Source organism: Dethiosulfovibrio russensis (genome assembly GCF_021568855.1).
Lineage (GTDB): Bacteria > Synergistota > Synergistia > Synergistales > Dethiosulfovibrionaceae > Dethiosulfovibrio > Dethiosulfovibrio russensis.
In genome coordinates this window covers 287,108-328,239 of record NZ_JAKGUG010000004.1, presented here as the reverse complement: position 1 = coordinate 328,239, position 41,132 = coordinate 287,108, and the positions used below count along the sequence as shown (strand labels likewise).

General features: G+C 54.9%; 42 protein-coding genes and 1 tRNA gene (1 of these 43 cut by a window edge). 40 read left to right on the top strand and 3 right to left on the bottom strand.

The window, feature by feature from the left end:
• On the bottom strand, positions 1–1,056 hold a 1,056-nt coding region (locus L2W48_RS06685; protein WP_236116518.1), incomplete at its 3' end, for a tyrosine-type recombinase/integrase.
• A 168-nt stretch (positions 1,057–1,224) separates the two neighbouring features.
• Positions 1,225–1,312, bottom strand: a tRNA-Ser gene (locus L2W48_RS06680).
• A 111-nt stretch (positions 1,313–1,423) separates the two neighbouring features.
• Here L2W48_RS06680 and L2W48_RS06675 point away from each other — a divergent pair.
• The 14 genes from L2W48_RS06675 to L2W48_RS06610 all read left to right on the top strand — a co-directional run bounded on the left by L2W48_RS06675 (position 1,424) and on the right by L2W48_RS06610 (position 12,330).
• Positions 1,424–1,846: a CoA-binding protein gene (locus tag L2W48_RS06675; RefSeq protein ID WP_236098035.1), complete on the top strand. Its 423-nt coding sequence runs from the start codon at positions 1,424–1,426 to the stop codon at positions 1,844–1,846.
• A gap of 78 nt (positions 1,847–1,924) precedes the next feature.
• Positions 1,925–2,335: an acyl-CoA thioesterase gene (locus L2W48_RS06670; RefSeq protein WP_236098037.1), complete on the top strand. Its 411-nt coding sequence runs from the start codon at positions 1,925–1,927 to the stop codon at positions 2,333–2,335.
• A gap of 21 nt (positions 2,336–2,356) precedes the next feature.
• A complete protein-coding gene (iorA, locus tag L2W48_RS06665) occupies positions 2,357–4,210 on the top strand; it encodes an indolepyruvate ferredoxin oxidoreductase subunit alpha (protein ID WP_236098038.1) in 1,854 nt (617 codons plus the stop codon).
• A gap of 2 nt (positions 4,211–4,212) precedes the next feature.
• Positions 4,213–4,767, top strand: a complete 555-nt coding sequence (locus tag L2W48_RS06660; RefSeq protein WP_236098040.1) for a 2-oxoacid:acceptor oxidoreductase family protein — start codon at positions 4,213–4,215, stop codon at positions 4,765–4,767.
• The gene (locus L2W48_RS06655; protein ID WP_236098042.1) at positions 4,768–5,268 is read left to right on the top strand and encodes a prepilin-type N-terminal cleavage/methylation domain-containing protein; all 501 of its coding nucleotides are present in this window, start codon (positions 4,768–4,770) and stop codon (positions 5,266–5,268) included.
• Between the two features lie 43 nt (positions 5,269–5,311).
• A complete protein-coding gene (gene lepB, locus L2W48_RS06650; RefSeq protein ID WP_236098043.1) occupies positions 5,312–5,824 on the top strand; it encodes a signal peptidase I in 513 nt (170 codons plus the stop codon).
• Positions 5,824–6,648: a YlqF/YawG family GTPase gene (locus L2W48_RS06645; RefSeq protein ID WP_236098048.1), complete on the top strand. Its 825-nt coding sequence runs from the start codon at positions 5,824–5,826 to the stop codon at positions 6,646–6,648. Before lepB ends, L2W48_RS06645 begins: the two co-directional genes overlap by 1 nt.
• Positions 6,645–7,229 (top strand): ribonuclease HII, encoded by a 585-nt coding sequence (gene rnhB / locus L2W48_RS06640; RefSeq protein ID WP_236098049.1) that lies wholly within the window; start codon positions 6,645–6,647, stop codon positions 7,227–7,229. Before L2W48_RS06645 ends, rnhB begins: the two co-directional genes overlap by 4 nt.
• Positions 7,226–8,266, top strand: a complete 1,041-nt coding sequence (locus L2W48_RS06635; RefSeq protein WP_236098051.1) for a TP0910 N-terminal domain-containing protein — start codon at positions 7,226–7,228, stop codon at positions 8,264–8,266. Before rnhB ends, L2W48_RS06635 begins: the two co-directional genes overlap by 4 nt.
• A complete protein-coding gene (locus L2W48_RS06630) occupies positions 8,263–8,538 on the top strand; it encodes an EscU/YscU/HrcU family type III secretion system export apparatus switch protein (RefSeq protein WP_236098052.1) in 276 nt (91 codons plus the stop codon). Before L2W48_RS06635 ends, L2W48_RS06630 begins: the two co-directional genes overlap by 4 nt.
• Positions 8,539–8,540: 2 nt before the next feature.
• Entirely contained in the window at positions 8,541–8,912 is a 372-nt protein-coding gene (locus L2W48_RS06625) for a YraN family protein (protein ID WP_236098055.1), read from the top strand.
• Entirely contained in the window at positions 8,909–10,408 is a 1,500-nt protein-coding gene (locus tag L2W48_RS06620; protein WP_236098056.1) for a YifB family Mg chelatase-like AAA ATPase, read from the top strand. Before L2W48_RS06625 ends, L2W48_RS06620 begins: the two co-directional genes overlap by 4 nt.
• The gene (gene dprA, locus L2W48_RS06615) at positions 10,405–11,481 is read left to right on the top strand and encodes a DNA-processing protein DprA (protein WP_236098057.1); all 1,077 of its coding nucleotides are present in this window, start codon (positions 10,405–10,407) and stop codon (positions 11,479–11,481) included. The genes L2W48_RS06620 and dprA overlap by 4 nt, the downstream gene beginning before the upstream one ends.
• Positions 11,482–11,505: 24 nt before the next feature.
• Positions 11,506–12,330 (top strand): pyruvate, water dikinase regulatory protein, encoded by an 825-nt coding sequence (locus L2W48_RS06610; protein WP_236098059.1) that lies wholly within the window; start codon positions 11,506–11,508, stop codon positions 12,328–12,330.
• 5 nt (positions 12,331–12,335) lie between these two features.
• Here L2W48_RS06610 and L2W48_RS06605 read toward each other — a convergent pair whose 3' ends face one another.
• Positions 12,336–13,466 (bottom strand): PucR family transcriptional regulator, encoded by a 1,131-nt coding sequence (locus L2W48_RS06605; RefSeq protein WP_236098060.1) that lies wholly within the window; start codon positions 13,464–13,466, stop codon positions 12,336–12,338.
• Positions 13,467–13,666: 200 nt separating this feature from the next.
• Between L2W48_RS06605 and ppsA the strand changes: the two genes are divergently transcribed.
• From ppsA to L2W48_RS06475, 26 genes are all read left to right on the top strand, one after another.
• Positions 13,667–16,051, top strand: coding sequence for a phosphoenolpyruvate synthase (gene ppsA / locus L2W48_RS06600; protein WP_236098062.1), 2,385 nt, complete (start codon positions 13,667–13,669; stop codon positions 16,049–16,051).
• A 148-nt stretch (positions 16,052–16,199) separates the two neighbouring features.
• The gene (locus tag L2W48_RS06595) at positions 16,200–16,466 is read left to right on the top strand and encodes a hypothetical protein (RefSeq protein WP_156775049.1); all 267 of its coding nucleotides are present in this window, start codon (positions 16,200–16,202) and stop codon (positions 16,464–16,466) included.
• A 15-nt stretch (positions 16,467–16,481) separates the two neighbouring features.
• A complete protein-coding gene (gene topA, locus L2W48_RS06590) occupies positions 16,482–18,611 on the top strand; it encodes a type I DNA topoisomerase (RefSeq protein WP_236098064.1) in 2,130 nt (709 codons plus the stop codon).
• Positions 18,608–19,951, top strand: a complete 1,344-nt coding sequence (gene trmFO / locus L2W48_RS06585; RefSeq protein ID WP_236098067.1) for a methylenetetrahydrofolate--tRNA-(uracil(54)-C(5))-methyltransferase (FADH(2)-oxidizing) TrmFO — start codon at positions 18,608–18,610, stop codon at positions 19,949–19,951. Before topA ends, trmFO begins: the two co-directional genes overlap by 4 nt.
• A gap of 182 nt (positions 19,952–20,133) precedes the next feature.
• The gene (locus tag L2W48_RS06580) at positions 20,134–21,021 is read left to right on the top strand and encodes a tyrosine recombinase XerC (RefSeq protein ID WP_268906401.1); all 888 of its coding nucleotides are present in this window, start codon (positions 20,134–20,136) and stop codon (positions 21,019–21,021) included.
• Complete coding sequence (gene hslV / locus L2W48_RS06575) at positions 21,022–21,549, top strand: ATP-dependent protease subunit HslV (RefSeq protein ID WP_236098069.1); 528 nt, start codon at positions 21,022–21,024, stop codon at positions 21,547–21,549. It begins immediately after the preceding gene.
• A complete protein-coding gene (hslU, locus tag L2W48_RS06570) occupies positions 21,549–22,973 on the top strand; it encodes an ATP-dependent protease ATPase subunit HslU (protein ID WP_236098071.1) in 1,425 nt (474 codons plus the stop codon). The genes hslV and hslU overlap by 1 nt, the downstream gene beginning before the upstream one ends.
• Before the next feature lie 61 nt (positions 22,974–23,034).
• Positions 23,035–23,856 (top strand): GTP-sensing pleiotropic transcriptional regulator CodY, encoded by an 822-nt coding sequence (codY, locus tag L2W48_RS06565; RefSeq protein ID WP_236098072.1) that lies wholly within the window; start codon positions 23,035–23,037, stop codon positions 23,854–23,856.
• 19 nt (positions 23,857–23,875) lie between these two features.
• Positions 23,876–24,271, top strand: coding sequence for a flagellar basal body rod protein FlgB (flgB, locus tag L2W48_RS06560; protein ID WP_236098073.1), 396 nt, complete (start codon positions 23,876–23,878; stop codon positions 24,269–24,271).
• Between the two features lie 10 nt (positions 24,272–24,281).
• The gene (gene flgC / locus L2W48_RS06555) at positions 24,282–24,704 is read left to right on the top strand and encodes a flagellar basal body rod protein FlgC (RefSeq protein WP_005658992.1); all 423 of its coding nucleotides are present in this window, start codon (positions 24,282–24,284) and stop codon (positions 24,702–24,704) included.
• Positions 24,705–24,820: 116 nt separating this feature from the next.
• Positions 24,821–25,456 (top strand): transglycosylase SLT domain-containing protein, encoded by a 636-nt coding sequence (locus L2W48_RS06550; RefSeq protein WP_236098074.1) that lies wholly within the window; start codon positions 24,821–24,823, stop codon positions 25,454–25,456.
• Between the two features lie 32 nt (positions 25,457–25,488).
• On the top strand, positions 25,489–27,363 hold the full coding sequence (htpG, locus tag L2W48_RS06545; protein ID WP_236098076.1) for a molecular chaperone HtpG: 1,875 nt from the start codon (positions 25,489–25,491) through the stop codon (positions 27,361–27,363).
• A gap of 116 nt (positions 27,364–27,479) precedes the next feature.
• Positions 27,480–27,785: a hypothetical protein gene (locus L2W48_RS06540; RefSeq protein ID WP_005658988.1), complete on the top strand. Its 306-nt coding sequence runs from the start codon at positions 27,480–27,482 to the stop codon at positions 27,783–27,785.
• Between the two features lie 173 nt (positions 27,786–27,958).
• Positions 27,959–28,264 (top strand): flagellar hook-basal body complex protein FliE, encoded by a 306-nt coding sequence (gene fliE / locus L2W48_RS06535; RefSeq protein ID WP_005658986.1) that lies wholly within the window; start codon positions 27,959–27,961, stop codon positions 28,262–28,264.
• A gap of 9 nt (positions 28,265–28,273) precedes the next feature.
• On the top strand, positions 28,274–29,845 hold the full coding sequence (gene fliF / locus L2W48_RS06530) for a flagellar basal-body MS-ring/collar protein FliF (RefSeq protein WP_236098078.1): 1,572 nt from the start codon (positions 28,274–28,276) through the stop codon (positions 29,843–29,845).
• 22 nt (positions 29,846–29,867) lie between these two features.
• On the top strand, positions 29,868–30,887 hold the full coding sequence (gene fliG / locus L2W48_RS06525; RefSeq protein WP_236098081.1) for a flagellar motor switch protein FliG: 1,020 nt from the start codon (positions 29,868–29,870) through the stop codon (positions 30,885–30,887).
• The gene (locus tag L2W48_RS06520; RefSeq protein WP_236098082.1) at positions 30,880–31,743 is read left to right on the top strand and encodes a FliH/SctL family protein; all 864 of its coding nucleotides are present in this window, start codon (positions 30,880–30,882) and stop codon (positions 31,741–31,743) included. Before fliG ends, L2W48_RS06520 begins: the two co-directional genes overlap by 8 nt.
• Entirely contained in the window at positions 31,727–33,073 is a 1,347-nt protein-coding gene (gene fliI / locus L2W48_RS06515) for a flagellar protein export ATPase FliI (RefSeq protein WP_236098083.1), read from the top strand. The genes L2W48_RS06520 and fliI overlap by 17 nt, the downstream gene beginning before the upstream one ends.
• On the top strand, positions 33,070–33,519 hold the full coding sequence (locus L2W48_RS06510) for a flagellar export protein FliJ (protein ID WP_236098084.1): 450 nt from the start codon (positions 33,070–33,072) through the stop codon (positions 33,517–33,519). The genes fliI and L2W48_RS06510 overlap by 4 nt, the downstream gene beginning before the upstream one ends.
• Before the next feature lie 22 nt (positions 33,520–33,541).
• Positions 33,542–34,153, top strand: coding sequence for a lytic transglycosylase domain-containing protein (locus L2W48_RS06505; RefSeq protein ID WP_005658974.1), 612 nt, complete (start codon positions 33,542–33,544; stop codon positions 34,151–34,153).
• 12 nt (positions 34,154–34,165) lie between these two features.
• Positions 34,166–34,837, top strand: coding sequence for a MotE family protein (locus L2W48_RS06500; RefSeq protein ID WP_236098085.1), 672 nt, complete (start codon positions 34,166–34,168; stop codon positions 34,835–34,837).
• On the top strand, positions 34,838–37,585 hold the full coding sequence (locus tag L2W48_RS13095; RefSeq protein WP_236098086.1) for a flagellar hook-length control protein FliK: 2,748 nt from the start codon (positions 34,838–34,840) through the stop codon (positions 37,583–37,585). It begins immediately after the preceding gene.
• Positions 37,586–37,613: 28 nt separating this feature from the next.
• Entirely contained in the window at positions 37,614–38,066 is a 453-nt protein-coding gene (locus tag L2W48_RS06490; RefSeq protein WP_005658967.1) for a flagellar hook capping FlgD N-terminal domain-containing protein, read from the top strand.
• A 118-nt stretch (positions 38,067–38,184) separates the two neighbouring features.
• On the top strand, positions 38,185–40,812 hold the full coding sequence (locus tag L2W48_RS06485) for a flagellar hook-basal body complex protein (RefSeq protein WP_236098088.1): 2,628 nt from the start codon (positions 38,185–38,187) through the stop codon (positions 40,810–40,812).
• Positions 40,813–40,849: 37 nt separating this feature from the next.
• Positions 40,850–41,047, top strand: coding sequence for a flagellar FlbD family protein (locus tag L2W48_RS06480; protein ID WP_236098089.1), 198 nt, complete (start codon positions 40,850–40,852; stop codon positions 41,045–41,047).
• Between the two features lie 62 nt (positions 41,048–41,109).
• Positions 41,110–41,132, top strand: partial view of a motility protein A gene (locus tag L2W48_RS06475; RefSeq protein ID WP_236098090.1) — the 5' portion only. It continues 772 nt past the right edge of the window; only the first 23 of its 795 coding nucleotides appear in the window; the start codon lies at positions 41,110–41,112; its stop codon lies off the right edge, out of view.

The window sequence follows — 41,132 nt, the reverse complement described above, 5'->3', positions numbered from 1 at the left end:
AGCTCTCACCTGGTTTTTCTGAACGTGAGCCAGCTGGCGCTCAATCACGTCCGGTGGCCAGCCATGCTCGTTGGCTATAGTGCTGAACATTGAGCGGAATCCATGACCGGTCATCTCTTCCTGTCCGTACCCCAGGCGACGAAGGGCGGCGTTCACCGTCATATCCGACATAGGGATCTTGGGAGAGCGGACCGAAGGAAACAAAAAACGAGAATGCCCGGAGATGTCTCGCAGTTCTTCCAGGACTTGGATTGCCTGGCGTGATAGAGGAATCCAGTGGATCCTCTTCATCTTCATCTTTGCGGCGGGGATCTTCCACGTGTCTGCTTCTATTTCTTTCCATTCCGCTTTTCGAATCTCTCCGGGTCTTGCAAATGTGTATGCCTGGAAGAGGAGTGTCAATCTGATTTGTCCCTTGAGTCCCTCTTCTATGGACCTCATAAGCCCTCCGATCTGGACGGGATCGGTCAATGTGGCCATATGTTTATGTCGCACGGTTTGGAGAGCTCCTTTGAGATCCGCCGATATATCTCTGTCGCATCTTCCGGTAGCCACTCCGTACCTCAGGATCTGCCCGCACATCTGACGAGTTCTCCTGGCGGTTTCTATGGTTCCTCTAGACTCTATCTTTCTAAGTACGTCCAGAAGCTCCGGAGCGGTCAACGTATCGACCTGGCGGTGACCGATATGGGGTATCAGAAGTTTATTTATCTTATATACGAGGGTTTCGATATACCTGGGAGCTTTCGTGGGGTACATTTTGACCTCGAGCCATTCGTGGGCCAGCTCCGCGAATGTGTTCACGTTTTTCTTCCCGCCAAGTTCCGGTAGTGTGGACACCAACTCATCTCGTTTTTGGCGGGCCTCTTTCAGTCCGATCTTAGGATATGCTCCTATAGACCGCCGTATTTCGCCGTTCCCTCCCGGTTTTCTTTTACGTATTCGCCAATATTTTTTCCCTGTGGGCAGGATTTCGATGTATAACCCGTCGCTATCCAGAATGGAGTAGCGGGTGTCTTGGGGTTTCAGTTTGCGTATCTGGGTGTCGGATAGCATATCGTGCCCTCCTGTTCTGTGGACACCAGATATCCTAGTGTCCACATTTGTAGCCACATCGATCATGGATTACCTCAATTCTACCTGGTCGAATGTGGACACACAACCCCAACAAAAACAGTAGCCGTCCGGGTATTGGACTCTCCCGGACGGCTACGAATATGCTATTGGCGGAGGGTGTGAGATTCGAACTCACGGAAGCTTGCGCCTCAACGGTTTTCAAGACCGCCACCTTCGACCGCTCGGTCAACCCTCCCAGTTTACCCAGACATTATAACAAGAAAAGCGGATAAGCCAAGGCCTCGTGATAAAATTGAGCCATACAGTGCGATATTCAGTCTACGGCAATCAAAAAGGAGGAATAAATATGACCACCAACGATCTTGTAGATAGAGTCCTATGTAATCGAGGAAGAGTAGCTGTTATAGGAGCTTCGGACAAGGTGAACCGCCCTGTCTACGACGTTATGTCCTATCTTAAATCGGTCGATGTTCAGCTGTATCCCATAAATCCTAGGTTAAGGGGAAAGGAAATACTGGGAAAAAAATGTGTCTCCTCTTTGGCAGAGATCGACGATCCGGTGGACATCGTCTCGCTTTTCATATCCGCTAGATTTCAGGAAGGACTGAGAGATGAGTTAAACGCTCTTCCCTATAAGCCAGCGATATGGTTCCAACCTGGAACTAAAAACCCCTCCATGGAGGCCTCCTTAAGGGAAGATGGTTTCGAGGTGGTTAGCGATAATTGCATGAAGGTTGCACATCTGCGGCGCTGTACAGTACAAAAGTAAATAGTTTAAATATTCTATTGTTTTTTTAAAGAGCTAAAACGGTATAATGAAAGTGTACATCGAATGGGAGGATTTTACTTGAGGGAGAACGTTTTTGTTTTTCGCGTCAGATATGCCGAGACCGATCAGATGGGAATAGCGCACCATGGAAACTATCTCACTTGGTTTGAGATGGGGCGTTCCTCTCTATGTAGAGAATGGGGAAAGCCCTATGCAAGTTGGGAGGACGAGGGGGTCTTCCTGCCGGTGGTCGAGGCTTCCTGCAGGTATAAATCTCCGGCGAGGTACGACGAGGAGCTTTCCTTGCATACCTCGGTGGAGCAGGTAAAACCCCATAGCGTTACGTTCAAATATAGGTTGTACAGAGGGGATAAGCTGTTGGCAGAGGGGAAGACCCGCCATGCCTTTGCTACTCCGGACGGTAAATTGATCCGTGGCGGTCACCCCCTTATCCGATGGCTTGAGGAACGGTCGACAGAGAGGCCGTAATCCAAAAGAGGGGGAGTCATCTTGAGCAAGAGAAGCATATTGTTAGGTAACGAGGCCATAGCGAGGGGTATCGTAGAGGCCGGATGCGAGATAGCCACTGCCTATCCTGGAACGCCTTCTTCCGAGATCCTTCCTGCCGTGGCAGTCTATTCGGACCAGTTAGGAACCAAGACCGCGGTCGAATGGGGAGCCAACGAGAAGGTAGCCTACGAGATGGCGGTGTCGGCCTCCTTCGGAGGAAAGAGGACCTGCTGTATCATGAAGCAGGTCGGACTCAACGTAGCGGCCGATCCATTTATGAGCACCGCTCATTTTGACCTCAAGGGCGGATTTTTGCTCGTAGTGTCCGATGATCCCGGTCCTCACAGTTCTCAGACGGAACAGGATAGTCGCTATTTCGCCATGTTCGCCAAGGTCCCATGTTTCGATCCGTCGACCGCCGAGGAGGCGAAGGAGATGGTCTTCGACGCCTACGACCTCTCGGAGAGACACGGTATCGTAACTATGCTTCGTCCTACCGGCAAGGTAGACCACGCCAGACAGGACGTTCCTCTTAGGGACGAGGTCTTGCCGCCCAGAAAGGATGAGTTCAAGAAAGACCCTAAAAGATGGGTATGTCTCCCCGCCGGAGTCAAGGTAAATCACCCCAGACTAAACGACAAGAACGACGCCATAAGGAGCGAATTCGAGGAAAATTACGAAAAATACAACTACGTCGTTCCGGCGAAAGGCGCCGCCCGTCTGGGTATCATAGCCGGAGGTACCACCTTCGCCTTCCTGTCAGACATGATCCGAACCAGCGGTAGGGACGACATAGAGATCCTCAAGATAGGCACTCCCGTACCCCTCCCGGTTAAGTTGTGTGAGGATTTCATAGCTCGCCACGAAAAAGTATTGATACTAGAACAGACCTACCCAGTTATAGAGACTCAGCTGAACGACCGTAACAAGATAATGGGACGTTGGAACGGTTTTGTGCCGAGGGCGGGGGAACTTCTGCCTGAGCTTATAGAGGAAATCATAGCGAAGTGCCTTGGAGACAAGGTCGAGACGTCTATCGACGAGGACGTGCGTTCGGCTATGGAGGAGATGCACATAACCCCCAGACCTCCGATGCTCTGTCCCGGATGCCCTCACAGGGCCAGCTTCTTCGCTATCCGTAAGGCTCTTCCGAAGGCGATCAATCCCTCCGATATAGGATGTTACACCTTGGGCATAATGCAGAAAGGAATAGACAGCGCTATAGATATGGGGGCTGCCGTCACAGCTGCCTCCGGTTTCTACCTGGCCTCTAAGGTCGACGGAGAAGAACGTCCGGTGGTCGCCACCATAGGGGACTCCACCTTCTTCCATAGCGGCCTCACCGGTTTGGCCAGCGCTGTCTACAACCGTCATGCCTTCGTGCTCGCCATACTGGACAACCGTATCACCGCCATGACCGGAGGACAGTCCAGTCCCAACGTCGGGACGAAGCTGAGGAAGGGCGACCAAGGAGTCCAGATAGACCTGGAGCAGGTCTGTCGGGGTTGCGGGGTCTCCTACATCAAGACCGTGGAGGCCTACGATGTGGACGAGAACGTCGACGTAGTAAAGGACGCCTGGGCCTACGCCTGGGAGAACAAAGAGCCGGCGGTATTGATCTTCAAACATCCCTGTATAACCATCCTCAAGGAGCCTCCGACCCCGAGGCCGGTAAGGGTGGACCCAGAGGTATGCATAGGCTGTAAATACTGTATTACCTCTTTCAACTGTCCCGGGCTGGTCTTCGACGAGTCCTCCAAGAAGGCTTATATAGACGAGAGATACTGCGTCAACTGCGGTGTCTGTATGAGCGTATGTCCCCACGGGGCCATAGTTTCGAGGGAGGAGGCTTAATTATGCAGTTCGTCATAGTCGGTACCGGAGGTCAGGGTATTCTATTTGCCAGCAAGGCTTTGGGGCACATCGCCATGGAAAAGGGGCGTAGCGTCGTAGGCAGCGAGGTTCATGGCATGGCACAGAGAGGGGGCTCTGTCGTGAGCCACTTCAAGGTAGGAGAATATCTCAGTCCCCTAGTGAAGGTAGGAGAGGCCGACGTACTGCTCGCCTTCGACCAGAACGAGGCGGTCAGAAACCTTCATTATCTGAGGGATGGAGGGACCCTTGTAGTCAACCTATACGATCCCGAGGTCTTCCGAAACGACAGGCTTCAACGTTCTCTGGAGCGCCGCAATATAGAGGTTCATCCAATAGGGGGATACTCTATTCTGAAAGAACACATGGGAGGGCGGTTTCTTTTCCTTAACGTCCTGATCCTAGGGGCGATGTGCGGTGCCGGAGTCGGAGGCGTCTCTGTGGACGAGATGAACCAGGCCATAAGGGATCTGGCTCCCGCCCGTTTCGTCGAAGAAAACCTGAAAGTCCTAAAACTGGGGTATGAAGCTGCCAGATAGTTGCGACGAAGGGGAGAGAAGGGGGCTTGGGCCCCCTTTTTTCTTCCACTTCGGGCCTACACCCTGTTGGAGGTACTGGTCGTATTGGTTTTATTGTCCGTTGGAGTCGGATCGGTCTTTTTAGTGATCTCCGGGGAAAACTGGAGAAACTACTGTGCCAAAGACGAGGCATTCCGTATGACCCGATGGTTGACGAATCGTTACCAGCGGTCCATCATGTACCGTAGATTCTTTTTCCTGATCATTTCCGAACACGGGAACGGTGTGGACAGGATTTGTCTTACCTGGATGGATCCGACCGAGAAGGAGATATTCAGGCTAAAATACTGTATCTTATCCAGATCGGGACCTTTCAGCCTGTCTTATTATTCTCCGATCTACCGTACCTTGTCCCCTGGAATGACCCTTCACATATATACTATTGATACAAAAAAACCTCCCCTTGGGAAGATAGTGCTTCCCGTAAAGGGGGTTCCATATATGGAGTGGTTCCGACATTGATCTGGGTGGAGAGTCATATCTTAATTTGGAGGTTGTTCGTAGAATGGCAGTAAAACCATGGTGGAGAGAGACCATCGAGACGATACTTTGGGCGGTAGTTCTGGCATTGGTCATTCGTACCTTCGTGGTCCAGGCTTTTTGGATTCCTAGTGGCTCGATGATCCCTACCCTTTTACCTGGCGACAGGGTTTTGGTGTGTAAGTTTTGGTATGCTCTTCAGGAGCCTGAAAGAGGACAGATATTCGTCTTCAAGTATCCTGTGGATCCCAAGAGGGACTTCGTGAAACGGATAATAGGGTTGCCCGGAGACAGGGTCGCCATAAGACAGGGAGAGGTCTTCATCAACGGAAAGCCCATAGAGGAGCCCTACATTGGCTTCCCCGACGCCTACATCATGGACGAGGTTAAGGTCCCGGAGGATCATTACTTTGCCATGGGAGACAACAGACCAAACTCTCAGGACAGTCGTTTTTGGGGCTTTGTCCCTGAGGACAACATAAGAGGGCCCGTTTTTCTCCGTTACTGGCCGATCAAGCGGATAGGTCTGGTGGACTGATGTCGGGACGTACAGTTTGGTTCCCTGGCCATATGGCGAAGGGAACTAGAAAGCTCGAGGGACTGGTAGGTAAGCTGGACCTTATCCTAGAGGTAAGGGACGCCAGAGCCCCGGAGGTAACGGCATCACCTTTAGCCCCGTCCATGTCCAAGATCTGTCCGGTATGGAAGGTCCTGACCAAAAGCGACCTGGCGGACAAAAAAGTCACCGATGCCTGGCTCTCTCTGTACAGAAAAGGTTCGGGTAAGGCCTGGGCGGTAGACCTGTTGAAGGGGAAGATCGAGCCTATGAGAAAAGAGCTGCTCAAGGCCTCTCCGTCTCATCGAGAGCTACGTCTGGCGGTAGTTGGAATCCCTAACGTCGGCAAATCCGCCCTTCTTAACTGTCTGGTAGGCAAGAAAAGCGCATCGGTCGGAGGCATACCGGGTGTGACGAAGGGAGTTTCATGGTACAAAGGCAGAGGCTTCCTCGTGGTGGACTCCCCGGGAATACTGGATCCCAAATCGGATGAACACATACAAAAAGCCCTGGCTTGGCTGGGATGCAGCAAGGCGGAGGTCATAGGAGGTTACGACGCTGTGTCCTTTCGCCTGGTGGAGTTCCTCTTGGAAAAGGACCTGTGGTATGTCGTAAAGGACGCCTGGGGAGTGGATCCAGGAGAGGACCCCTACGAAACTTTGGAGTCCCTGGGCAGGCGACTGGGCTGTCTTCTGCCGGGAAACAAGGTGGATTTTACCCTGGCGGGACGGCGGTTTTTAGAGGCCTTCTCGTCGGGGAAGCTAGGGGCTTTCTCGTTGGAAAGACCGGGAGACCTCATAGGATGACCCTTTCCCCTGTCTTTGCCGGTGTGGACGAGGCGGGGAGAGGCCCCATGGCGGGACCGGTGGTAGCGGCGGCTGCAATATTGACCGAGGAACAGTCGGAGAGGCTCGTATCCGCCGGTCTCAGGGACTCAAAAAAGATGACCCCTCTGAGAAGGGAGAAGGTTTTTTCTTTGATGGGGGAGCTCGGTGTGATCTGGGCCGCTCAGGCGGCATCGGTCGAACGGATAGACAAGATAAACATACTACGAGCTACTTTGTGGGCCATGAGACGTTCGGTAGAAAGGCTTCCTTCCCGTCTGTTTGACGGCGTTTTGGTGGACGGAGACAAAGAGATCCCCGATCTTGTATGGCCTCAGAGAGTCTGTCCCCACGGAGACGACGTATATCCTCAGATCTCCGCCGCATCAGTGGTCGCCAAGGTGCTGAGGGACAGGGCTATGGTCGCCTTGGATCGTCTGTATCCCGACTACGGTTTCGCGTCCCACAAAGGATACGGGACCAAGGCTCATCGGAATGCCCTTGAGGCGATGGGGCCGTCGCCGATTCACAGAAAAAGCTTTCACTGGAGAGGTCCGGCATGATAGACGGAATAGGAAATCCCAATAACTTGAATATAGGGGTCGGGAGAGGACAGACCCCGGATATCTCGAAAGGGGCTATGACCCTAAAGGGCAAAGGCATAGCCGACGGAACCGTCGTGGAGGGCCGGGTGCTATCCGCCGAGAACGGAACCTACACGGTCCGTATCGCCGGACAGAACCTCATGGCACGATCCAACCTGACACTATATCCGGGGCAGCATTTTCAGGCCCTTTGGGATGCCAAGGGCGACGTACCGGTATTGCGGCTTCGTCCGGAGGACGCAGCCCTTTTGGGAAAACTCCCTCAGGGAGACCGAGAAGCGGCGTCGCTGCTTCTGTCCAAAGGGCTTCCTCTGACCGATGAACTTATGTTAGGTCTTCGAAGGGAGTTTCGCCGTCTGGGAGGTGACTCGGTCTCTATGAATTCTCTGGTAGAACTGATGGCTCGAGGCGAGGCAGTGACTTCAGAAAAGGCCAATCTGCTGTCCTGGTACCTTTCGATGGACTCTAACTCTGTGGCAGCCCAATGGCGCAGGATAAGAGAGGAGCTTCGGGAAAGGTCACGCCGAGGGGAACACCCTCTCGAGTCGCTCCGCGAGATGAAAGAGGGCGAGGACGAATCTAGCCTTTTTCTTCGGGCTCACTCTCTGGTCTCCCGTCCTCCCCGTGAGCCCTTCTCTCATGCGGCCCTTGCTGGGGCCTGGTGGCCCTCTCCTGACGAAGATTCACTGCCCGCCCGGGTCCGATTCAGCTCTTCCGGAGGTGGCCCTGGAGAGGAACGCCGTTACTATCAGGTTTCCTTCGCCCTCGATGGAGTCGCTATAGGAGAGGTGTCCGGACGGTTGGAATCGGACGGAAAAGCCCTGGCGGTCTCTATAAATGCAGAGGACCCGGCAGGTCGAGACAGCATATCGGAAAGACTTAACGAGCTCAGGGACGATCTATCCGATCTGGGGATGTCCCTTCAGTATCTCGGGGTAGAGGGCAGGAGAAAAGATGACGGTCGTCGCTATCTCAGATTGGACATAGAGGCATGAACGACGGCGATAAAGGCCGCCTCAAGGCGGCAGCCCTGAAATACGACAGAGAGGAAAGAGATGCCCCTCATCTCGTCGCATCCGGATCGGGAAGGATCGCCGATAGAATCGTCGAGGTCGCCCGCGAGGCGGAGGTCCCCATAGTGGAGGACGCCGCCTTGGTCAGCGCCCTTTTAGCGTTGGATATAGGGGAGGAGATACCTCTCGACCTCTACGAAGCTGTCGCAAGGGTTCTGGCTTTCATATACAAAGTCGACGTGGGAAGTCGATAGTCGTGACCGCCCCTCATCTTGAAAAGGGCAAGCGAGGAGAGGACCTCGCCTGTCGTTATCTTCGAAACCTGGGATGGTCCATTCTGGAAAGAAACGTACGTTTTCGCAGGGGAGAGTTGGACATAGTCGCCAAGGATGGGGATACCCTGGTGATAGTCGAGGTCCGATTCAGGACCACCGGCATAATAATGTCTCCCGAGGACTCGGTGGGACCGAGAAAACTCAGGCGCCTCGTGCTCGCCGGGGCCGCCTACGTAGAAAAGACGGGGTGGAACGGGTTCTGGCGGATAGATCTGATCGCCTTGACTCAGAGGAGGGGACGGTTGTTCCTGAATCATTGTCGGGACATCACGGGAGGAGATGTGGTGTTGTGAACCCAGTAAAAGCCGTTACCTTGAGAGGTGTCGAGGCCAGAGAGGTGGACGTAGAGGTTGAGATGGCCGGAGGGCTGTTCTCCATCTCCATAGTCGGTCTTCCGGACGCATCGGTCAGGGAGTCCAGGGAGAGGGTCCGGGCTGCCCTAAGATCCGTAGGCGTCTCTCTAAAGGGAAGGATAGCGGTGAACCTCGCCCCGGCGGACCTTCCCAAGGAAGGAACCCTCATGGACCTACCCATAGCGGTGGGGTTGGCGCTTCGTTCCGACAGGTCGCCTCTCTCGAGGCCCTCTCTCTTCATGGGCGAGCTTGCCCTGGACGGGAAAATACGTCCCGTGAGAGGGGCCGTGCCTGCCGCCATCTTGGCCCGAAAATCCGGCATGCCCCTCTACGTACCAGAGGGCAACGCCTCTCAGGTCGGTCTAGTCTCCGACGTCGAGGCATACGTGGTAGATCATCTGTCCTCTCTTCTGAACCATATAAAATCCGGCTCGGACCTCCCAAGGGTAAAGCCGGAAAAACCGGGAGCGGAAATACCGGCGGCGGATCCCGACTTCGGCGATATCAGAGGCCAATCTGCGGCCAAAAGGGCCCTGGAGATAGCCGCGGCAGGACACCACAACGTTCTGTTGGTCGGAGCTCCCGGCAGCGGTAAAACGATGTTGGCTCGGGCTTTGAGGGGAATTCTGCCTCCTCTGTCGGATCGAGAGCTCCTGGAGACCCTTACCGTCAGGAGCACACTGGGCAGCGATGGACCTCTGGATCGTCAGCCCCCCTTCAGAATCGTCCATCATACGGCATCGACCGTGGCTGTCTGCGGCGGAGGCTCTGCCCTGAGACCCGGTGAGATCTCCCTGGCTCACAGAGGAGTCCTGTTTCTGGACGAGTTCACCGAATTTCGCCGAGATCTCGTCGAGGCCATGAGACAGCCTCTCGAGGACGGGGCCATCTCGGTCAGCAGGGCCTCCGGAACGGTTGAATATCCCTCCAGAGTTCTCTTGGTGTTGGCGGCCAATCCCTGTGGGTGCGGGTGGTACGGTGACCCCGTAGAAACCTGTAGGTGCTCCGCCTCCGAGCTTGAGAGATACAGACGTAAATTCTCCGGACCGATGATGGACAGGGTCGATCTCCATATATCGGTGCCCCGCCTATCTCCGGAGGAGCTGGTCGGTCTGTCCGGTGCGGTGTCGGAAAAAAGCGATTCCATTCGAGATAGAGTCTGCAGGGCCAGATCCTTACAGAGGGAACGATGGCGTCGATGGGGCTATGGTTGCAACGCCGAGGTGCCGGAAAAACTTCTGAGAAAAGAGCTGGCTCTATCCCGGGAGGGAAAGGCTATTTTGCTCAAGATGGCAAATCGGTTGAACCTCTCGGGAAGGGGAATGTCCAGGGTCTTGAAGGTCTCCAGAACCGTGGCTGACCTTGCCGGAGAGACGGAGGTCTCTAAGGTAGCAGTCATGGAAGCCCTGTCCTACCGAGAGGAAAATCGATCATGACCCGAATCGAAAGGGCCCTGTTGGCTCTGAACTTCTCTGTGAACGCCCCGGGGCAGTGGGCTCGTGAGCTGGATCTTCTGGGAGAGACCGCCGAATCCCTTGTGTCGAATCGAAAGCTGGCCCTATCCCTGGGATTCAAGGAAGACCGATGGGAAAGGATGGTTGGCCTCTACGGTTCGGACTGGCCGGAGGAGGAGATGGAGAGAGCCTCTCGCTTCGGTGCCCAGCTTCTTTTCAGAGGTGATCCCCTTTTTCCCGACGGACTGGACCACTCTGACGACCCTCCCGTTGTCCTCTACGTGAAGGGATCCTGGCCCATACCTGGACCCTGTGTCTCTATCGTCGGTACCAGAAGATGTTCCCCCTACGGTTCTCAGGTAGCTCGCGCCTTGGCGGAGAGACTGGCCTCAGCCGGGGTCCTGGTGGTCAGCGGAGGAGCCATGGGTATCGACGGATCCGCTCATTCTGGTGCGTTGGAAGGCCAAGGGGCCACCGTCGCTGTCCTTGGAACCGGTGTTGACGTCGTCTATCCTAGAGGACACGAGCAACTCTTCTCATCCATATCGGAAAAGCGGGGTGCCTTGATGAGCCGTTTCCCTATGGGAATCAGGGGAAACCGTTGGCATTTTCCGAAAAGAAACGGTATTATTGCGGCATTGGCCGATCACCTGGTCGTGGTGGAATCCCCCATAAAGGGTGGCTCCATGATAACCGCAGGGTTGGCCGGCGAGATGGGGCGCCCTGTATGGGCCGTTCCCGGACCTATTGTGCAGAAGGTCTCACAGGGATCGAACAAGCTCCTCTTCGACGGGGCACAGCCCCTTTGGGATCTGGATGAATTCGTCTCCTTCGTAGCAGGAAGGGACTCGCAGCTGTCCCTTTTCCCTCCCGTGGAGCCCTCTAAGCCGTCTCCTTTGCTGGAGGAAATAGCCACGTCCGGGGGGATCACCGCCGACGGCCTGGCGGACAAACTGGGTATGTCCGTGCCGGAAGTCCTGGCGGCTTTGGCCGATCTGGAGGCGGATGAAAAGATATACCGTTCCGGCCCGGGGCGCTGGTGCGCTCTTTTGTGAGAACATAGAGAGAGGTGGTTTCTCGTGCTTTCCGAAGAAGGACAGGATCTTAATATATTTGTTATATCCGACTTTACCGGGGAGACAGCCCACAGCGTGGCCTTGGCCGCTGCGAGGCAGTTCCCTGACAAGAGGATAAAATTCACCCGCTACCGTTATCTGAAGGAGCCGGACATGGCTCGTCAGGTCTGCGAGCTGGCTAAAGAATCCGGAGCGGTGATAGTCTGTACCCTCGTAGAACATAAGATAAGGGCCTGTTTCCGGAAGGAAGCCCAGAGATACGGTGTCGAGGTCGTGGACATCTTCGGACCTCTCATGGATGCCTTCTCATCCCATCTGGGAGTTCCTCCGCTAGAGGAGCCGGGGCTGATGCATCAGATGGACGAAGCCTATTTCAGGAGGGTCAAAGCCATAGAATTCTCCATAACCTGCGATGACGGAAGCAATCCCCATCTTCTGGGAGAGGCCGACTTGGTCATACTTGGGGTCTCCAGAACCTGCAAGACCCCTCTCTCCATGTATCTTGCCAACAAAGGCTATCGTACCGGCAATATCCCCCTCGTCCCGGAGCTGGATCCGCCGGAGCAGCTTTTTCAGGTCCCCAGAGCTCGCATAGTGGGGCTGGTCATAGATCCCAACGCTCTGATGCAGATTCGAAGAGAAAGGCTCCAGATGCTCGGTCTGGACCCGGAGAAAGCCTCTTACGCCCAGAGGGATAGAGTCGAAAAAGAGCTCGTCTACGCCCGGTCGGTCATGAACAGAGTCGATGCTACCGTATTTGACGTAACCGGCAGGGCCATCGAGGAGACCGCCCAGGAGGTTTTGGATTTTATCGGAAACAACTCCTGAAACACCTAGGGCCCCATGTCCTCCTTTATCTCGTCCATCAGACATGCGAGGGTCAGGTTGAGCTTGGCCATAGGATCCTGGCCGTCCATGCCTAAAATCTCCCATATCCTGTCCTGGCGGTACCTGAGGGTGTTGTAGTGTATCTTAAGATCAGCCGCGGCGGTCTTCAGGTGCCAGCCGGATCTAACCAGCGACCTTAGAGTATCCTTTGCGTCCCTGTCCTGACGGATAACGTTCATGTAGCGATTAACGAACTTCGTGTTCTTAGCCGTCGGGGGGAGGCTCCTGAGCACGTCGTATACCTCCATATCCTGCCAGAAGGATACCGATTTCTTGCCGAGGCGACCTCCCAAGACGATGGCCTCCATCGCCTCCTCGTGGCTTTTCCACGCCTCCACCGCGTTGTCCACAACGGAGCCTACCCCTATGGAGAACTCCTCTCTGTCCTTTCTCTTTGAAAGAAACTCAGCGAGGACTGACTCCAGATCGTCCCTCCATTCCTTCCCCTTTACCGGCAGTAGCAAGACCAGATCGTCCATTACCGTCCCTTGCAAAGCCGATGGGAAACGGGATTGAAACCACCGAGACAGGAGATATACCGGCTCCGAGGTATTCTTGCCTCCGTTGAACTCCGCCACGAGAACGAACAGAGGGCCAGAGATCCCCGATCCCCTTTCGGCGGCCTTTCTCAGCGATCTCTCGGCCAGCCTTCTGTTCTTTGCCAGGATATCCCTGACAAGGTCGCCCTTCATCTGGTGGTTCTCTTCCGACCTACCCTTTCTTTCCTCTATAGCCAACCTCAGAGCGGTGGTTCCGAACCGGAGAACCTGGGATTCCTCGGTTGGATCCGCCCCCTCCTCCCTGTAGTAGAGAACGTAGCCCAGCCTTTCCCCCTTGTCCTCGACTGTTCCGTGAGGATATATAGCTATAAGCTCGTGGAGAGGCATCTCCTTGACCTGAGACACGAACTGGCTTGATTTTGCCGCCAGGTGTAGATTCCCCGTGTCGTTTTCCCAGAAAGCTACGTTGCCCAGAAACTCTCCCAGGATCTGGACGGTCTCCTCGACTCCCTTCCTGTCCTCTATGGACCTTATGAATACAGATGCCGGATTGCCCTCGCCTTGTAGAGGGTCCATGTCAGTAAACTCCCTCCCCGTTTATACAGCATAAACCTCTTTGAGTTGTTTTATTTCATAATAAAGGTTGAATATGATGCTTCAGTGTCTCTATGCTATAGACTTATGCCGTTATTTGTGTCAAATAATACCACGTCTCGCCCGTTTTTTCGGGGCATAATAGGGCAAGTTCGTTATGGATACCGGGGAGGAGATCTTCAATGGCTTACAGATACGTGAGATGGTTCAACGGAATAGGGAAAAACGACGTCGCCTTGGTCGGGGGAAAAGGAGCCAACCTTGGGGAGCTAACAGTGAACGGTGTGGACGTGCCTCCCGGTTTCTGCGTAACCGCCCAGGCCTATGTCGACTTTATCAAAGGGGCCGGGATAGAGGGAAAGATACGGGAGGCCGTCGGATCGGTGGACGTGGAGAACTCCGTCGATCTGTCCAGGGCCTGCGATTCGGTCAGAAGACTTATAGAGGAGTCTCCCATTCCGGTGGATATTGAGGCGGAGATACGCACCGCCTACAGAGAGCTTTCCGACTCTATCGAGCTGAACGATCCGAGGGTGGCGGTACGCAGCTCCGCCACCGCCGAGGACCTGCCCGACGCGTCCTTTGCAGGACAGCAGGACACCTATCTTCACGTGATAGGAGCCGACTCCGTCGTGGCTCACGTCAGGCGCTGTTGGGCCTCACTCTGGACCGCCAGGGCGACCTATTACAGGCAGCGCCAGGGATACGATCACTTCCAGGTAGCCCTCAGCGCCGTGGTCCAGAAGATGGTCTCCAGCGAGAGGTCCGGCGTCATGTTCACAGCCAACCCCGTGACCAACAGTCGTTCTCAGATAATGATAGAGGCCAGCTGGGGGCTCGGAGAGGCGGTAGTCTCTGGAATGGTGACTCCCGACGAGTACATACTGGATAAAAGGGACCTGGCCCTTATGGACGTCAACGTGGCTGAGAAGAGGACCATGGTGGCGGAGAAGAAATCGGAACAGGGTACGGTCTCCGTTCCGGTAGCCGACTTTCTGGGGCCTCAGTTCGTGGGTAAACAGTGTCTGGGCGCGGAGGAGATAAAGGCCCTGGGATCGGCGGCACGGAGAATAGAGGAGATATACGGTGCTCCTATGGACATAGAATGGGCCTTCGACGGAGACACGTCGCGGCTCTACATACTTCAGGCTCGTCCTATCACCACCCTCTCGGACGAGTCCAAGACAAACGAGGAGGCGAAGGCCGTGGAGGATAAAAAGGCGCTCAAGGTTTTGGTCAGAGGATTGGCCGCCTCTCCCGGCATAGCTTCGGGAACGGTGGTGGTGGTTAAGACCATCGATGAGATAGACAGGGTCGTAGACGGACAGATAATGGTTACCACCATGACCAATCCCGATATGGTCCCGGCAATGAAGAGGGCCGCCGCGGTCGTTACCGACGAAGGGGGACGAACCTGCCACGCAGCCATAGTTTCCAGGGAGCTGGGCATTCCCTGCATCGTGGGATCCAAGGACGGATCCTCTCGACTTTCCGAGGGAGCGGTTGTCACGGTGGACGCGACCAGAGGGGTGGTCTATGACGGAGCGGTATCTCTGTCCTCCGACGAGGATAAACACTCTCCTCTGGCGCCGGGAGCCGCCCCGTCCTACAACAGGGACATGGTCTACGATCTGGCCCCCGTGACGGGAACCAAGATATACATGAACCTCGGCGACTCGTCGGTGGTGAATAAATATAAAAACCTTCCCTTCGACGGTATAGGTCTCATGAGGACCGAGTTCATCTTCAACAGCCTGGGAGTGCACCCCATGTACATGGTCAAAAACGGCGAGGGAGAAAAACTCATACACGAGATGTCCGAATCCGTTACCGCCGTCGCCCAGGCTGTATATCCCCGTCCCGTGGTTGTCCGCCTCAGCGACTTCAGGACCAACGAATTCCGCGGCCTCAAGGGAGGGGAAGAGGTCGAGCCGGTGGAGAACAACCCCATGATAGGCTGGCGAGGGGTCTCCCGCTACATCTCCGACGAATACGAGGAGGGCTTCCGACTGGAGTGTCGTGCCATCAAGAAGGTAAGAGATGAATACGGCCTCATAAACGTCTGGGTCATGCTTCCCTTCGTCCGGACTACCTGGGAGCTGGAGAGGGTCAAGGAGATATTGGCCTCCGAGGGGCTCGTCCGAAACAAATCGTTCAAGCTCTGGATTATGGCCGAGGTCCCTGCGGTAGTCTTCGCAGCCGACGAGTTCGCCCAGATGGTGGACGGCTTCAGCATAGGCAGCAACGACCTCACCCAGCTGGTCATGGGGGTCGACAGGGACTCTGGCATACTGAACACAATGGGCTACTTCGACGAGAGGAACATCTCCGTTACCAGGGCGATAAAGACACTGATAGAGGCGGCCCATCGCCACGGAATCACCTGTTCAATCTGTGGTCAGGGACCGTCCCTCTATCCCGACTTTGCCGAGTTCCTCGTGAGATCCGGCATAGACAGCATGAGCGTCAATCCCGACACCGTGGCCTACACCCGAAAACTGGTCGCCGGAGTGGAGCAGAGACTCATATTGAACGGAATAAGAGGGCTTACAGGGCTTGACCGTTAGGCTCTAAATAGTCTATATAAGATCGAGGGCGAGGCTTCCGTTGCGGGAGACACTCGCCCTCGATTTTGACGTCTTTCGGTTGACAACTCCGCCGGTGAGGGTACAATGTCGGTCGTTTCATATATTTTCAAGCGAGGAATTGATGCCAGTGACTAGAACGCTACACGACGTAGAACGGTGGTTCTTGGATATGGACGCTCAGACCATGGTCTATCGCTATCTTGCCTGTAAAGACGTCCCCTCCGAGGTCGTTGAAAAAGCCATCGATGAGGCGGTAGCTTTCGGCAGAAGTCATCATCGTCCCGTCGACGCCGAGATATTCAGCGCATTCGTGGATACTTTTTTCATAGACATATGTCACGGACCCGAATGGGCCATCCGTAAAAACGACGGGGCCCCTTCCTGGATCTGTTGAGAGAGGAGGCGACGGATGGCTAAAGCGAAGAAAAAAACTAAAAGCGATACCGGAACGGTACTGGTGGTGGTAGAGTCTCCCACGAAGGCGAAAACCCTCACTAAAATGTTAGGTCCGGGCTACACCGTCAAGGCCAGCGTGGGGCACATAATGGACCTTCCTAAAAGCCGCCTGGCCATAGATGTGGACTCCAACTTTCAGCCGGAATACATATTGGTCAAGGGAAAGGCCAAGATCAAGAAGGAGCTGGTCTCCCTGGCCTCCAAGAGCCGCAAGGTTCTTCTGGCCTCCGACCCCGATAGAGAGGGAGAGGCCATAGCCTGGCACCTGGCCGGTCTGATGGACATAGATCCCGACTCGGAATGTCGCATAAGGGTCCACCAGATAACGAAGGATGCGGTGGTTCAGGCCCTGGACGATCCGGAGCCTATCGACATGGCCAAGGTCAACGCCCAGCAGGCCAGAAGAGTACTGGACCGTCTGGTGGGGTATACCCTCAGCCCGCTGCTATGGAAGAAGATAAGATACGGCCTTTCCGCCGGAAGGGTGCAATCCGTGGCCTTGACCATACTTTGCCGTAGAGAGAAAGAGATAGAGACCTTCGAGCCTCAGCCCTACTGGATAGTGGAGGTCGACGGAAGCTCGGAGGACGGCCGTAGCTACCATCTGAAAGTAGAGAAAAAAGACGGAAAGACCCTCATGGTCAAGGGTCGTCCCATGAAAATAGACAGTGCCGAAAAAGCCCAGGAAATAGTCGACACGGTAAAGAGAGAGGGCATAACAGTCACCTCCTTTACCACCAGAGAGGGACGCAGAAAGGCCCCCGCTCCCTTGAAGACCAGCACGCTGCAGCAGGAAGCCGCGAGGAGACTCGGTTTTTCCCCTCGTCGGGCCATGAGGGTGGCCCAGTCTCTGTTCGAGGGCATAAACATACACGGCAGAGGACTTACAGGTCTCATAACCTACATGAGAACCGACAGTCTTAGACTGGCTCCCGAGGCCATCGGCTCCATAAGGGACCTGATCTCCAAGGGATGGGGTAAAAACTACCTTCCGGAAAAGGCAAACGTTTTTTCCTCCAAGGGGAGGTCTCAGGACGCTCACGAGGCCATCCGTCCCACCGACATATCCCTGAAGCCGGAGGATATAAAATCGGAGCTTACCCCGGAGCAGTATCGTCTCTACGACCTCATATGGCGTCGAACCGTGGCCTGTCAGATGACTCCTGCCAAGATAGATAACTCTACGGTCGAGGCCGCCTCGGGACCCTACGGTCTCAGACAGAAGGGAGCGGTCGTTCGTTTCGAGGGGTGGGGTGCCGTCTGGCCCATAGAGACCAAGGACGACATAGTGTCTCCCGCCGTCGAAGGCGAGACCCTCTCGGTCGACCGAATGGACCAGGAGAGAAAAGAGACAAAGCCCCCCGCACGTTTCACCGAGGCAAGCCTCATAAAGACCCTGGAAGACGAGGGTGTCGGAAGGCCATCCACCTACGCATCCATAGTCGAAACCCTGTACGACAGAGCCTACGTCGAGAAAGACGACGAAAAGCACCTGGTCCCCACCGCTCTGGGACGATCGGTGGACGGTTTTCTCCTCGATCATTTTGACGGTGACAGCGTATCGCCTATAGTCAACACCGGGTTCACCGCCACCATGGAGGAATCTCTGGACCTGGTGGAGGAAAACGAGAGAGACTGGGTAGAAGTCGTATCCCAGTTCTGGGAACCCTTTACGAGGGCCATAGCCGAGGCGGAAAAGGCCCCAAAGGTTCCGCCGCCTCCGCCAGAATTCATCGGCGAGGACTGCCCCGAATGCGGCAAACCTCTGGTGAAGAAAAGAGGACGTTTCGGCGAATTCATAGCCTGCAGCGGCTATCCGGAATGCAAATACACCAGGCCTATCCTGAAGAAAATCGGGGTTCCCTGTCCTAAATGCGGCTCCGACAAGGGCGGAGAGGTTGTCCAGAGAAAGAGCAAGAAGGGAAGGATCTTCTACGGTTGCTCCAGATACCCCGACTGCGATTTCGTCTCCTGGAACAAGCCAGCCGCCGAGAAATGTCCCGAATGCGGGGGACTTATGGAATACAAGGGCAGATCCCGTACCCCCGTATGCACCCAATGCGGCCATAAGGGGGTCGAATGATGCCCAGAAGAGTAACGGTCGTCGGTGCCGGCTTGGCCGGCTCCGAGGCGGCCTGGCAGATTGCGAAGAGGGGCGTACCTGTCACCCTCGTGGAAATGAGACCTCAGGTTCCATCTCCGGCCCATAGGACCGACCTCTTCGCCGAGCTGGTGTGCAGCAACTCCCTGGGAGGGGACACCGAAACGACCCCGGCAGGCATACTCAAATCCGAGCTTAGGGCCTTGGGCAGCCTGATCATGAAGGTCGCCGACGAAAACTCCGTTCCGGCTGGAAAGGCCCTTGCGGTCGACAGAGATGGCTTTGCCGCTTCTGTGACGGATGAGCTGCTGTCCCATCCACTAATACAGGTGGAACGACGGGAGGTCGAAGAAGTTCCGGAGGGCCCGGCGATATTGGCCACCGGTCCCCTCACCTCCGAGCCCTTGGCCAGATCCATAGGAGAGCTGGCGGGAGAAGAGTCCCTCTTCTTCTACGATGCGGTAGCGCCTCTGGTGCTGTCTGACACCATAGACATGACCGTAGCCTACAGAAAAGACAGATACTCCGAGGAAGAGGGCGGAGACTACATAAACTGTCCTATGAACGAGGAACAGTATCGTGCTTTTCACAAGGCCCTTCTGGAGGCGGAGAGAGCCCCCCGTCACGACTTCGAGAGCAAGATAAAGTACTTCGAGGGGTGTATGCCCGTAGAGGCTCTGGCGGAAAGGGGCCCCGATACCCTGTGTTTCGGCCCTCTCCGTCCGGTAGGACTGGAGCATCCCGTTACGGGAGAGCGTTTCTTTGCGGTGGTCCAGCTCAGGCAGGACAATAGAGACGGTTCGGTCTACAACATAGTCGGTTTCCAGACCAACCTTAAGTGGGGGGAGCAGGACAGAGTCTTCCGGCTCATCCCAGGGCTGGAAAACGTGGAGTTCGTCCGCAAGGGAGTCATGCATAGAAACATATATGTCAATGCTCCCAAGGTCCTGGACGGACATCTTCGTTTCAGAGGCGGTGCAGAGGATATCTATCTTGCAGGACAGATATCCGGGGTGGAGGGATACGTCGAGAGCGTGGCCATGGGCATGGTGGCGGCGCTTAACCTCCTGTCCTCCAACATGGAGCTGCCCCTCCCGGAATGGCCTGTGGAGACCGCCATAGGCGCCTTGCTGAATCGACTTTCCGACGACACTGTGAAGCGTTTTCAGCCTACCAACGTCAATTTGGGCATATTTCCCTCGCTGGGGGAGAGGATAAAGCTGAAGCCCGAGCGATGCCGTAGAGTAGCTCTCAGGGCCCGAGACCGTATGGACGATTTTCTTTCCGATACCAGGTGGAAAAAACTTTGGTCCGAGGAGTAGATACCGATTTAGTTCCGTCTGATGGATTTTTAAGGGCAATATTTCCAATTGTGCTGTTTTGTGGTATCCTTTTATGCCATTAAACGGACCTCCTGGATATAAGAAAGAGGGCAGGAGCCCTCTTTTTCTGTGTCTTTTGAAAAGTTGGTGTTGTTTTCGCGAGGAGATGGTAGAATAATCAAATGAGTCTTCAGATATATTCCGCTATAGACGGATTTCTAGATCGTATGAACACATCAGGTCTATCAGAGCATACGATTACAAATTACGGAGTCGATTTGGCGCAATTCGCTGAATTCCTGGAGACACAGGGCGTTTCGGACGTGTCCGACATAGCCACCGGAGAGATTAGGGCCTTCGTAAGGTCTCTTTCCGGCTACGGTTTCGCTCCTGCGTCGGTGGGACGAAAACTGTCCGCCATAAAAAGCCTTATGAAGTACCTGTTCGAGGAGAGAATCATAGAGAAGGACCCGTCCGGCAGGGTCAGAGGTCCTAGGAGATCCGATCGCCTTCCTCGGGCGATGTCGGTCGAACAGGTCTCCAGGATGATCGACTGTGCCTACGATGACGACGAACAGGGCTTGCGAAACGGCGCTCTGATAGAGCTGCTGTACGGATGCGGCCTCAGGGTGGCCGAGGTCGTCTCGGTTCGTTGGGAGGATGTGGAGATAGAGGAACGATGGCTGAAGGTCATGGGAAAGGGATCCAAGGAAAGAGCGGTTCCCTTTGGATCCATGGCTCAGAGGGCACTGATGGGGCTCAAGGCTCTGTCCATGCCGGGAGACGAATATGTCTTTCCAGGCAAAAAAGGAGGCTGCTTGACGGTCCGAACGGTCCACAGGGTAGTCGTGGCCGCCGCCGCCAAGGCCGGAGTGAACGGGGTTACCCCCCACTCTCTCAGACACAGCTTCGCCACCCATCTACTTGAGGGAGGAGCCTCCCTGAGGGTGGTACAGGAACTCCTGGGGCATGAGCATCTCACGACCACCCAGAGATACCTCAGGATAACCGCTCAGCATCTAAAGAAGAGCTATGAATCGGCCCATCCTAGGGCTGGAGGTGACGCTTAAATGTTCGAAGGAACTACTATTCTCTGCGTCAGGCAGGGAGACAAGGTCGCCATGGCCGGAGATGGCCAGATGACCTTGGGAAACCAGATAATAAAATCCAACACGGTAAAGGTCCGTCGTCTTCACGGCGGAACAGTGCTGGCCGGCTTCGCCGGCTCCACCGCCGACGCCATGACATTGCTCGAACTTTTCGAGAAAAAACTCGAGGAACACGGAGGAAATCTCATGAGAGCCGCCGTCGAGCTGGGCAAACAGTGGCGTACTGACCGTATGCTTCGTCGCCTGGAGGCCATGATGTTGGTCGCAGACAGGTCCCACACAATACTTCTGTCCGGAGCCGGTGACATCATAGAGCCGGAGCACGACGCGGCTGCCATCGGATCCGGATCGGCCTACGCCCTCGCGGCTGCCAGGGCCTATATGGAATGCAGCGGCTGGGACGCAGATAAAATAGCCAGAAGATCCCTCGAGATAGCCTCGAGCATCTGCATTTATACCGATGACGTGATTTCCATGGAGGTGCTGTAATGTTCGTAGAAGACGGATCCACCTTGGTCCCTTCCGCAATAGTCAGCTACCTGGACCGCTACATAGTCGGTCAGGATAAAGCCAAAAGGGCGGTAGCCATCGCTCTTAGGAACCGTTTTCGTAGAAGGATGCTCGATCCCGAACTGGCCAAGGAAGTCGCCCCTAAAAACATACTCATGGTAGGGCCTACCGGAGTTGGAAAGACTGAGATCGCCAGGCGGCTGGCCGAATTGGTAAACGCGCCCTTCGTCAAGGTGGAGGCCACCAAGTTCACCGAGGTCGGATACGTTGGACGGGACGTAGAGTCCATGGTCCGAGACCTGGTGGAGACTGCCATCCAGATGGTCAAGAAGAGAATGCTTGAGGACGTTCAGACTCCCGCCATGGAAAAAGCCAGGGATAGGGTGGTCGACTTTCTGGTCCCCGGCAAGAAAAGTCGTTCCGGAGGCATGCCCACCTTCATGAGCGTCATCAAGGGAATGAGCGGAGAGGACGACTCACAGGAAGAGGAGCAGGAGACGCCCGAAGAAGACAGAATGCGTCAGTCCACCCGTTCCAAGCTTCTGGACCTGCTTGTCCAGGGGAAACTGGACGACCGTGAGGTCGAGATAGAGATCCAGGAATCTGCTCAGATGGGAATTCCCATAATGGGCGGAGCCGGAATGGACGAGATGGGCATAAACCTCGGCGAGATGCTGGGTGGCCTGATGCCCAAGAAAAAAAAGCGAAAGACGATGAAGGTAAAAGACGCCCTCAGAGTCCTCCAGAACGAGGAAGCGGAGAAACTCATAGACGTGGAGGCCGCTACCAGAATGGGGATGGAAAAAGCTCAGGAAGAGGGAATAATCTTCGTCGACGAGATAGACAAAATAGTCTCCAGAGGCAGCGGCGGAGGAGGTCACGACGTCAGTCGAGACGGAGTGCAGAGGGATCTGCTTCCCGTCGTGGAGGGATGCACCGTCCAGACGAAACACGGTCAGGTGTCCACCGATCACGTTCTCTTCATAGCTGCTGGGGCCTTTCATCAGAGCAAACCGTCCGATTTGGTGCCGGAGCTTCAGGGCCGCTTCCCAATAAGGGTGGAGCTGGAGGCTCTGGACAAAACACAGCTGGCCAGAATACTTACCGAACCCAAACATAGCCTCATAGAGCAATACGAAGCACTTCTGAAGACGGAAGAAGTCTCTCTCGTCTTCGAGGACGAGGGGGTCCGAGAGATCGCCTCTCTAGCCGAGAGGATGAACCTGGAGATGGAAAACATCGGAGCCAGACGACTTCACACAATGGTCGAACAGCTCCTGGAGGATATAAGTTTCGAGGCCCCCGAACGCAAGGGGGAGACTTTCACCGTAGATGGATCTTTCGTAAAAGATCGTCTGGAACCACTGGTGAAAGACAGCGACGTCAGACGTTATCTACTCTAAATCTAATGTGTCCGGCGTAGCTCCGTTTTTGAACGGAAATAATTTAAGGAGGGTTTTTTGAATGGAAAAGGTAAACGATAACATAGTCTCCAACTCCGAAGAGATGCAGGATCTGCTCGAAAAGACCAGATTGGTCGGAAGGGCTCTTCAGAGTCGCAGAGAGGGAACCAAGCCGGACTACAGCAAGTTGGCCAGGCTTTTAGGGGAGTTCTCCACAGCGAACGTCTACATCCTGAGTCGAGATGGGCAGATACTGGGCCATTCCTGGGTAAGTGAGTATCACTCCGAGGCCATAGCGTCCTTCCTGGAGACCGGCTACATGCCGGAGAGCTTCATCGAGAGGCTCAACCAGCAGAGGGAAAGCCTCATGAGCAAGTCCGATGCCTATATGTTCGACGACCCAGAGGAGAAGACCTCCGAGCCGGAGAAGGACGCTCTCTTCGTTCCCATATACGGTGCGGCCGAGAGACTGGGAACCCTGATGCTGGTCCGCTTTGCCGAGACCTTCAGGACCAAGGACTTCGTTCTGGCCGAATACCTCGCCACTCTGGTCGGCATAGAGATCCTTCACGAGAGGACCAAGATAATCGAGGAGCGTGCCAGGGAGCGACTGGTCGTACAGATGGCCATGAGGGCTCTCTCCTATTCCGAGGTGGAGTCGATAAAACACATAATCAAGGAGCTCAACGCCTTCGAGGGAGTCGTAATAGCCAGCAAGGTGGCGGACAGAGTCGGAGTTACCAGAAGTGTCATAGTAAACGCCCTGCGAAAACTCGAAAGTGCCGGTATAATAGAGAGCAGGAGCCTTGGCATGAAAGGCACATTCATCAAGATATTGAGCCCCCTCTTCATCGAGGAGCTCGGTATGGAAATCGGAGTGTAAAACAAACGGAGGTGGTATCGTGTTCGATCTAACCTGGAAGGTGATGGAAAAAGATCTTCAGGGCCTTGCTCATAGATTTCGTTCCGTAGGCCAAAACCTGGCCAACGCCAACACTCCCGGCTACGCCAGGAGGGAAGTCTCCTTCGAGGATCAGCTGGACGATATAGTCAACGGGCCCAAAAGACTGCCCATGGCGACCACCGACCCGAAACACATGACGATCCACGCCAGGTCGGTCGAGGAGGTAACTCCCAGAGAGGACAGAATTCCCGATCAACTCTATCGTTTGGACAGGAACAACGTCGATCCCGAGATCGAGATGGCAAAACTGGCTGAGACCAAGATGGGCTACGACGCCATGACCCGCTTGGTTTCCAAAAAGGTATCGGGTTACAAGACGGCCATGGGAGGATAGGAGAGATAAAATGAGAGTTTTCAAGTCGATAGACGTAGCTGCCAGCTCGCTTACCGCCCATAGACTCTGGATGGACACCATCTCTCAGAACCTGGCCAACGTAAACTCATCCAGAACCCCGGAAGGCGGACCTTATGTCAGGAGAGTTCCGGTGTTCCAGCAGATACTGGACGAGATCGGCGAGGACGGTAAGGTCAAGGGGGGAGTTAAGGTAGTCGAGATCGCAAAGGACACCACGACGGCACCCAGACTGGTCTATCAGCCCGATCACCCCGACGCCGATCAGGAAGGCTACGTAGCCATGCCCAACGTCAGCGTAGTCAGGGAAATGGCGGACATGATGGTGGCCAGCAGGGCCTACGAGGCCAACCTGGCCGTCACCACCTCGGCCAAAAGCATGTGGACCGGTGCTCTTGATATTCTCAAGGGATGACTGTGGACTCTTCGGAGGGGCCCCTTTAGGGGCCTCTCCTCTTCTCTTGCCCCTTAGGAAAAGGTCCTGTAAAATCAAACCCTTGGAAATATCAAAAAACACGGAGAGTGATATGTATGATCCATCGAATAAGATCGGTTGTCTTAGTGGTCCTTTGCGTCCTCCTGTATTCATCGACTGCGGGATGGGCGATGTCCCACATGGAAAAAGCCAAGGCTCTGGACGAATACATAAGAGAGCAATATCGTTCATCCTCTCAGTTCAAGACTCAGGAGAAAGAGGCTTCCTCGAAGGAAGGGCTTCGTAGAGCTATAGCGAAGGGCTTCAGACACTACAACGGCGAGGTATCCTGGGCGAAGGCGCTGGAATATGCCGGTTACGTAATAGAGGCCTGCGATAAATACGGGATAAACGACCCTGCCTTGATCGCCGGAATGATAGTCAAGGAATCCAGAGTCCGTCCCAGAGCAAGATCTCGCTACGCCTACGGACTTATGCAGATATACTGGAAGGTTCATCGTAAGTCAATAGCTCGAACCTTCCCATGGATAAAGAACACCGAAAGCCTGATGTCTCCCAGGAACAACATACTGGTCGGTACCTGGATATTCTCCAACTATCTCAAGAGCGCGGGGGGCAACGTTGAGAAAGCCCTGCACAGGTATCTCGGTGCCAACAGCAGCAGATACGTCTCGAAGATAATGTCATATAGGGGGACCATGCGGAGGAACGCCGCCGCAGTCTCTAAATAAAAGGCTAATTACGTAATAAGGAGGAAATCGGGATGAGTACCGTAAAAGAGACCCACAGTTTTGAGACCGAGGCCAAACAGATATTGGACATGATGATCTACTCGGTTTACTCGAACAAGGACATTTTTTTGCGAGAGCTCATCTCCAACGCATCTGATGCGCTGGACAAGCTTCACCTGGAATCCCTGACGGACCACGGCCTTAGCGAATATGCCAAGGATCCCTTCATCCGCATAGTCAGGGACGAGCAGGACCGCAACCTGTCCGTATCGGACAACGGAATAGGTATGGACAAAGACGAAATCGTGTCCTACATCGGTACAATAGCTAAATCTGGGACGAAGGAGTTTCTGGACAGGCTGAAGGAAAAACGGGAAGGCGACGCCGCCGAGATGCTCATAGGCCAGTTCGGAGTCGGATTCTACTCCGCCTTCATGGTGGCCGACAGGGTTACTCTTCTAACGCGAAAGGCCGGATCCGAGAAGGCCTGGCGTTGGGAATCATCCGGAGATGGAACCTACACGTTGGAGGAGGCGGAACGTCCCATACCGGGTACCACTGTCACCCTTCATCTAAAAGAATCCGATCCGGAAAACGGAATGAAAGACTACACCTCCGAATGGGCCATCCGAGAGATAGTTCGAACCTACTCGGACTTCGTCTCCTACCCCATAAAAATGCAGGTCGAGAAACCCAAGGACGACAACGGCAAGGTGCTGGAAGACGAGACTTTGAACTCCATGAAAGCCCTCTGGATGCGTCAGGAGGACGAGGTCACCGACGAGGAATACCGACAGTTCTACCGTCACGTCGCCCACGACTGGCAGGATCCTCTGGCGAGAATAGTCTTCTCCACCGAGGGTGTAAACGAGATGCATGGCATACTATTCATACCCCCCAAAGCCCCTTACGACATGTTCATGAGGGAGGGGCGAAAGGGGATAGGCCTCTACGTCAAAAGGGTCTTCATCATGGACGACTGCGACGAGATCCTGCCGAGCTACCTTCGTTTCGTAAAGGGAGTAGTCGACTCGGAAGACCTCTCCCTCAACATATCCAGGGAGATTCTCCAGCAGGATCGGCAGGTCAGGCTGATCCGTAAAAGCGTGGCGAGAAAGACCCTTCAGACCCTGAAAAAGATGCTCAAAGAAGATCGAGAAAAATACCTCAAGTTTTGGGACGAGTTCGGCGTGGTCCTCAAGGAAGGGTTGATCCAGGGCGAAGGAGAGGAGGAGACCGTCAAGAAGCTCTGTCTTTTCTCCTCCACTGATTCGGAAAAGCTCACTACGTTGGACGAATACGTAGACCGTATGCCTGAAGGACAGGATGTCATACACTACATAACCGGACCATCCGTCGAGGTCCTAAGAAAATCTCCTCACATTGAATCGCTTTTGGAGAAGGAAGAAGAAGTGCTCCTGCTGGCCGATCCTGTGGACGAAATGTGGGTCCAGGGAGCATCGTTCCGTGACAAGGAGCTTCGCTCCGTGGCCAGGATCTCGGACGACGAGGAAAACGACGAAGCCAGGAAAAACCTGGGAGGACTGATCGACTTCATCAAAGACAGCCTTAAAGAGGAGATAAAAGACGTGAGGGTATCCTCTCGGCTAACGTCCTCTCCTGCCTGTCTCGTCGGAGATGAGGACGACATTACCCCCCAGATGGAGAGGATCATGAAGGCGATGGGAGAGGATGTGCCGGAGGTCAAGAGGGTGCTTGAGATCAACCCGGGTCATCGCGTTCTTAAAAGCATGGCCTCTATGCTGGAGAAGGGTGACGAAGAATCGCTTCGACCGTTCTGTTCCGTGCTATACGGACAGGCCGTACTGGCTGAAGGTGGAACCCTAAAGGATCCCGCCGAGTTCGGTCATCAGTTGAGCGTTGTTATGGAGAAAGCCCTGAACTAACCGGGGTTTCCATTTGCTCACGACACCCCTTGTGTGATATCTTGGTCTCAAGAAGAAGAGGACGCCGAAGGGCGAAAATATAAGCTAGTCATGACGAATTTCGAGGAGGAAAAGGGATGGAAAGATTAGTCAACGACATATACCTTTCGGGGGTTCTCCACTTTGTAAAGGGGGACACAAGAGGAGAGAACCGCCTGGGTTCTTACTTCGAGTTCTCCCTGAAGAGGGAATACCGCGACATGGACGGAAGTGACAGGGTCGACTATCTCAGGATGAGGGCCTTCGATCCAGAGATAATCCGATGGCTGGAAGCTCAGGAGGAGAACACCCCCATATGGGTCGCTGGAGAGCTCAGGTCTTCTTTGGGAAGCGGTCGAATCTACGTACTGGTTAAAAAAGTCCAGGTTCTCAATCAGCTTTGATATCCCTTTCGTGCTTTGTAGCCGCCTTCTTGGCGGCTTTTTTCATCTCTACCTATGAGGCGAAAGACCTACTATACTTAAGGCAGTAAGGGACTGGATTACCTAGAGTCTAGTTACTCTCATGGTAGAATAGACCAGTTGGATTTTTTTAGATTTGAGGAGGAGTGTGAATCGTGGACGGCATTCGCATAGATTTTTCCAAGATGCATGGCAGCGACGTAGGTAACGTCTTCAAAAGCCCAGAAGTCGCCGCTCCAGCACGTTCCTTCGAGGATTCGCTTAAAGAAGCGGTTGTCGGAGTGAACGAGCTTCAGATGGACTCGAATGCCATGGTCCAGAGGCTATCGCTGGGCGACGTCGACGACGTCTCGGAGGTCACTCTCTCGGTGGAGAAGGCATCTCTCGCCTTTCAGCTGTTGGTCCGGGTCAGGGATAAACTGGTCGATGCCTATCAGCAACTGAGCAGAATGGCAGTATGATAATTTGATATGGAACGTCTTTCAGAGATAAAAAATAAAATAGGGCTTCTTTGGTCCTCCCTCCAGAAGTGGCAGAAAGTCACCCTGGTGGGAATAGTGTCGCTTGTGTTCTTTGGCCTGATAGCCCTGGTCGTCCTATCCGGTCGGGAATCCTGGGAGCCCCTGTTTTCCGGACTCGAAATCCAGGACGAGGCCTCCATAGTGGCCTATCTCAAGGAAAACAAGATCCCCTACAGACTCGATCCCGGAGCGAACGCCATACTTCTTCCGGAGGAGCACGTATACGAGGTTCGTCTTGAACTGGCCAGAGCGGGACTGCCCAAGGGCGGTGTCAAGGGATACGAGATCTTCGACGACGTCCAGATGGGCATGAGCGAATTTCAGCAAAAGATAACCTACGTCAGGGCGCTGGAAGGCGAACTGGCCAGGACGGTGGCCCAGATAGACAGCGTTGAATACGCAAAGATAAACATCGTGATTCCTCAGCCTCATCTTTTTCTGGAGCAGCAACAACCAGCCACAGCCTCTGTCCTGGTCCGGATACATCAGGGAGCCTCGATAAACCCGGAGCAGATAAAGGCGATCGTCCATCTCGTAAGCCACAGCGTGGAGGGACTCCAGCCGGACGACGTGACGGTTGTGGACACCGACGGCAACGTATTGTCGGACCTCATAGAGGACGACATGTTCATCTATTCCGACGGAGCAGGCCGAACCGTATCATCGGTCCAGAGGGAACTGGAAAGACAGCAGGAAAAGGAGATGGAGCGTAAAGTCCGGGCCATGCTGGAACGGGTCTTCGGCCCAGGCAGCGTTGTTGTCCGCATAAAGGTCGATCTCGACCTGGACAAGAAGAGAAACGCCTCCACCCAGTATATTCCCGGTCCCACCGGCAAAGGCGTTGTTCGAAGCGAACAGAACACAGAGGAGAGCTACGTCGGCCCAGGTGGGCCTACCGGAGGAGCTCCGGGAACCACCACCAACATCCCCGGTTACGCCATAGACACAGGTGCAGGTGGCGTAGGCGAATACAACAAGATGGACACGGTCACCAACTACGAGATAACGACCCACGAATCGGAAAACGTCGAGACTCCCGGTTCCATAAGGCGTCTAACCGCCTCCGTCCTAGTGGACGGCGACCTTTCGGAGGAACAGCTTGAGGATATTCGGGCCTTGGTGGCTCCCGCCATCGGTCTCGACTCCGGCAGAGGCGACCAGATCGCTATCCAGTCGATGAAATTCTCCACGACATTGGCGGACCGAATGGCCGAACAGCTGGCAGCGGAGAGGCGGCAGAAGATAGTCGCCACCGTTACGTTGCTTGGAATACTGCTTATAATTCTGGCTCTTGCCCTGTTCATGTGGTATCGCAGGCGCCGTCGAAGAAAATCTCTCGATGCCGCCAAGAGGGCCGAGGACGCCGGGCAGGTCCCCAGCCTTCAGGACCTCCTATCTTCTCCGGGATCCATGGAAGCCCAGGGAGAGCTTGCCGTCCTGGAGGAGCAGATCCGGAACTATGCGCTGAACAATCCGGAAGAATTTGCGGCTTTTATTCGCGAATGGATAGTCGAGGACTGATCGATCGAAAGGGTGTCTGAACATGGCGAAGGATATGTCCTCCAGGCAGCTTAAGGGGAAGCAAAAGGGAGCCATTCTCATGGTTACCCTTGGCAACGAAGTTGCCGCCAAAACCTATAAAAACCTGGACGAGACCAGCATAGAGGTACTTACGTTGGAAATAGCCAACCTCAGGAAGATCTCCTCCGAACAGAGGTTGGCCGTGCTGAAGGACGCCCAGGAAATTATACTGGCCCGTGAGTATATGTCTCAGGGCGGCGTCGACTATGCCAGGGAAGTCCTCGAAAAGGCCCTCGGTCCCGAAAGGGCTCAGAGCCTTCTCACCAGGATCACCGCCAGCCTTCAGGTTCGCCCCTTCGACTTCATGCGCCACAGCGATCCTCAGCAGTTGATAAGCTTTATACAGGGCGAGCACCCTCAGACGATAGCTCTCATATTGTCCTACCTCACTCCGGAGCAGTCAGCCGCGGTAATAGGTCGACTTTCAGCCAGCATGCAGGCCGAGGTCACCAAAAGGGTCGCCAAGATGGACCGCATAACTCCGGAGGTCCTCCGGGAGGTGGAGCGAGTGTTGGAGAGAAAGTTCAGCACCATCATCGGCCAGGACTTCACCATGGCCGGGGGCATCGACTCGGTGGTGGAGATCATCAACCGTGTCGACCGCGGAACGGAGAGAAACATCATGGAAAACCTGGAGGAGAACGACCCGGAGCTGGCCGAGGAGATCAAGCGCCGTCTGTTCGTCTTCGAGGACATCTCCGGACTGGACGACCGCTCAATCCAGAGGGTACTCCGCGAGGTGGAGATGAAGGACCTCGGCCTTGCACTCAAGGGTGCTACGGAGGACCTCAAGACCAAGTTCACCAAGAACATGTCTCAGAGAGCGGCCGACATGCTTACCGAAGACATGCAGTACATGGGCCCCGTCCGTGTAAGAGACGTGGAAGAGGCCCAGCAGAAGATCGTCAACGTCGTCCGTGCTCTGGAGGACGCCGGAGAGATAGTCATAGCCAGAGGCGGGGAGGAAGAACTGATTGTCTGATTCCTCTCGTCGCCGTCTTATCCGTGCCGTTCGGCTCGTACCGGAGGCGGTGCGCATAGGGATGGCTCCTGTAGAACCTGAAAACTCCGAGGTTGAATCGGAGAACATCGGAGAGGCGGGACTCCTAAAAGAGGAGGCGGAACGTTGGCGCTCCTCCTGCGAGAACCTAGAGGATCGTCTTCGTGCTTCCGAGGAGAGACTGCGATCTCTTCAGGCCCAATGCGACGAAAAAGAGGCTGCGAGACAGAGGGAGATTGTCGAACTTCGAGCTAAAGTCGAGGAAGACGGTAAAAAGGCCTGCGAAGAAGGCAGGGCCAAAGGGTTTTCCGAGGGGCGAGAAAAAGGTCTCTCTGAGGGCAGAGAGGAGCTTGAAGCGAAGATAAGGTCCGAGATGGAGCAAAAACTATCCGGAACCATCGACCTCCTCAACGGAGTCCACAAGCAGATACAGACCAACCTGGAGGAACTTCTAGCGGCAAACCCCTACCGCCTGGTACGACTTTGGCAAAAGGTGTTGTCTCGTCTTCTGATCCGGGAGGTCGCCTTCGATCAGGAGGCGGCTCTCCGTCTTCTCAAAGGACTTTTGTCCAGAGCCAGCGAAAAGGAGGACCTCAGGGTCTACCTGAACCCGGACGACCTGGACCTGATAGAGTCCCAGAAGGGCAACTTCGGAGACCTTGTTAGAGGAATCCGCAACATAGAGTTCATGGCCGACGACGAGGTCGACAAGGGAAGCTGCATAGTCGAGACCGGCCTCGGCATATACGATGCCAGATGGCGTACTCAGTTGGAGCAGATCGGAGTGGAGGTCGAGGGAGTCCTGATGGAGGGAATGTCCAATGACGAAGACCGTTGATTTCAGACACCTTCTGGATTCGCTGGATTCCAGGCTATCCCAGAGGGACCTGGTCAGGGTCAACGGACGGGTCACGAAAGTCGTCGGACTTGTGGTCGAGTCCAAAGGGCCGGATGTCCGGGTCGGCGATCTCTGCGACATAAGGTTCAGAAAGGGACGAAAAAATCTGGAAGCCGAAGTCGTGGGGTTTCGAGACGATCGGGTCCTTCTTATGCCCCTCGGAGAGCTGCGTGATATAGGGCCGGGATGCGAGGTCGTCTCTATGGGGCGTCCACTGGGAGTCAACGTAGGTCCTGGACTGTTGGGAAGGATACTCGACGGACTGGGACGCCCTATGGACGAAAAAGGTCCGGTCGGATCCAGTGAATTCTACCCTCTCTACGCCACCCCGCCCCATCCTCTTAGAAGACAGAACATATCGGAACCGCTGCCGGTAGGGGTCAGGGCGGTCGACGGAGTACTGACCCTCGGCAGAGGCCAGCGAATAGGCATCTTCGCCGGATCGGGAGTCGGAAAAAGCACCCTTCTAGGCATGATGGCCCGAAACACCGAGGCGGAGATAAACGTTATAGGTCTGGTAGGAGAGCGTGGTCGAGAGGTCCGGGAATTCATAGAGAGAGACCTGGGGCCGGAAGGACTAAAGAGATCGGTCCTAGTCGTGGCGACCTCGGACCAGCCTCCACTTGTCAGACTCAAAGCGGCCTTTACCGCCACGGCCGTCGCCGAGTATTTCAGGGATCAGGGCAAAGACGTGCTCTTGATGATGGACTCGGTCACCAGGGTGGCCTACGCCCAAAGAGAGGTCGGGCTGGCTGTGGGGGAACCTCCGGCTACCAGAGGCTACACCCCCTCGGTGTTCGCCCTCCTGCCCAGACTACTGGAGAGAGCCGGTGCGGGAACCAGGGGAAGCATAACCGGAATATACACCGTTCTGGTGGAGGGAGACGACATGAACGAGCCAGTGGCCGACTCGGTCAGAGGTATTTTAGACGGACACGTCGTCCTCTCCCGAAAGATAGCGGCCAGAAACTTCTACCCCTGCATAGACATCCTCAACAGCGTCAGTCGAGTCATGCCCTCCATAGTCGACAAAGGACACCTCGACGGAGCCGGACGGATCAGGGAAGTACTGGCCAGATACGCCGAGGCGGAGGATCTTATCGCCATAGGAGCCTACCATAAGGGATCCAACCCCCGAGCGGACTGGGCCCTGGACAACCTGGGAGATGTAGAAGCCTTTCTTCGTCAGGGAATCGGCGAAGCCTCCTCCTTCGAGGAAACGGTGGGAATAATCTCATCCATAGCCTCTAAGGGGATGACCGGTCGTTGAAGGACAGAATAGATCGGTTTCGGAAAATCCTGAAGGCCAAGGAAACGGCGAGAGACCTGGTCAGAAAAGAACTGGCTGAACTTAAGAGGCAGGAAGAGGCCTTTTTGGACCATCTCAGAGAACTGAGAGACGAAAAGCTTGAATATATACGCCGGTTCGAGAATATAGCCAGCGGAAACGTGACCATAGAGGGCCTCCGTATAGGAAGCGAGGACATCTCACGAACGGAGGACCGAATAAAAGAGGGAATAGTAAAGGTCCTGAGATTGAGAAAAAAGATGGAGACGGTAGAGGCCGCTTTGCTGGAGAAACACAGGGACGTCCGTAAAGTGGAGACCTATCTTTTGCAGATGGAGCTTCAGTGGGAGAAGGAATGCCTGAGAAAAGAGCAGATGGCTGTAGACGAGATCGCCGGGATGCTCCACCACCGCAGAGGAGAAAACTGAGCTCGTCCAGGGAGGGCTGAAGATGAGACACATATCGGGACCGGACTTTCAGGGAATACGCGAGGTGATGGAGCGTATAGGCCACCTTCGCCGTAAGATGGGAATCGAGACGCCTCCTTCATCGGTCGACTTCGATTCCGCCCTAAAGGAAGCGGAGGGCAATAAGGCGGTCGAGTCGAAGGACAAGGAAAGCTCGAACCTTCGAGACGACGGGCTCTCCGGGGCCGGAAGCATAGTCAGAAGCATGGTCGCCTCCTCGGGAGACTCCTTCAAAGACACCGCTTCCGCCATAGCCCGACGCTACGGCGTCGACGAAAGACTCGTCCACTCGGTTATCTCGGTGGAATCGGCCTGGCGTCCCGATGCGATCTCCCCTAAAGGGGCCGTAGGACTCATGCAGCTCATGCCGGGCACCGCTAAAATGCTTGGTGTCGACCCGGACGACCCCGTTCAGAACATCGAGGGCGGCGTCAAGTATCTGTCTCGGTTATCCGAGAAATATAATGGAGACCTCGAGAAAACCCTCGCAGCCTACAACGCAGGTCCCGGAAGGGTCGATTCCTACGGAGGAATACCTCCCTTCAGGGAGACGGAAAACTACGTCCGCAAGGTGTTGGGACTCTACAGAGGATAACGGAGGTCCGATATGGCTGAAGATAAAAACGTACAGGATCCCATAGACGAGGGAAAGGGAAAGCGTAAAGAAAAGAAGAAACCCGAGTCGAAAGGACTTCGCAGACTCATGCTCCTGTTATTCCTCCTCGTAGGGGTGGCAGGAGCGGCTATAGGGCTTCAGTTCAGCGGGGTCTGGGACGCCAGGCCTCTTTTGTATTCCATAGTGCCCAAACTACCCTACGTGGGAGATCAGCTCTCGGATCTTATGGACGTTCCGGAGATCTATACCATGACGGTGGAGGAAAGACGGCGGTACGAACTTCGCCTTTGGGAGGACCGTCTGACTGAAAAAGAGCTCTCGCTGGACGAAATGGAACGAAGGCTGAAAGCCCTCTCCTCGGACCTCTCCGCCAGGAAAGACAGCCTGGAGTTAGCCGAGGCTCGGATAGCCTCCATGGACCAGAAGCCCGAATCGGATAAAGAGCTTTCGGAGATCGAAAAAGCCGATTTCGAGAGGGTAGTCCGTACCTATCAGGAGATATCGGCCCGTAGAGCGGCGAAGATCGTAGAGAGCCTGGACCCGTCTCTGGCGGTTAAGATACTGAGGGCTTTGCCCGAAGACGACAGTGCTAAAATACTTGGCCGCATGGACGCGGCGAAAGCGGCGTGGCTGACGGAACAGCTGGCCTCGAAGAAACGGTAGGTGAATCAGGCCATGCTTATCGGTGCCGAAAACCTGTTTCAGTCATCCAAAAGAGGCGATCCTCCGAAAAGCTCCGTCAAGTCGGAGGTTCTTTCTTTCGGTGTGATGAAAAACTCCTCGTCCGAAGACACCGGGAAATTCGAGGAGCTTCTATATCGAGAGGACTCGATACCGTCGACGAAACCCGGCGGCGAAGAAGTCGGATCGACCACTACCTCCGTGTCTGAGGTAGTAGGGCAACTGGACTCCTATTCCAGAGGGGAAAACCGCCTAAACATACCGTCCTTTGTCGATCCCACCGGAAGAAACGTCGGTTCCCTGGTTATAACCCAGGCGGAACCTTCCGTTTCCCAGGTAGCTTCGGATGGTGCCACAGAAGAGGTTCTGGATGGCGAGAAGGACGACGCCTTCGTCTTGGAAAACGTGGACGCCCTTTTAAACGACCTCATAGGCCCTCTCGGTCCCTTAAAGAGCATTCCGAAAATAGACCTAGACCTATCCACGTCGAAGGCCGACGTTCCGTCCGAAAAGCAAACCACCCAGGCGGAGGCCACGGAAACGACGGAGCCCCGACCTCAGGTATCCTCTCCCTTTAAAGCGGCAGAAGGTGGTTACGCTTCCTCCGTCGTAGCAGAGAATCCAGAGGTTCCGGTCCAAAGTCAGAGGGGAAACTCAAAAGTCGAAGGAACCGTCTCAATGCAGCCGGAAGGCTCTGCTAAAAGGCCCGACGTGGCAACTCTGGCAGGGCCAGAAACGCAGTCTACCCAGATCGTGGCTTTCGAAACTACTCAGCTGAAAGAAGCTACCTCCGATGCAGTTCGGACTCTGGCCGATGGCAAGGTAAGCTCTGAAACCGTAACGCCTCATACCGTGGGTCCGGAAACGATGGAGCCTCGAACTCAAGTCTCCTCTTTCTTTAAAGCGGCAGAAGGTGGTTACGCTTCCTCCGTCGTAGCCGAGAATCCAGAGATTTCGGTCCAAAGCCAGAGGGGAAATTCAAAAGTCGACGGAACCGTCTCAATGCAGCCGGAAGGCTCTACAGTTCCGACCGGATCGCCCCTCGGTTCGGTTAAAACTGAGGTCGTATCCATGGAACAACCAGGAACTTGGACCTCCAACGATGCCGGATTCGAGACGGCAACACCTAAAAGGCTCGACGTGGCACCTTCGTCAGGGCCAGAAACGCAGTCTACCCAGATCGTTAAAGCGGCAGAAGGTGGTTACGCTTCCTCCGTCGTAGCCGAGAATCCAGAGATTTCGGTCCAAAGCCAGAGGGGAAATTCAAAAGTCGACGGAACCGTCTCAATGCAGCCGGAAGGCTCTACAGTTCCGACCGGATCGCCCCTCGGTTCGGTTAAAACTGAGGTCGTATCCATGGAACAACCGGGAACCTGGACCTCCAGCGAAGCCGGATTCGAGACGGCAACACCTAAAAGGCTCGACGTGGCACCTTCGTCAGGGCCAGAAACGCAGTCTACCCAGATCGTTAAAGCGGCAGGAGATGGTCACGTTTCCCCCGTATTAGCCGAGAAGCCAGAGGCTCCGGTCCAAAGCCAGAGGGGAAATTCAAAATTCGAAGGAACCGTCTCGAGGAATACGGAAGGCTCTACAGTCCCGACCGGATCGCCCCTCGGTTCGGTTAAAGCTGAGGTCGTATCCATGGAACAACCAGGAGCCTGGACCTCCAGCGATGCCGGATTCGAGACGGCAACACCTAAAAGATCCGACGTAGCACCTCCGGCAGGGCCAGAAACGCAGGCCACCCAGACCGTGGCTTCCGAGATTGCGAAGCCGGAAAAAAACACCTCCGGAACAGTCCGGACTTGGGTCGATGGAGATGTTGCAGCAAGGACCGCCGAGCCGGTTCAGCGGTTTCAGGAGGCAGCTTCGAAACCGAAGTCGACCTATGGCCCTTCGGATACGTCGAAAGATGTCGTCACGATCGACACGGAGTCGCAAAAGCCGAAGCCGGAAAAAACCGCTGGTCCGAACGCACTGTTCGCCTCCAGCTGGTCTCCCGAGGACTCCGACCGAAAGGATCAGATATCATACGTCAAAAAAGACGAAGAAAACTCTCTGCCGACGGTACAGGACGAGGCTGAAATCGCCGAAAAAAATTCAGAGGGTATCTCGAAGTCGACCGATAAAAACGAAAAGGAACCTATCGCCCAAAACGACATGAGATCCTACGGCAAAGAGGACACAGGTAAAGATCAGGGAGTCGATCCATCGTCACGCTCTGCCGGGGAACTGAACGGCCCTGGCACCTCTCGAACTGCCGTAACCAACGCTCAAACGGCTACACGCAGCATACCCCTCCCGGGCAGAGGTCCCGAAATTCTGCCTCAGGGGTTGGCGCAGGTAGTGAGGCAGGTCGCTTCGGACGGCACTCAGAGAGCCTCCATAGTGGTCGACCCTCCTGCTTTGGGCAGAATCGAGGTGGAGGTTCACGTAACCCCATCGGGAATGGAGGCCTCTTTCAAGGTCGACAGCGTCCAGGTCAGGGAGATGATAAAGCCTCAGATACCTCTCCTTCAGGACATGCTGGCCCAACAGGGAATCAGCGCCTCCTCTGTAAACGTCGACGTTCGTCAGGGAGACGACAGACGCTCTCCCTGGAGAGACTCGATACAGTCCGTCAAGGGCAGAAGAGGAAGGACAGAGGATGACGACGAAGTTTCGGAGGACTCTATAGTGACTGTAGCCCGGATAGACCTGGAGCGAGGGATGCTCCAGTGGTACGCCTAAAAACTTAGGCAAGGAGGTCGGATACACTATGACTACGGTAAACCCCTATTCCTCGGCGTCCTCCAGCTACACCGCCGGTCAGTCGAGGGAGATAAAAAGCGCCATGGACAAGGACGACTTTCTTAAACTCTACATAGAACAGCTGAAAAACCAGGATCCTCTGGAGCCCATGGACACCAACGAAATGGCGGCCCAGTTTTCCCAGTTCACCACGGTTGAACAGCTCATGAACATGAACAGCAGCATGGAGGAAATGCTCTCCTTACAGCTGGGCAACGCCGTGAGCTATATAGGGTTCGAGGTGACCTACTCTCATGCCTATCAGGACGACCAGGGCAACCAGCTGACGGAGGAAAAGACGGGTATAGTCCAGTCCATATCCCATGAAAACGGATCTGTCGTACTGAAGATGACCGACGGTTCCGAGGCGGACATAAGCAGGATAATCTCCGTGGCTCTGCCGGGAACGGAAAGCGCTTGAAACATACGGCAATGAATTTCTGTAAGATGACGGAATTGAAGGCCCACCAGGGAAGGCGGGATGGAGAGCCAGGCAACGGACTGCCGATCTCTCAAAAGTTTAAAGGAGGTCGTTTTCTATGTTGAGGTCTCTCTTGACCGGAGTAAGCGGTGCCAAGGCGCACCAGAAAAGACTGGACGTGGTTGGTAACAACATCGCCAACGTGAACACAGTTGGATTCAAAAAATCCACCGTGGTATTTCAGGACCTTCTCTCTCAGACCGAGAGAGGAGCTATGGCTCCCGATGGAAACGTGGGAGGGGTCAACGCAAAACAGGTAGGCTTAGGTGTCCAGGTAGGAGCCATAGAGACGATCCACACTCAGGGAACAGTGTCTCAGACCGGCAACAGAACAGATATGGCCATCCAGGGCGAGGGGTATTACGTCGTAAGAAACGGAGCGGAAAACCTCTACACCAGGGCCGGCCAGTTCGTGCTGGACTCGAACTCCGACCTTGCCATGTCAGGAACTGGCTACAGGGTTCAGGGCAACGAGATGACCGTCGACGAGGACGGAGTGATCTCCACCGGCTCGGAGCTCAGCGACATAAACATACCCATAGGCAGAAAAATGGAGGCCAAGGCCACTTCGACCGTTGGCTACAGGTGCAACCTGGACAGCCGGGTGGACCCCTATCTTCCTCTCGGTATACCCGACGGGGTCAAGTTCTCCTCGGAGATACTCGGCTCTGAGTACACCATCAGCGTGGCGGAAGGGGAGGACGTCTCGGACTTCATAAACATAAGGCTGGAAAACGAGGCCGACGGCAGTGTAGAGACCCTCCGTTTCAGCTTCGAGGGAGTGCAGCAGAGCAGCCACGACGAATCCACCTACTATCCCAAGCTGGAGCTTGTGGGGTCATCCGGTCACACCGTAAACTACGACGCCGCCAAGGGAGAGCTTTCCATAGACGGAACCTCCATCCCTATGAGTGCCTACATGAACTATCAGGCCGTAAGCATAGAGGACAGCACCGGAACCACCCACACCTACCTGGCGGAGATAACCGAGATAGGCAACAAGGCCCAGGTTCGTCTCTGGGGAGAGGGAAAGAACGAGAGCACCGGAGCCAGCCAGGTGGATTACTTCCAGTGGAACGTGCTCAAGACCGAGGACGGCCTCTTCGACCCGGACTCGACCCTCAAGATGACCACCGGCGAGGACAGCGAATTTCCCGATCCCGTAAGCCTCTTCCTGGAGATTGACTCCTCCGGAAAGGCCCTCAACTTCCGGGGTAACGTAAGCCCTATAATAGGGCCAGCCACAAGTAACAGTGGGGTGAATAAAGAGGGAGATACGACCGTTACTCCTGCTTACACGGTAACTTCGACAGATGGAACCTCTGCTACCGCTGACATAACCTATAGATTTCAAGAGGGAACTACTATTTCCGATTTTATTACCCTTGACTTAGCTGATTCGGGTATCGGTGTTGGTGGGACGATAAATCTGGCTTTTAAGGGGGTCTCCGAGGACGGTAACGTCATCCTTCAACCGAGTCCTTCCACCGTTTCTTTATCTGCCTCGGATCCCGATGATGATACTGCGGTGATTGCTCAGGATCACGAAGTTGTCTATAACCCGGAGAAGGGGACTTTGTCGCTCGTGAACGAGGACACAGGCAAGACTACGTGGACCTACAGCGACTTCAATTTCCAGACCACCGAGATAAACGGAGCCCAATATCTGGTCGATTACAGTAGCAGCGATGGTACCGTCGGTAACTATGGAGATACTGTTACCCTCTGGGGACCTAACGATATGGGGGTTATGACGGCTTTTAACATGGATCTCACTGCTGGCGATGTTACCTTTAATTCCGGTACTTCCGAGTATTCAAGTGCTAGTGGTGCTGGGGCTACGTTTGCCTCCAGCTTTGCCGGTGGGGCAAAGGTAACCGTCAAGCCCTCTCCCACCGATCCGTCCAAGCTGATCTTCACCTACGACGGAACCGACGGGGGCAAGCCAGTCTCCTCCATAAGAGAGGGATCCGACAGCGTCCACGAGGGCAAGGGCACCGTATACGACAGTCTCGGCAACGAGCACACCCTTGAGGTCGTCTGGAAGAAGGTCGGCAGCAACGCCTGGAGCTGGGAGGCATTCCTGCCGGACGAGCCGGAGCTCAAGCTCTCGGACAACAAGGGAGTTATAAGGTTTTCCTCCGAGGGCAAACTGCTCTCCGGCGGCGAGAACACCATCTCCATAGGGTTCTCCGCAATAGGGGCCGACGATGCCGACGTGGTGTTGGATTTCTCCGGTAAGTCTTTCGATAAAGAGGAGATAGAAGGAGTTACCCAGTACGGATCGGCCTTCACCACAAAGCCCTATACTCAGAACGGTTACAGTATGGGAGTGCTTGAGGATTTTTCTGTCTCCAATGACGGAACCATAATCGGGATCTACGACAACGGTCAGAATCGGGGGCTCTACAAGATGGCCCTGGCTATGTTCGCCAACCCTCAGGGTCTGGTGAAGACCGGCAACACCTGTTTCTCTAAGTCCATAAACTCCGGAGAGCCTTCCATCGTCAACGCCATGGTCGAAGGAGCGGGAACCATAGCAGGAAGCTCTCTCGAGTACAGCAACGTCGACATAACCGATGAGTTCACCGATCTTATAACCACCCAGAGGGGTTTCCAGGCCAGCGCCAGGGTCATCACCACCAGCGATTCCGTTCTGGAGGAGCTTCTGAATCTCAAGAGATAGTTTCTATGAGGTAAGTTAAAGGTCGGAGGCGCTTAAGGTGATAGAGGTATCCAGACTCAACGGCTCGGTGTTCGTGTTGAATGCCGACCTAATAGAGACCGTGGAGGCCAATCCCGACACTGTGGTCACCTTGTTGAACGGCCACCGTTACGTCGTGAAGGAAACTCCCGGTGAGATAATGGAAAGGGCGGCGGCCTATCGGGCCAAACGAGGGCTGCCGCTCTCTTTGACGTAGCGGTGTCATCGGTTTATCATTGAGGTGATACTCGACTATCTGAAAAAAATGGAGGCCTGACCGTGGATCTGGCGACAATCATCGG

Bases quoted from the DNA above. Each gene is read 5' to 3' on its own strand.
- L2W48_RS06630 (WP_236098052.1), top strand. From the start codon at position 8,263: ATGAACGACGGCGATAAAGGCCGCCTCAAGGCGGCAGCCCTGAAATAC.
- htpG (WP_236098076.1), top strand. From the start codon at position 25,489: ATGAGTACCGTAAAAGAGACCCACAGTTTTGAGACCGAGGCCAAACAG.
- L2W48_RS06675 (WP_236098035.1), top strand. From the start codon at position 1,424: ATGACCACCAACGATCTTGTAGATAGAGTCCTATGTAATCGAGGAAGA.
- L2W48_RS06645 (WP_236098048.1), top strand. From the start codon at position 5,824: ATGTCGGGACGTACAGTTTGGTTCCCTGGCCATATGGCGAAGGGAACT.
- hslV (WP_236098069.1), top strand. From the start codon at position 21,022: ATGTTCGAAGGAACTACTATTCTCTGCGTCAGGCAGGGAGACAAGGTC.
- L2W48_RS06660 (WP_236098040.1), top strand. From the start codon at position 4,213: ATGCAGTTCGTCATAGTCGGTACCGGAGGTCAGGGTATTCTATTTGCC.
- fliG (WP_236098081.1), top strand. From the start codon at position 29,868: ATGGCGAAGGATATGTCCTCCAGGCAGCTTAAGGGGAAGCAAAAGGGA.
- fliF (WP_236098078.1), top strand. From the start codon at position 28,274: ATGGAACGTCTTTCAGAGATAAAAAATAAAATAGGGCTTCTTTGGTCC.
- L2W48_RS06490 (WP_005658967.1), top strand. From the start codon at position 37,614: ATGACTACGGTAAACCCCTATTCCTCGGCGTCCTCCAGCTACACCGCC.
- codY (WP_236098072.1), top strand. From the start codon at position 23,035: ATGGAAAAGGTAAACGATAACATAGTCTCCAACTCCGAAGAGATGCAG.
- L2W48_RS06500 (WP_236098085.1), top strand. From the start codon at position 34,166: ATGGCTGAAGATAAAAACGTACAGGATCCCATAGACGAGGGAAAGGGA.
- rnhB (WP_236098049.1), top strand. From the start codon at position 6,645: ATGACCCTTTCCCCTGTCTTTGCCGGTGTGGACGAGGCGGGGAGAGGC.
- lepB (WP_236098043.1), top strand. From the start codon at position 5,312: ATGGCAGTAAAACCATGGTGGAGAGAGACCATCGAGACGATACTTTGG.
- L2W48_RS06635 (WP_236098051.1), top strand. From the start codon at position 7,226: ATGATAGACGGAATAGGAAATCCCAATAACTTGAATATAGGGGTCGGG.
- L2W48_RS06580 (WP_268906401.1), top strand. From the start codon at position 20,134: ATGAGTCTTCAGATATATTCCGCTATAGACGGATTTCTAGATCGTATG.
- L2W48_RS06485 (WP_236098088.1), top strand. From the start codon at position 38,185: ATGTTGAGGTCTCTCTTGACCGGAGTAAGCGGTGCCAAGGCGCACCAG.
- trmFO (WP_236098067.1), top strand. From the start codon at position 18,608: ATGATGCCCAGAAGAGTAACGGTCGTCGGTGCCGGCTTGGCCGGCTCC.
- hslU (WP_236098071.1), top strand. From the start codon at position 21,549: ATGTTCGTAGAAGACGGATCCACCTTGGTCCCTTCCGCAATAGTCAGC.
- L2W48_RS06505 (WP_005658974.1), top strand. From the start codon at position 33,542: ATGAGACACATATCGGGACCGGACTTTCAGGGAATACGCGAGGTGATG.
- fliI (WP_236098083.1), top strand. From the start codon at position 31,727: ATGACGAAGACCGTTGATTTCAGACACCTTCTGGATTCGCTGGATTCC.
- dprA (WP_236098057.1), top strand. From the start codon at position 10,405: ATGACCCGAATCGAAAGGGCCCTGTTGGCTCTGAACTTCTCTGTGAAC.
- flgC (WP_005658992.1), top strand. From the start codon at position 24,282: ATGAGAGTTTTCAAGTCGATAGACGTAGCTGCCAGCTCGCTTACCGCC.
- L2W48_RS06550 (WP_236098074.1), top strand. From the start codon at position 24,821: ATGATCCATCGAATAAGATCGGTTGTCTTAGTGGTCCTTTGCGTCCTC.
- topA (WP_236098064.1), top strand. From the start codon at position 16,482: ATGGCTAAAGCGAAGAAAAAAACTAAAAGCGATACCGGAACGGTACTG.
- L2W48_RS06540 (WP_005658988.1), top strand. From the start codon at position 27,480: ATGGAAAGATTAGTCAACGACATATACCTTTCGGGGGTTCTCCACTTT.
- L2W48_RS06605 (WP_236098060.1), bottom strand. From the start codon at position 13,466: ATGGACCCTCTACAAGGCGAGGGCAATCCGGCATCTGTATTCATAAGG.
- ppsA (WP_236098062.1), top strand. From the start codon at position 13,667: ATGGCTTACAGATACGTGAGATGGTTCAACGGAATAGGGAAAAACGAC.